This is a genomic window from Geobacillus zalihae NBRC 101842, from assembly GCF_001544135.1.
Classification (GTDB): domain Bacteria; phylum Bacillota; class Bacilli; order Bacillales; family Anoxybacillaceae; genus Geobacillus; species Geobacillus zalihae.
The window spans coordinates 1-52915 of the sequence record NZ_BCPV01000026.1 but is presented as its reverse complement, the minus strand read 5'-3'; the positions used below and the strand labels follow the sequence as shown (position 1 = coordinate 52915).

Below are 52915 nucleotides of genomic sequence, written 5' to 3'. Positions count from 1 at the left end.
TTTACGAGGCGGCGTGCTGCGCCGCGGTTATGGTTCGTTCGCGGCGACGGCCGCTTCGTCATCGATGACAAACTGGCTTTTCAAATAGTTCATGGCTGTGGTGCAAATGCCGGCGTCGATCGCTTGCTGCAGCGCGACGAATTCGCGGTAGGCGTCCATTTCAAAGGCACGGTACGGATCCTCTTGGCCGTAGCTGCGCAAATGAATCCCCTCTTTCAATACATTCAGTTGATTTAAGTGGCGAATCCAGTGGGCGTCGATGGTTTCGACCATCAAATGCTTAAGCCGCATCGTTTGTTCTTCGTCGCACGGAAGATCGGCGAGCGCCGCTTCAAGCGATTTGTATTCGTCCCAAACAAGTTGGGCGATTTCTTCTTTTTGCTTATGGCGAAGATCCTCAATCGGATAGGCAAATTGGAAAAAGGCACGGCGCAGCTCGTTGTGCAGTCCTTCGATGTCCCACTCTTCAAACAAAACGTCTTCCGGACAATAACGGTCGATCGTTTGCGTGATATAACGCTGAATGTGCCGAAGGAGCTCGGACAGCACCTCTGCTTGCTTCAGCGCCAAGACGCGATCGCGCATATGGTAGATGACTTTGCTTTGTTGGTCAATCACAGTGTCCAGTTTCAATAAATGCAAACGCGCTGAATAATGGGCGTTTTCGATCGTTGTTTGCACTTTTTGGACGAACTTGATCGGGTTGGGCGACACGATGAGCCCGGTTTCATCCGTCTTGACTTTGCTTCGCCATTTTTCCAGTTCCTCTTGATCGTACAGCCGAAATAAATCATCCTCCAGCGAAATGATAAACTGGGAAGACCCCGGATCCCCTTGGCGTCCTGCCCGGCCGCGCAGCTGCATATCAATGCGATGGCTTTCATGCCGCTCTGTGCCGATGATGTGCAGCCCGCCAAGTTCCTTGACGCCTTCTCCAAGCAAAATGTCGGTCCCGCGCCCGGCCATATTGGTCGCGATCATCACTTGCCCTTTTTGCCCGGCGGTCGCGATGATGCGCGCTTCTTCTTCCTCCGTTTTGGCATTGAGCAGGTGGTGAGGGATGCCTGCTTTCGAAAACGCCGCTGACAACCGTTCCGACTGTGCGACCGATGTCGTGCCGATGAGAACGGGACGGCCGATGGCATTCATTTTTTTCACTTCGTCGATAATTTTCCGTACTTTCGCCTCGTACGTCTGGTAGACGAGGTCGTCCCAGTCGGTGCGGCGGGATGGCCGGTTTGTCGGAATCGTAATCACGCGCAGCCGGTACGTTTGCCAAAATTCTTCTTTCGACGGCGTAGCGCTGCCGGTCATCCCGGCTAGCTTCTCATACATGCGAAAATAGTTTTGGATCGTAATCGTGGCTTGGATGTCGTTTTCTTCGGTGATTTCCACACCTTCTTTCGCTTCAATGGCTTGATGCAGGCCGTCGCTGAACGAGCGTCCTTCCATCACCCGGCCGGTGAACGGGTCAACGATCATCACTTTGCCGTTTTTGACGATGTAATCGACATCCCGCCGCATGATAAACCAAGCGCGCAGCGACTGCATCGCATGATGGAGCAGCACGTGATGCTCCCAGTCGTATAGGTTATCGATGCCAAACGCCCGCTCGATTTTTTGCGCCCCTTCTTCGGTGAGGAAAATTTGTTTCGTCTCCAAAGACCGTTCATACTCTTTTCCTTCTTCGAAGGTGCGGACGATGCGCGCCATAATCGGGAACAATTCGGCTCCGATTCCCGATTTATTGGCGATGATGAGCGGGGTGCGCGCTTCGTCGATTAAAATGCTGTCGATTTCATCGATGATGGCGTAATACAGCGGGCGCTGCACTTTATCTTCGAGGCGGTGCACCATGTTGTCGCGCAAATAATCAAAGCCGAACTCGGTGCCGGTGCCGTACGTGATATCGGCCGCGTACGCTTCTTTTTTCTCGCTGGCCGTCATTTGCGACACATTCAGGCCGACGGTTAAGCCGAGAAAGCGGAACACACGGCCCATTTGTTCGCAGTCCCGGCGCGCCAAATATTCGTTGGCTGTAATAATGTGGACGCCTTTTCCAAGGAGGGCGTGCAAGTAGCTTGGCAAAGTGGCCGCCAATGTCTTTCCTTCCCCGGTCTGCATTTCGGCGATGTTTCCTTCATGCATCGCCAATCCGCCCATCAGTTGCACGTCGTAATGGCGCAGACCGAGCACGCGCCGCGCCGCCTCCCGGACGACGGCAAACGCCTCGGTTTTGATGTCATCGAGCGTCTCACCGCATTCGAGTCGCTCTTTGAAGGCAACCGTTTTTTGGCGCAGTTGTTCATCGCTCAGCGAAGAAATGGTTGGTTCCCATTCATTGATTTGCGCCGCCAGCTTGGCAAGACGCTGCACGTCTCGCGCGCTTTCGTCAAATAGTTGCTTTACTTTTGCAAACATATGTCCATTCCTCTCCTAGACAGGCATGATTCACACCAAGTGCTCTAAAACCTAATTATAGCACAAGATGTTTCCTGTGGAGGGAGGATGTAAAATGTGGAATCGTCCGCCGGATTGGCGCTCGGAGCTTCTCGCGGCAAGGGAAAAAGAAATTTTCCATCCTTGGGGACAAAAAAGGGGTGTAAAAAAAGATTGATTTACTCATCGTATATGGTAACATAAAGATGATGTGTGTTTCCGCGATTTTATAAGGCCAAGGTGATTGCATATGAATATGGAAGCATTTGCCGCATGTTTGGCTTCGTTTATCACAGTATTGGTCATCACCCCGTTCGTGATCAAGCTCGCGGTCAAAATTGGCGCGGTCGATCGGCCGAACGGGAGAAAAGTGCATACAAAAGTCATGCCAAGGCTTGGCGGATTGGCCATTTTTATCGGTGTCGCCGTCGGCTATTTTGTCGGCGGGGTGTATAAAGAGCAAGTGACGGGGATGACGGTCGGCGCCATCATCATCGTGCTCGTCGGGATGCTCGACGATTTGTACGAGCTGTCGCCAAAAGTGAAGCTGGCCGGCCAGCTGCTGGCGGCGTTCGTCGTTGTTGCTTCCGGGCTGAAGGTCGATCTTTTGACCGTTCCGTTTGTCGGCACGTTTGAGGTGGGGCTGTGGAGCTACCCGATCACGATATTTTGGATTGTCGCGATTACGAACGCCATCAACTTGATCGATGGATTGGATGGATTGTCCGCGGGCATTTCCGCCATTGGGATTGCGGCCATTGCCGTCATGGCGGGCATGGCGGGCAAAATGCTCATTTTCACGCTCTGCTTGATCATCTTGGGCAGCGTCATCGCTTTCTTGTTTTACAACTTCCACCCGGCAAAAATTTTCATGGGGGATACCGGCGCGTTGTTTTTAGGATATGCGATTTCCGTCCTGTCGGTGCTAGGGCTTTACAAAAGCGTGACGCTCTTCAGCTTCGTTGTTCCGGTGATCATTTTGGGTGTGCCGATTTTCGATACGACATTTGCCATTATTCGCCGCATTGTGAATAAAAAGCCGATCTCGGCGCCGGATAAGTCGCATCTTCATCATCGGTTGCTGGCCCTTGGCTTTTCGCATCGCAACACGGTGCTGCTCATTTATGCGTTTGGCTTGATGTTTGCCATCAGCGCGATTTTGTTCTCCGCCTCGACGTTATGGCAGTCCATTCTCATTGTCTTTGCCTTGATCGTCTTCGGGGAACTGCTTGCTGAACTGATCGGCTTGGTCAATGATCAGTACAAGCCGTTTATGACCTTTATTCGCAAGCTGCTTCGGGGAAGCCGAAAAGTATACGGAAATGACCGATAAATAGCAAATGGGCCGTTTGTGTCATGAAAGGGACAAACGGCTTTTTTCAGGAATGGCCCTTCTTTGGAAAATTATACCCTTCTTTTTCGTTGTTTATGCAGCTTCTGCCGTTCCTTCGCTGATTTTTTTTGCGGCAAGGCCAAGATTGCCACAAAACTGTCATTATATATTGACGCAAATGTGATAAACTAAACATGTTTATTCTACATATTTTTTGGATTTGGAGGAACTTGCGATGAACGTGCCAATGTTGGATTTAAGCGAACAGTATGAACAATTGAAGCCGGAGATCATGCGCGTATTGGATGAAGTGATGCGCTCCTCCCGCTTTATTTTAGGGGATTATGTCAAAAAGCTAGAAGCAGATATTGCCGCCTACAGCCGGGCTAGACATGGGATCGGCTGCGGCAACGGAAGCGATGCGATACATATTGCTTTGCAAGCGGCCGGCGTCGGGCCGGGCGATGAAGTCATCACGACGGCGTTCACCTTTTTCGCGACGGCAGGATCGATTGCGCGGGCCGGCGCCAAACCGGTGTTTGTCGATATCGATCCGGTGACGTTCAACATCGATCCAGCGAAAATTGAAGCGGCGGTGACGGAGAAGACGAAAGCCATCATCCCGGTGCATTTGTACGGGCAAATGGCGGATATGGAGGCGATCGCCGCGATTGCCAACCGGCATGGATTGGTTGTCATCGAGGACGCCGCCCAGGCGATCGGCGCGAAATACAACGGGAAATGCGTTGGCGAGCTTGGGACGGCGGCGACGTACAGCTTCTTCCCGACGAAAAACTTGGGCGCCTACGGGGATGGCGGCATGATCATTACGAATGATGACGAACTGGCCGAAAAATGCCGGGTCATCCGCGTTCATGGCAGCAAGCCGAAATATTACCATCATGTACTTGGCTACAACAGCCGCCTCGATGAGATGCAAGCGGCGATTTTAAGCGTCAAATTCCCGCATCTGGATCGGTGGACGGAACAGCGGCGCAAGCATGCGGCGACGTATACGCGCCTGCTCGAGGAGGCGGTCGGCGACCTTGTTGTGACGCCGAAAGAAGTCGATGGGCGCTATCATGTGTTCCATCAATACACGATTCGAGCGCCGAAGCGAGACGAGCTGCAAGCGTTTTTGAAAGAACAAGGGATCGCGACGATGGTGTACTATCCGCTGCCGCTGCATTTGCAACCGGTGTTTGCTTCGCTCGGGTATAAGGAAGGGCAGTTGCCGGAGGCGGAAAAAGCGGCGAAAGAAGCGCTGTCGCTGCCGATGTTCCCAGAGCTGAAAGAGGAGCAGCAACAGTACGTCGTCGAGAAAATCGCAGAGTTTTACCGTCATTTCGCTTGATCGTCCAACCGGCCAAAGGAAACGTCACTTGCGCACAGCAATGGCGTTTTCTTTGGCGTTGGATCATTTGTTTTGTTCACAACACTTTGTTATTTTATGATAAGGGATGGTGGCCGGATTGACGGCGGAAAAACGACCGTTTGTGCTATACGAATATTTGCGCTTTTTTTGGCAGCGAAAATGGTGGTTTCTTGTCGTTCCGCTTGCGACGATCGTGTTGACCGTCATCGCAGGGCGGCTTTTGCTGCAGGGGGAGAAGTATACGGGGAAAGCTGTCGTGTTTACCGGATCGATTGATGTAAAAGAGTTGACGGATCCGAAAAATATAGAAGCGAAGTTTCCAGATGTGAAAAACTTGGATGTCGTCGTTCCTGAAGAACAGTACGTGCAAATCACGGTCAAAGGCGACGATGAACAAGACGTGAGTCGAGAATTGAAGCTTGTTGTGTCGGAATACAGCCAGGGGCTCAAGCGCCATTCGCAAGAGCGGATTGATGTCACCACGAAATACTTGCATGCGCTGGAAGAACGGGAGCGCGCCTTGCAGCAAAAAGTCGATTATTATAGCGAACAAATACAGTCGGGCCGCTTGAATCCGGAACAGCTCCATGACATCAGCGACTTGTTGGTTGAGTCGGAAAACAACTTGACTGAAGTGATGGAGCGTGTCAATCGCATCCGCGGCAATCTTGTCTTTTACGAAAAACCGGCCGTATTGTCGGAAACGGTGGCGAAATCGAAAACGTATACGGGGCAGCTGATGGCCGTCGGCCTTGTCCTCGGCCTGTTTTTGACGGTCGTTTGGCTCGTGCTTTGGAAGTATATATTGGACGCGAGGAGGTACTATTCTTCATGATCCGTTTTGCCATTGTCGGCATGGGGCATATCGCCAAAAAACATATCGATGCCATTGAAAAGGCGGACGGCGCCGAGCTGGCGGCAGTGTGCGACACGAACCCGGAACGGTTGCGCGACGTGTCGGACGTTCCTGTTTACACTGATATGGAGACGATGTTGAAGGAGAACGAACAGATCGATGTCGTCAACATTTGTGTTCCGTCTGGATTGCACGCGCGGCTGGCCAAGCTGGCGGCCCGCTATCGCCGTCATATCATTGTGGAAAAACCGATGGCGCTCCGTGTGAGCGACGCCGAAGAGATGATCCGCGCGGCGAAAGAAAGCGGCGTGAAGCTCGCGGTCGTTCATCCGAACCGCTTCCGTCCAGCGATTCGGAAGCTGAAAGAGGCGATGGAGCGCGGGATGTTCGGAAAACTGAGCCATGCGAACGCCACGGTGCGCTGGAATCGAAATCAAGCCTATTATGATCAGGCGGCGTGGCGGGGGACGAAAGAGTTTGACGGCGGCGTCTTGATGAATCAAGCCATTCACAATTTGGATTTGCTGCTTTGGCTGATGGGGCCGGTCAAGGCGGTGCAAGCGATGGCGGCGACAAGGCTGCGCAAGATTGAGACGGAAGACGTCGCGGCGGCGGTCGTCGAGTTTGAAAGCGGGGCGCTTGGCGTCATTGAGGCAGCGACGACGATTTATCCGCAAAACTTGGAGGAATCGATCGCCATTTTCGGTGAAACGGCATCGGTGAAAATCGGCGGCCGGACGGCCAACTTTATCGAAACGTGGGAAGCGGAAGGCGTCAGCGAGGAAGAACGGGCAAAGCTCATCGATGAGATCAACGCCGACCCGTTTGGCAAGCCGGGGCACCAATGGATCATTGAAGATATGGTGCAAGCGATTCGCGAAGACCGCGAGCCGATCGTCACGGGTTTGGACGGATTGGCTCCTGTTCGGCTGATCGAAGCGATTTTGCGTTCGGCGGAAACGGGGACAAGAGTGCAACTATCTGAGTAGAAAGGAATGAGAGGAATGAACTACGCGGAACGGCTGTTGCAAAAATTTGAGAAACGCGACGCGGTCATCGGCGTGGTCGGGCTTGGCTACGTCGGGTTGCCGCTGGCAGTCGAAAAAGCAAAAGCAGGGTTTCATGTCATTGGCTTTGACATCCAACAAAGCCGCGTCGATCAAGTGAACAATGGGATCAACTACATCGGCGATGTCGTCGATGAAGATTTGCATGAGATGGTCAAACAAGGGCGGCTTGTGGCGACGACCGATTACGCCCGGATCGCGGAAGTCGATGCCGTGGCGATCGCGGTGCCGACCCCGCTCGATGAGCATCATCAGCCGGATACGTCCTACGTCGAAAACTCGGCGAAGGAAATCGCTAAATACGCCCATGAAGGGATGCTTGTCGTTTTGGAATCGACCACCTATCCAGGTACGACGGAAGAAATCGTGAAACCGGCGCTGGAGAAAAAAGGGCTCGTCGTCGGGGAGACGGTGTTCGTCGCCTATTCGCCGGAGCGGGTTGACCCGGGCAACAAGCAGTTTAAGACGAAAAATACACCGAAAGTCGTCGGCGGCGTGACAAAGACGTGCACGAAAGTGGCAGCGGCGATGTATCGCGCCGTGCTTGAAGGCGATGTCCATGAAGTGTCGAGTCCGGCGGTGGCGGAAATGGAGAAAATTTTTGAAAATACGTTCCGCCATATCAACATTGCGTTGGCGAACGAAATGGCCATTTTGTGCGAACGGATGGGCATTGATGTCTGGGAAGTCATCGATGCAGCGAAAACGAAGCCGTACGGATTTATGGCGTTTTATCCGGGGCCGGGGCTTGGCGGCCATTGCATTCCAATCGACCCGTTTTATTTGACATGGAAGGCGCGCGAATACAACTACCATACGCGCTTGATCGAGCTGGCCGGAGAAATCAACAACGCCATGCCGGAATATGTCGTCAACCGCGCGATGCTCATTTTAAACGAAGAAGGCAAGGCGCTGCGCGGTTCGAAAGTGACGGTGCTCGGCGTCGCCTACAAAAAAGACATTGATGATGTGCGCGAATCGCCAGTGTTGAAAATCGTCGAGCTGCTCGAGCAATACGGAGCGGAATTTGCGGTCGTCGACCCGTATGTTCCGTCGTTCCGGGCGTGCAACCGGGTGATTGAGACGGTCGAGCTGACGCCGGAACTGCTTGCGCAGTCAGATCTTGTCTTGATTACGACGGACCATTCCAACATCGACTATGAAATGGTCGCTCGTCACAGCCGGGTCGTGTTTGACACACGCAATGCTATGAAAGATGTGTCGAAACCGGCCAAATACGTCAAATTGTAAGCGAAGGAGACGAAACCATGAACGTTGTCGATCCCTCTGTTGTTTGCGGTGAACGTGTCGAAATCGGCCATTTCACGGTCATCGAGGCGAATGTCAAAATCGGAAACGACGTTAAAATCGGACATCGCGTCACGATTCACGAAGGAACCGTCATCGGCGACGGCGTGACGATCGCCGACGGAGCGGTGCTCGGCAAACCGCCGAAGCCGGCGAAAACGAGCACCGTCAAGCTGTCGGGCGAGCTGCCGCCGCTTGTCATCGGCGACCATTGCACGATCGGCGCCAACGCTGTCATCTATCGAGGAGCAGTGATCGGCGCCTACACATTGATCGCTGATTTGGCGAGCGTGCGCGAAAACGTGCACATCGGCCAATATGTGATCGTCGGGCGCGGGGTGTGCGTCGAAAACCACGTCCAAATCGGCGATCGGACGAAAATCCAGTCGAACTCCTACATCACGGCCTACACAACGCTCGAAGACCATGTGTTCATTGCTCCGTGCGTCACGACGACCAATGACAACTACATGGGGCGGACGGAAGAACGGTTCGCCAAAATCAAAGGGGCGACCGTCAAGCGCGGGGCGCGCGTTGGAGGCGGAGCGATTTTGCTGCCGGGCGTGACGGTGGCGGAAGAGACGTTTGTCGCCGCTGGGGCGCTTGTGACGAAAGATACGGAACCGAGGACGGTCGTGAAAGGATTCCCGGCGCGCTTCAGCAAAATGGTCGACGAGCGGGAGTTGTTATAAATTGTTCTCGGCATTCAAGCGTTTAGGAGCGGACTCGCTCCTTTACGCGTTTATGAACGTCGGCACGAAGCTGATTGCCTTTTTGATGCTGCCGATTTATACAAGCTATTTGTCCAAGGCGCAGTACGGGGCGGTCTACTTGATCGACCAATGGACGTCGATGCTGACGTTTCTCGTCATTTTCGGTACAGATTCGGCGCTCTCTTTTTACTATTACGACACGGACGACAAAGAGAAGCGCCTTTTGTATGTGCGCAACGTCATGTACTTCCGGCTGTTTGTCGTCGCCATCTTATTTTTGGCTGTCGTTTTGGCCGGTCCGTGGATCGCAGGCGCGCTGTTTCAAGAGCCTCGCTATGTCGATTTGCTGTACATCAGTATCGCGACGTTGCTGCTCGATACGATTTTCGTCATGGCGACGACGGTGCTGCGGTTTGAATTTCAGACGAAAAAAGTCGTGATTTGGACGCTCGTGAAAATGCTGCTTGTCGCTGTGCTGTCGTATGCGGCGCTCCGGTGGTTCGCGGCGACGCCGGAAGGGCTGCTCATCGGCCGGCTCGTGAGCAGCGCGCTCGTGTTTTTGTTGATGTTGCATTTGACCGTCAAGTATATGGTGTGGCGCGTGCGCTTTGACGTGTTAAAGGAGCTGCTTGCCTACGCCGCCCCGCTCGTGCCGACTTCGCTCGCCTTTTGGGTGATCGCCAACGTCAGCACGTTTTTCATCCAACGGTTTGCGTCGTTGGAGGAAGTCGGGGTGTTTGGGGTTGCCTTGCGTCTCGCGACCGTGATCACGCTCATCACGAGCGGCGTGCAGATGGCGTGGCGTCCGTATTCGATGTCGATGAAAGACCGGCCGGAAAGCCGTGCGTTGTTTGCGAAAGTGTATATGGCGCTTTTGCTCATTGGAGCGTTTGGGCTGCTTTTGATCGCCACGGCGAGCCCGTGGCTTGTGGGAACCTTTTTCAAACCGGAATATCGCGATGCAGCGTCCTATATTCCGTTTTTATCGGCCGTCACGTTTTTGAACTTTTATTATCTGATTGTTTCCACCGGCTTGTTTTTGACAAAGGAAACCGGCTATATTTCACGGGTGTTCACGCTAGCGGCGCTTCTTCATCTTGCGTTGAACGCCGTGTTGGTGCCGCTTTGGCTCAGCTGGGGGGCGATCGCGGCCAGCCTCATGACGTATATGGTCGCCGTGGCTTTCATTTTTCGCAAAAGCCAGCAAGTGTATCCTGTGCCAGTGTCATGGAAAAAGATGGCTTTGGTTTTGGTCGGCACATTGCTCGCCCTCATCGTCATCGTCTACGTTCAGCAGGCGCCGCTTGCTGACGGCTGGGTGCTCGCTGGTTGGGGCCTGTTTGCCGCCACGCTCTTTGCCAGCCGGGTTGATCGTGATTTGCGCCGTCCGGTGCGCACGATCGAGGGCGAAAATGCGCAAAATACTTGATAACCGCTCATCTGATCTAGGAGGTGTTTCGGATGAAAATCGCCACCGTGTTAGGCGCCAGACCGCAGTTTATCAAGGCTGCCCCCGTCTCGCGCGTCTTGCGAAAACAATATACCGAAGTGCTGATCCATACCGGGCAGCACTATGACCCGAATATGTCGGCCATTTTTTTTGAGGAGTTGAACATTCCGACGCCTGACTACTATCTTGGGGTGGGTTCAGGCAGCCATGGAAAGCAAACGGGCGAAATGCTGATGAAAATTGAAGAAATTGTCATGCAGGAAAAACCGGATTATGTGCTCGTCTATGGCGATACGAACTCGACGCTCGCGGGCGCTCTTGTCGCAGCGAAGCTCCATATTCCCGTCATCCACGTCGAAGCCGGACTGCGCAGCTTCAACAAGCAGATGCCGGAAGAAATCAACCGCATCATGACCGATCATGTCTCCGAGCTCTTATTTTGTCCAACGGAGACGGCCGTGGAAAATTTACGAAAAGAAAATATTACGCGAAACGTCTGGAATGTCGGCGACGTCATGTATGACGCCATTTTGTACAACAAGGAGCTCGCACAGCGCCAATCGACGATTTTGGCTGATTTGTCGCTGGCGGAACAATCCTACTACTTGATCACCATTCACCGAGCGGAAAATACCGATGACCCCGACAAATTGAAAGCCATTTTGGCTGCTTTTCGGGATATTGACGGAACGAAAGTGTGGCCGATTCATCCCCGGACGCGGCATAAGCTTGAAGAGTACGGCTTGGACGCTTCGGCGATTCCAGGGCTTCGGCTGATCGATCCGGTCGGTTATTTGGACATGCTTCGGTTAGAGAGCGGCGCGAAAAAAATCATCACCGATTCAGGAGGCGTACAAAAGGAAGCGTATTTCCTTCGTGTGCCTTGCGTGACGGTGCGCGAACAAACCGAATGGGTGGAAACGCTCGAAGGCGGGGCGAACATCTTAACCGGCACGGACCGCGAGAAGATCGTCGCGGCGGTTCACAAGGAAGTCGCCCCTGTTTATGTGGACGTCTTTGGCGATGGGCATGCGGCGGAGAAAATCGTGGCGGCGATCGGACAGCGATAAGGGTGCGTCGGCATGTTGGACGTGTTGATTGGGTTGATTGTTCTTGTCGCCTCCACCTTGATGTTTCGCTATGCAGCGGGGACGCTTTCATGGACGGCGCCGAATCTCGTGTCGATTGTGTACTATTACTCGTTCCTTCTGTCAAGCTTCATCGGCGCGCTGCTGATCGCCTTGGGGATGGACGATTACTACATGATTCGCAAGCTGTTTCGGCCTGAGGAATACCGGCAGATTGGATTTGCTGTCGTATGCTTTGTCATGATCGTGTTCCCGCTGTCGATGGTGGTCGTTTCAAGGCTGTGCGGATTTGAAGCGAGGCAGGAGTTTCGCGCCTATTTGCAAAAGCCGCTTTCTCCGTTGGCTGGAGCGACGGGCAGCCAAGTGTTTTATGCGTTTTTGGCGCTGTCGCTGCTCAGTTTTGCCGCCATTGCATATATGATTTGGAAAACGCCGACGATTCCGGTGTTTGCGCTCTTGACAGGGACGGATGAGAGCTTGGCTGCGTTGCGTGTTGAGGCGTCGCGCCATTTTGCCGGAAACGTGCTCGTTCGCAATATTTTTGCCATTACGCTCACGCCGCTTTTGTCGTTTATCGCTTATTTGTTTGCCGAGCTGACGCACGAGTGGCGGTGGAAGCTGCTGTTTATCTGTCTGTTTGTCGGGGCGGTGTTCGTCAATGTGTATGATTTGGCCAAATCGCCGATTTTCTTTTACGTGATGATGTTTTTGCTGATTCGCATCTACATTGGAAAAACAAGGCTGTCGGCGGCGAAATTGGCGTTGTATGGGGGAGTGGGGGCGGCGGTGCTCGTCGGCATGTACATCGTCATTCAAGGGGTGCAAGATGTTGCGACCTTTTTGTCTTACAACAAAGGCCCGATCGGCCGCATGATTTTGGCGCAAATCGCGCCGACGTTTCTTCATTTGAATTTGTTCGGCGAAGCGCTGCCATTTCTTTATGGAAAAAGCTTGCCCTCGATTTTAACAGGGTTGTTTGACGTCGAGAATGTCCGCTCCGCCCGCCTCGTGATGGCGCACGTGTTCCCAGAGCGGATTGAAGACGGGACAGGGGGAGTGTTGAACACCCTTTTTGTCGCTGAGGCGTATGCCAATTTCGGTTATGTGGGGATCGTCATCGGCACGCTGTATGTCGGTGTCGTGACGCAGCTGTTGTATATTGGGTTTCTACGGCTGCCAAAAAATCCTTTGTTTTTAAGTTTGTTCGTTTATTTTTCCATTAACATCCCCCGCACGCTCGTCGGTGGGTTCACCGATTTTTTGTTCAATCCGACCTGGGTGCTGCTCGTGGCATTGTTTGGCGGAATGGCGTTGTGGCTGCGGGTGCAGGGGGATTTACGGGCATGGTTTGCAACGAAAAGGCGAATGACCGATGAGGGATGAATGATGAAAACCGTATTGATTTATTACCCGTTTTCACTCGCCGCGGAACGAAACAGCGGGTCAAAGCTGCGGCCGTATGAAATGCATCAAGCGTTTTTGCGCTGGGGAGCGAAAGAGGGAGTGGACGTTCTTCTGATCGCCGGCACGTCAGCCGAGCGGGAGAAGCAATTTCAAGAGCTCCGCAGCCAAGGCAAGCTCGATGATGTCTGGTTTTGCTATATGGAAAACCAGACGATTCCGCTTTGGCTCACGGACCCAGGACACCGGCCGCAACGTCCGTTCGTCGACCGAGACGTTCTCCGCTACTTGAAAGCCCGCAATGTTCCGATCGGCGTCTTTTACCGCGACGTCTATTGGAAGTTTCCTGATTTGTATCCGCTCCGCGGTTGGAAAAAAACGGCCATGCAAATGATGTACCGTTGGGAAGAACGGTTTTACGAGCGGTACTGCGATGTCATCTTTTTGCCGAGCCTCGAAATGGGAACATACGTCGCGATCCGCCGCCCGATGGTCGATTTGCCGCCGGGTGGGAAGCAAAAGCCGTTTCAGCGGTTCGGGACGGCGAAACAGCCGCTGAATGCCATTTATGTTGGCGGCATCAACAATGCCGACTATGGGCTTTTGCTCCTGCTTGAGGCGATTCGCTTGGCAAACCGCCGCAAGCCGCTTGTTTCGCTCACCGTCGTCTGCCGAAAAGACGAGTACGAGCGGCAGCCGCTTGCGGTGAAAGAAGAGCTTGCCGCCTTGCAAGTGCGCGTCGAGCACGTCAGCGGCGAAGCGCTCGACCGTTTGTATGCGGAGATGGATTTCGCCTTCATCCCGCGGCGGCGGAGCGAGTACAATGATTTTTCCGTTCCCGTCAAACTGGTCGACTATCTGTCGAGCGGCCTGCCGATTGTCGCCACCGCTTGCTCAGCGCAAAAGCGATTGATTGAAGCGGATGGGTATGGCGTCATTTGCGACGACAACCCGTCGTCGATGGCAGAAGCGATCGCCAAGATGGCGGACATGCTCGAGGAGTGCCGCTTGCGCATTGCGCGGACGTTTATGGCGAAACATTCATGGGAAGCGAGAGTGGAAAAGGTGAAAGAAACGTTGGTGGGGGGCCTCCGATGAAAGTCGCCTTATTGGCTCCAAGCAAATCGATCCATACGCATAAGTGGGCCCGCTTTTACCAAACGCAAGGCATCGATGTGAAAGTCGTGACGTTTAAAGACCATTACGGGCCGGAGCAAGCGAAAGAAGTCGAGACAGTCGTGCTGCCGAAATGGCTGCCGGGGAAGTTGTCGTATTTTTCCACTGTCTTTTCATTAAAGCGGCTGCTCGCTTCGTTTCGACCAGATATTTTGCACGCCCATTATGCCTCCAGCTACGGGTTGATCGGGGCGCTTGCGGGGTATCATCCGTTTTACGTCTCCGTCTGGGGACGCGACGTGTATCAGTTTCCGAATGCCAATCGCTGGAACCGACGGATGCTTGAATATACATTGCAGCGAGCGGATGTCATTTGTTCGACAAGTCATGTGATGGCGAAAGAAACCGGAAAGTATACGGACAAACCGATCGAAGTGACGCCGTTTGGTGTTGATGTCGCCCGCTTCAAACCGTTGCCGAAACAGCCGAAACGGACCGTGACGATCGGCACGGTGAAAGCTCTTTCCGACAAGTACGGGATCGCCGATTTGATTCGGGCGTTTGCCATTGTGCACGAGCGGCATCCGCAAACGGAGCTGTTGATCGTCGGCGACGGGCCGCAGCGGAGCGAATACGAGGAGCTGTGCGCCCGCCTCGGCATCCAATCCGTGACGACGTTTGCCGGCAAAGTTCCGAACGAACAAGTGCCGCTGTATATCAATCAAATGGATATTTTCGCCGTGCCTTCGACGGAAGACAGCGAAAGTTTTGGCGTTGCCGCCGTCGAGGCGATGGCGTGCGGCGTTCCCGTTGTCGTCTCCAACGTCGGCGGGTTGCCGGAAGTCGTTCGTGAGGGAACAACGGGGTTGATCGTGCCGAAAAACAGTCCGGAAAAGCTGGCGGAGGCGTTCGAACGGCTGCTGCTTGATGAGAGGCTGCGGCAACGAATGGGGGAAAACGGCGTCAACCATGTCCATGAACATTACGATTGGACGGAAAATGCGATGCGCATGATCCGATTGTATGAACAAACGTTGAAAGGCGGTGGAGGGAGTCGATGAGGAGCAAAGCCGTCATGTCAGCCGCCGCGGTTGGTGCTCGTTTGTTGCCGAAAGCGGAGGCTAAGTCGCGAAGCCGGCGGCTTTCCGTTGGCAAGCTCATGATGACCGTTGGTTCGCGGCAACGATTATCCATCCAAGGACAGCGGGACGATGCCAGGGGGGCGTTTCCCCTTTTCCACGCCTCGTTTGCGCTCGCCTCTTGGCGCTCGAAATGGAACGTTCGTTTGCGATTTTTTGGGAAAGTGGTGTGGAGCGGGCCATGAGGATCATGTACCTATGCCAACACTTCCCGCCGGAAACAGGCGCACCGCAAATTCGTGTGTATGAGGTGAGCAAAGAGCTGATCAAACGGGGGCATCAAGTGGAAGTGCTCACGGCGTTCCCGCATCATCCGCACGGCGTCATCCCCAAGCCATACCGCGGCCTGTTTTATTTGTTCGAACAATGGGACGGCATTCCCGTTCATCGGACATGGATTTATCCGTCGCCAAAGGGGAGCTTTTGGAAACGGCTCGCTTCGTATTTTTCGTTTACGTTCAGCTCGTTTTATTCGCTGCTTGTGAAAGCGAAGCCGACGGATGTGATCATTTGCAATTCCCCGCCGTTGTTTTTAGGGATCACCGGGTACGTGGGTGCGAAGTTGAAACGGGCGAAGTTTGTTTTCAACGTCGCCGACATTTGGCCGGAATCGGCCGTTGAGCTCGGCATTTTGAAAAATCGGCTGTTCATTCGAATGGCGAGATGGCTCGAGCTGTTTTTATACCGGAAGGCGTGGAAAATCGCCGCCGCGACGGAAGGCATTCGCGATTATATGATTGAGCAAGGGAAAGCGCCCGAAGATGTCTTTTTATTGCCGAACGGCGTCAACACGGATGTGTTTCGCCCGTTGCCGAAAAACAAGAAGCTGCTCGCGGAATTAGGGCTCGAAGGAAAAGTGGTGTTTACGTACGCCGGAACGATGGGATACGCCCAAGGGCTCGATTCGGTGCTGCGGGCGGCGGCCATCGTCAAAGCGAAAGATGAACGGGCGCATTTCCTGTTTGTCGGCGACGGCCAAGAGCGGGAAAAGCTGATGGCGTTAAAAGAAGAGCTTGGCCTTGACAATGTGACGTTTTACGGATCCGTTCCGGTTGAGAAGATGCCGGAGATTTTCTCCATCACCGATTACAGCATCGTTTCGCTGCGCAACATCGACTTGTTTAAAGGAGCAAGGCCGTCGAAAATTTTCCCGGCGATCGCCACCGGAACCCCGGTGCTGTATTGCGGCGAAGGGGAGAGCGCAGAGATTTTAGAAACATACCATTGCGGAAAAATCGCTCCTCCAGAAAATCCCGAACAGATCGCCGCGGCGGTTCTCGAGCTGCTTTGCCTTCCGAGAGAGGAATACGAAAAGATGGCGGAAAATGGGCGCAAGTTGGCGGTGGAGCAATACTCATGGATTCGCATTGTCGACGATTTGCTTCACGCCCTTGGCGATGAAACAAAACGTGAATCCGTCAGATGGACAGAAAAATAGAAAAAGAAGAAAGGGCGTTCCGCTCACAAAGAAGGACGCCCTTTTTTGTTCCCGCGTGATGCCGAGGTGGAGAGCAAAATCCCGTATGACATCATGGACTCTGTCGCTAGAACGAGACTTCAGCACCGGGGAAGTAGTGTTCTAAAATTTGATCCGCCGTCCATCCGCGCTCGGCGAATGCTTTTGCTCCGTATTGGCTCATGCCGACCCGGTGCCCCCAGCCTTTTCCCGTGACGGTGATCGAGCTGACCCCTGACGGCGAGGCGGAAAGCGGCATGATGCCATCCGTTGTTTGTACTTTGATTCCTTCGACGCCGGCGAGCGAAACCGTTCCGTTCTCTGTTTGGACAGAATAAGATGACAAGGAAGAGGCGGCGATGCTGCCGTTCGTCGTTTGAATCGACACGGATGGACCGCTTTTTTGCACTTGAATGTCGAACCAGTTGGACGGCAAGATGCCGTAAAATTGATTGCCGTCTAGCGGGAACAGTTTGCGGATGGTCGTTTCATTGCCTTTCACCGTTTTTTCGCCGGCCGAGGTTTCAATCGTGACGGCCCCCACTTCCCCGTTCGCGCCGGTTTTGGTGATCGAGACGTCGTATAAAACAACCGATGGATCGGTGAGCCCGAACGAACGCAGCAGCACAGACGGGGAGAAGGTGAACGACCAACGGCTGTACGGCGATGATTCATACGGGTCATCGACGCTCGCCAAATATGGGTAGGCGGTTTGCGACGAGTTCCAGACGTCGCTTACGTTGGCGGTTCTGCCGCCGCTTGTCGAGTGGTAATACGTTTCAATGACACTGCCATTATATTTAAGATACAATCCTCTTGTCGCATCCACTGCCTCGTTCGATCGGAGAGATTCTCCATCATATCCTTTATACGTCTGTGTGTTTGGATTGGTCGTCAAACTTGTTTTATGTTTATAGGCATAGTTTCGGGCTGCAATGGCTTGCGCCTTCAGCGCCTCAAGCGGCCAAGAGGCAGGCATCTCGCTCGGCACGACTCCTTTTAAATAATCTTCCATATCTAAAATATTGACAGCATACAAGGCGCTGTTTTGCAGGCGAATGTCGACGCTTCCCCGATACCGCGTTTGGTTCACCTTGACAAGGGACAACGGCGCCGCGCCGATTGTTTCTTGAATAGTAAATCCGGTGCTTGAAAAATCCGTCTTTCCATTGTACGTGACAAACACGGTCGAAGAGGAAGACCGAAATGTCAGATTTGTCCCGCTTGGCAACGGGGTGATCGTCAACGTCTCTTTATTGACGATTTGATAGTTTCCTTCGACGGCGGCTGTCACCGATGCCCCTTTATATAAAAGGACTTGCACGGGATTGTTGTACGTTTTCACCCCAGCGGCGTTCGAGGCGGAAGGAGAGGTGATGAGCCAAAACAGGACGACGGCCAACCACGCTAGTTTTTTCACCGTCTACTTCACCTCACCAAATTCAGCGGCCATCCAACCCCGCCGCCCGTCAGACAGCTGCACGTTGTACCATTTCTCTCCTTTGCTGTTGGTAAACGGCTGGATATAGACCATCTCTGTCCCTTTTGGAACGGTCGCAATAATCGGATAAGAAGTCGTCGCTCCTTTTCGAATATTGACCGCGGCCGTGGCGATGACGTGCTTGGTGCTGTCGCTGCTGACAGCGGATGTCGAGACATCGCCTGAATGGATCCATCCTTTCAGCGATGAAGATAGGACGACGTTGTACCAAAGTCCTTGGGAAGTAAGGTGCGCCCCGACGACTTGCAGTGAAGCCCCTGCCTGTTTATAAGTGATGACGCGGTAGCTCGTTGACGCTCCGCTGCGGACGGCCGCATTGTTTTTCGCTACATAGACGACAGAAGGCAAAGAAGGCGAAGCGGGTTTGCTGGCAAGTTGTTGTTGAAGCTGTTGAATTTGTTGTTGCTGGGCGGCCAGTTGTGCTTTCAGATTGGCAATGTCGTTTTTCATCGGGTTGAGCTGGGACGTCACCCAGTCGACGCTCGCTAACACGACTTCTTCCGATGCTTTCATCGCCGATGGCGTAAACAAGAGGGCGCCTGCCGTCATTCCGACCGCCAGGCTGGCAGCAACGGCCCATTTGGCTTTTCGTTTCATCATGTTCATCTCCCCCGTTTTTGGATATGGAAAGAAAGGAGAATAATAGCTTTCCTAAAAGGCCGGTGAAACACAACGGATTCGCTTGGTTCATGAGGAATCGCAAGGAATGAAAACGCGATGTTGCCATGTTTCTCCAGCTTGAGAAACACTGTTGCCAAAGCTTTATATCCGTTGCATCATCGGCCTTCTCATGCTATTATTCTCCGAATGTGAACAAACTAGAATTGGCTGAAGTATTCTTCCAGTCCTTCGCGAATGCCGACGGCTGCTTTTTGGCGGAACGCTTTCGTTTTGAGCAGCGCCTCTTCATTCGGATTGGAGATGAAGGCGAGCTCAACAAGAATGCTCGGCAGCTCGTTTTTCCGGTTGACGTAAAAGTCTTGCGTTTTATGGCCGCGGTCATATGTTCCGAGCTGTTGGACAAGATGTTTTTGCACGATGGCGGCCAACTGCTCGCTTTTTGGCCCGTTGAAGTTGCTCGATACGTTGTAGTACGTTGTCGTTCCGCGAGATGTCCGCGAGTACGAGTCGGCGTGAATGCTGATAAAGGCGTCGTAGTCGGAACTGTTGGCGATCCATGTCCGTTCCGACAGCTCCAAAAAGATGTCGGTGCTTCGCGTCAATTTCACGATCGCTCCGGCCCGCTCCAATTCTTCTTTTAGCAATAAGGCGGTGTCCAGCGTAATATCTTTTTCCCGCGTGCCGCCAGGGCCGATCGCCCCGGTGTCGTGCGCCCCGTGCCCTGCGTCAATAATGATTTTTTTGCCCTTGAGTCCGGTCTCGAGAATTTTCAGCGCCAATCGGTCGCTGTAATGGCGAAGGGTGAACGTGTACCCCGGTTCAAAGGTGATGAGCAGGCTGCTGCCCGTCCACTCCACCGTTTGGATGCCTGGAATGTCGGTCGACGGGACTTCAGCGTAGGAAAACGAGCCGGTGATTTTCAGGCGATTGCCAGGCAACAACGAATAGGAGACGCGGAAATTAGACGTTTTTTTCCACGTCAAATAGGCATTGTCGTTGATGGTCGAAAACGTCGGTTCCACGAGACTATTTAAGGCGACGGTAGAGGTGCTCGATTCTTCCACCCATCCGCGGACGCCATTGGATGTTTCGACATTCAGCCATCCATGATATTCGTAAAGGACAGCAAGCCGCTCATTCGCTGCCAGCGTCTTCAACGATTGATAGTTTGAAGAGGCGCCTCGGCGCAGCGGAGTGCCCGCCTGTTTGACGTATACGTAGGATGGGGCGTTGACTTCAAACGCCGGCATCCATCCCGTTTTCCCCGATGCAGAGGTGACTTGCACCCAGTCGAACGGAGATGCTTCTGTCGTCTTCAAAACCGTGACCGTTCGGTTTTTCGCAATCCGCTCGATGACGGCGGCGCTCAACGAAGGTTCGGCAAACAGCGCCGCATTAGCGGTTGTCACCTGCTTTTGCTTCCCCTGGCTGGCTGGTGGGGAAAGGTAGGATTTGGTTACGACCGTCTCGTGCACCCAGCCGAGCGTTTTTCCATTGAGGGACACTTTGTACCAAAGCGCTCCCGACGCATCTTTGGCGCTTGACAGGCTGTTCAGTTTGGTTCCTTTTTTCAGTTGGGTGACGACTTTTGCTTTTAAAGATGGAGCTTGCCGCACATTGGCGACCGACACGCTGACCGTCAGCGGCTGGCCTGAGATGCTGGACGTATCCGAGACACCGCTTGGAACCGAAATGGTTGATGACATCGTCAACACTTTTTCCGACACCCATCCCCGGACATGTCCGAGATCAACGCGGTACCAAAGTTCCTGACCATTTGTGACGAACAAATCGATCACTTTGACAGATTGACCGCGTGACACTGTGGCGACGGCGCGGTAATGGACGCTCGCCCCGCGGCGAACCGGGGAGGACTGCACAACGTTCATGAATGTCGGCAAAAGTGTCGGAAGCTGTTTGGGTATGTAGATCTGTTCCGTTTTCACCCATCCTTTGACTCCCGCCCACTCCACACGCACATACTGTTCCCCGAGCGAATTGGTGAACTCGGCCATGATGGAGACGACATCGCCGTTAGACAGTGTTTTTACGACCGGATAGTAAGGGGATGCCCCCTTGCGCATCGCGATGTCGTTGGCGGCGATGACCGCACGCTTTCCGACGAGCATGGAAGGTGGTTGGTTGGAAAAGCTGTCCGCACGCGCCCAGCCGGTGACGCCTCCGTACTCGATGCGGTACCACGTTTCACCATAGGCGTTTTGAAACTCGTCTATGACGTTCACTTGTTGGCCAGCGGGAATCGAACCAACGGCCCGATATGAATCGGTTGCCCCTCTTTTCAGCAACGAGTCTTGCTTGGCGAACATCACGTTAGGGAAGGCGGAAGAGACATGCGCTTCAGAAAAGTCGTCTGCCCGCGCCCAGCCCGTGATGCCCTTGTATTCGATGCGATACCACGTTTCGCCAGCAGCATTTTGGAACTTGTCGATGACCTTTACTTGTTGGCCAGCGGAAATGGATTCGACGATTTGATAGGAATCCGTCGCTCCTCTCCTCAGCAAAGCGTTATGCTCCGCGACCATGAGTGTCGGTGAGGATGAGGACGGACTTCCATCGGCGGCCAAGGCGGCTGACGGCCATAGCGGGCAAGTCGCCAACAAGACGGAAAGAAGCGTTTTTTTCAAGGATTCGATCCCCCCTTTTTCTCAAGTTTGTGTTTTCTATACTATCATAGCGAATTTTGCCGTTTTATCCAACCCGAATTCAGTCCTATTATGAGAAAAAATGAAAAGTTTTGTTGAAAAAGAGAGAAAAAAGCAGAGGACATGAAAGGTTGTGCTCTTTCATCATCATTGCGGCATGATACGCTGTAAATGGAAAAAGGCGCCCCATTGCGTTTGGGAGCACCTTCTTTGTGATCGTTAATTTTGGCTTTGTGTGGATGGTGAATCGCTGCGCGTGAGGGAGGCGTTGGACGTCTCGAGCGCTTGCCGCAGCGTTTCATTGATTGAGCTGACCGATTGCTCGTCCGGGATGTAGTAGTACACGCCGTTGATCGTTTCGTCGTATCCTTTCAAATGCAAATTTTCTACATCCGCGTTTTTCATTTTTTGATAGACGTAGATGAATGACAACAACTCGGACGGAGGGATGTTCGTCCGCACGTGATCCCCTAAATCGGCGATGACGTCATCCAGCTTCGGCAGCGAGGTGATGGACGTGCTTTTGTCAATAATGGCGCGAATGACTTGCTTTTGCCGCTCGTTTCGGCCAAAATCGCCGCGGGGGTCCGATTTTCTCATGCGCACATAGGCGAGCGCTTCATTGCCATTCAACTCTTGTTTGCCTTTATGGAACGTATGCCATTTGAGCGAACCTGTCAGCTGAGCTTTGAATGTGAACGGAACATCCACCGTGACGCCGCCTAGGGAATCGACAATTTTTTCGAACCCTTCAAAATCCGTCGTCACGTAATAGTCGATCGGAACATTGATCAGCTCATTGACGGCTGCAATGGTCGATTGAATGCCGCCATGACTGTAAGAATGGGTGATTTTGTCTTTCCGCCCTTCGCTCGGGATGTAAACGCGCGTATCGCGGGGAATGCTCAACAAATACACTTTGTTCGTCTTCGGATTGACGGTCAACAACATGACGACATCAGACCGCCCCTCCTCGTCGTGGTACTGGTTTTCCACTCCGACTAACAGAACGGTAAATGGGTCTTTGCGCATCTCAATGTTTCTTGCCGGCTTGCTTGATGGATCAAGCGCTTGATAAATTTTGCTTGACGCCTGTTTCGCCTCGGAGTAAATATTGTAGCCAAAGGCGCCGACACCCCCGAGCAACAGAAGAAACACGAGCAAAAAGAATCGGCGGAGCCGCTTTTTTTTCTTTCGCTTTTTCACCGTTTTTCTTGTATGATTCATCGTTTAACCCTTCTTTCCTTTACGGTGTCGTTTTAGGAAGACGGAAGCAGCCGCTCGGCATACTCCATTGCTCCCGCCTGAATGTCCGCCCTTCCGTTTGTCAGTTCGGTCATCCACTCGCCGAACGAAGACTGGCCGTCCTCGGGAACGAGAACGTCAAACGCAACGCGGTCGGCATATTGGATATTTTTAATAGTATATACGGAAGAGCGTAGCTCATTTTCCACTTTCCCAAGCCACGGGTAGTCGATCGTGACACGCATGACGCGCATGAGCCGACGCTCGACGATGCCGGCGGCGTTCAGCCCCTCGGAGACAGCGCGGCTGTAAGCGCGCACCAACCCGCCCGCGCCGAGCTTGATGCCGCCAAAGTAGCGGGTGACAACGGCGACGGTGTCTTTCACCCCTTTTTTCTTCAGCACCTCAAGCATGGGCACCCCTGCGGTGCCGCTCGGCTCGCCGTCATCGTTCGCTTTTTGGATTTGGTCATGCTCGCCGATCAAATAGGCGGAGCAGTTGTGGGTGGCGTCCCAATGCTTCTTCTTGATTTGTTGAATAAAGGCGACGGCCTCTTCCTCGGTTTCGGCGCGATTGATATAGCAGATGAACCGTGATTTTTCGATCACGATCTCGCGTTCGCCGTATCCTTTGACCGTGTAATATGTTTGCAACAAAGCAAAACACCTCAACATACAAAAAACGCGAAAACGGTTTAATTTTGTTCATTTTTTTGCATGAATGGCTAGCGCTCTACTCTCATTATGGTAAACTGAAAATAAAAGAGCAATAGATAGGGCATGCTTTTATTATTATAAATCGACAACTTTTTTCCTTCAAACAAATTTTGCTGGCGCCCATGCGCACCGCTTGGCAGCGCTGTTGGAGGTTGGCAAATGGCTGAGGCAAAACAGTGGGACGTGAAGCAATTAGATCGGATTGTCGAAAAAATGATCGACACCGTTCAACACAGCAAAGACGAAATTTTCCGCATCGGGGAGCAGTCGCGTCAAGAGCACGACCATTTGCTTCGCGAACTCGAGGAGGTGAAGCGGCTGACCGTGCAGGCGATCGAAGAAGCGGATCAGCTGGAAATGAAGGCGCGTCAGGCGCGCCGCCGCCTGTCGGAAGTGAGTCAAAACTTTTCCACCCACTCGGAGCAAGATATTCGCGAGGCGTATGAAGCGGCGCATGAGCTGCATATGAAGCTGACGATGGTGCGCGAGAGGGAGAAACAACTGCGGCTGCGCCGTGATGAACTCGAGCGGAGATTGGCGAGCCTTGCGCAAATTATCGAACGCGCCGATTATTTAGTTGGACAAATTACGGTCGTGCTCCACTACTTAAACAGCGATTTCCGCCAGGTCGGCGAGCTTATTGAAGGAGCGAAGCAAAAGCAGGAATTTGGGCTGAAAATCATCGAAGCCCAGGAAGAAGAGCGGCGGCGGCTGTCGCGGGAAATCCATGACGGCCCGGCGCAGCTGCTCGCTCACGTCCTTCTTCGGTCTGATTTGGTCGAAAAGGTGATCAAAGAGCGAGGGACAGAGGCGGCGATCGCCGAGATTCGTGATTTTCGCAAAATGGTGCGTTCGGCTTTGTCCGAAGTGCGCCGCATCATTTACGATTTGCGGCCGATGGCGCTTGATGATTTAGGATTGGTTCCGACGCTAAAAAAATATTTGCAAACGACCGAAGAATATAATAACGGAGTCCATATTTCCTTTGTACATATCGGCGAAGAAATTCGGCTGCCGTCGCGGATGGAGGCGGCCGTGTTTCGGCTTGTCCAAGAATCGGTGCAAAACGCCTTGAAGCATGCCGAAGCGCGCCATATCGACGTCAAAATGGAAGTGACGTGCCACCATCTGCTTGTCAGTGTCAAAGACGATGGCAAAGGATTTGATCCATCGGTCAAAAAAGAAAATGCGTTCGGCTTGATTGGAATGCGGGAGCGGGTGGAGCTGCTCGGCGGCACGCTCGACATCCGCTCAAAGATTGGCAGCGGAACGACCGTGTTCATTCGCGTTCCGCTCGACCGTTCGACTGACAAAACGAACAAGGAGGAAAGGAAACGATGAAAACACGCATCGCGATTATCGACGATCACCAGCTGTTTCGCGAGGGCATCAAGCGCATTTTGGAATTTGAGGGCGATTTTGAAGTCGTGGCGGAAGGAAGCGACGGAAGCGAAGCGCTTTCGATCGTCGAAACATACCGCCCCGATTTGGTGCTGATGGACATTAACATGCCGGACATCAACGGCGTTGAGGCGACGAAACAGCTGATTGAAGCTTACCCTGATACGAAAGTCGTCGTGCTGTCGATTCATGACGATGAACACTATGTCATGCGCGCCTTGCAGACGGGAGCGACGGGGTATTTGCTGAAGGAGATGGACGCCGATACACTCATTGAGGCGGTGAGAATCGTCGCCGAAGGCGGTTCGTACTTGCATCCGAAAGTGACGCACAACTTGATTCGCGAATACCGCCGCTTGACGACAGAAAAAGGCGGCGCAGTGGTTAAGCAGGAGGTGCGCCGCCCGCTTCATTTGCTGACGCGGCGCGAGTGCGAAGTGCTGCAGCTGTTGGCCGACGGCAAAAGCAACCGCGCCATCGGCGAAGCGCTGTACATTAGCGAAAAAACGGTGAAAAACCACGTCAGTAGCATCTTGCAAAAATTAAACGTCAATGACCGGACGCAAGCCGTTGTGGTCGCGATCAAAAACGGCTGGGTCGAGGTGCGCTGAACGGAATGGGGGCTCTGGCCAGTCTTTGCAGCGGTGCATTGACGATCGAAGTGGCTTCCTGTGGCATCGATGCGCCGTTTGGCGGCGAAGGAGCAGCTTGGGCAAAGCGTTGCATGAGGATCAACGATTTTCCGCTTCACGGCTTGCCCGCGTTCTTTGCCTCCTCATGCATTGAGCGGTGGTGGACAGCCAGTCTTTTTGGTATAATGGCAGAAAAGGCTGAATCAGGAAGGAATGGCGCCCGTGAAAATTGCGATTGTCACCGATAGCACGGCTTATTTGCCAAAAGACGTGCGCGAGCGGCTCGGCATCCGGATGATTCCGCTCAGCGTCATTTTTGGGGACGAAACATATCGCGAAGAGATCGATATGACGGCCGATGAATTTTTCGCCAAAATCAAGCAGCACCCGAAGCTGCCGACGACATCGCAGCCCTCAGTCGGCGAATTTGTCGACTTGTTCACTGCCATTCGTGAGGAAGGGTACGACGCTGCCATCAGCATCCACCTCTCAAGCGGCATCAGCGGCACGTACCAAGGGGCGGTCACGGCAGGGACGATGGTGGATGGCCTGCGCGTTTACGCCTACGATTCGGAAATCAGCTGCATGGCGCAAGGGTTTTATGCGATCGAAGCGGCGGAAATGGCGCAGGCGGGGAGGTCCCCTGAGGATATCATCGCTCGCTTGGATGAAATGAAACAAACGCTGCGCGCTTACTTTATGGTCGACGACTTGTCCCACCTGCAGCGCGGCGGACGGCTCACTGGCGCGCAGGCGTTCATCGGCGGCCTCTTGCAAATCAAGCCGCTCCTTCGCTTTGAAAACAAAGTGATCGTGCCGTTTGAAAAAATCCGCACGCGCAAAAAGGCGGTGCAACGCATCGAGGAGCTGTTTGACGAAGATGCGGACAAAGGCGTTCCGCTCAAAGCCGCTATCATCCATGCCAACCAGCCCGATGAAGCGAGCCGTTGGCGCGATGAGCTGTCCGCCCGCTATCCGCACGTCGAATTTTCGATCAGCTATTTTGGCCCCGTCATCGCCACGCACGTCGGCGAAGGCGCGCTCGGGTTGACGTGGTATCAGCCTTAAGCCGAGGCCGCAAAGCGCCGTCTCGAGGCTCTACAGCCAAGCGCAAGGCGGAACGGTGCGCTCCGCCTTGCGCGGCGGCGAATTTGTTGTACAGTAGGTTTCTCTCTGCTTTATGAAACGGACCGAAGATGCGGGGCTGGCCGAACTTGTCGAACCGTTTTCCTTTCCTGAAAAACTTGTCGCTATTTCCCTGGGAATGTTGTCGAAACACGTTATCGATCGGCTCCATGACTCTCCTGTGAATCTTCGCTGGCATCAGGTTTTGCCGCATCCATTTCTTTCGAAGGCCGATATGTCGTGAAAAAGACGGTCAAACCACATCCTGATTCCATTTGGAAAGGCCTTTTCATCTCCACTTTCTTTTCTGATCGAATGTTGCCGTTTTGTGCATGGCGTCTGTTTTTTATTACCAGCCTTCTAAAGAATGCCGTGAGATCGCTCTTTCTGTCCCTTTATGCGTTTCAAGCCTCTCAACTTGGGGAGAGGGTGTTTTCCAAGGCGTTTTTGCCGCGTCACCCGCTCTGTTAGGATCTCAGAGACATGCTTTTCCTGAATGACAAAAGGAGTGATGCTCATTGTACATCCCCCCATCAACCGCTGCTTCGCCGCTTGTCGTCTGGCTCAATGGCCAGCGCCTACCCCGAGAGCAGCTGCCGTTTCCTGATGGAGAAGTCGCTGCCGCCATCCAGACCGGTTCGCTATGCGAACAGCCCGGGCTCATCAAAACAGCGCGCGGCTGGCGCTGCGGCCGTTGCGGAAATGATGATCGCCATCTGTTCGCCTCGTTTCCATGCGCCCGCTGTGGATCGGATTGCGCGTATTGCCGCAAGTGTCTCGTGATGGGGCGCATCAGCTCCTGCACCCGCCTTGTGCACGTGACGATGCCGCTTCCGTCCGAGCCGCACGAAGCGCCGCTTTCCTGGGACGGGGAACTGTCCGCCGCTCAGGCGGAGGCTGCCCAGGCAGTCCGCCAGGCGGTGCTGGACCGAAGCGAGCTGCTCGTTTGGGCCGTATGCGGGGCAGGGAAAACCGAGATGTTGTTTCCCGCCATCGCTGCCGCCTTGGAGGAAGGTTGGCGCGTTGGCCTCGCCACGCCAAGAGTGGACGTCGTCCGCGAGCTCGCCCCCCGCTTTCGCCAGGCGTTTCCTCGCGTTCCGCTCGCGGTTTGGTACGGAGGAAGCGAGGAGCGCGGGCGAATCGCCCCGCTCGTTCTTTCCACTACCCACCAACTGTTGCGCGCGTACCGCGCGTTTGATGTCATGATCATCGATGAAGTCGATGCATTTCCGTACTCGGTTGAACCGATGCTCGAATATGCCGTTAGTCAGGCACGAAAAGAACAATCGAGCCTCATTTATTTAACCGCCACTCCCTCCCGCGCTTGGCAGCGTGACATTGCGCGTGGCAAACGGAACGCCGCCGTCATCCCCGCCCGCTATCACGGCCATCCGCTCCCCGTCCCCGTGCTTGAATGGTGCGGCAATTGGCGCAAGCGGCTCGAGCGCGGCCGCTTGCCCGAAAACGTCCTTGCGTGGGTTCGCCATCGTTTGGAACAGAGAAAGCAGGCGTTTTTGTTCGTTCCTCATATCGATGAGCTTGAGGCGGTCGCCGGCCTGTTGCAACGGGTCGATCCCCGCATCGTCGGCGTCCACGCCGAAGCCCCGGATCGCGCCGATCATGTGCAGGCGTTTCGCGACGGGCGCGTTCCGCTGCTTGTGACGACGACGATTCTTGAGCGCGGCGTGACGGTACCGAACATCGATGTCGCCGTCCTTGGCGCCGAAGACCGCATCTTTACGGAAAGCGCTCTCGTGCAAATCGCGGGCCGCGTCGGCCGCCACGCGGCGTTTCCGGATGGCGACGTCCGCTTTTTCCATCACGGAAAAACGAACGAGATGGTACGGGCGCGTCGCCACATCCTTCGCATGAATGAAGAAGCGCGAAAAAGGGGGCTATTGCGCCCATGAACTGCCTCCTTTGTCATTCCCCGTACAATCCGATCACGAGCTGGCGCCAGCTGATTCTTCTTGAAGACCCAGACGTCCTTTGCCCGCGCTGCCGCGGTGCGTTTGTACTCATTGACGGCCGTCTTTGCGAGATGTGCGGCCGCCCGCTTGAGGAGGCGGCGCCATCCGTGTGCCCCGACTGCCTCCGATGGCAGGATGATGAACAATGGGGGAGGGCGCTCGTGAAAAACCGATCCGTCTATCTATACAACGACTGGATGAAAGACGTCGTCGCCTTATGGAAGTTCCGCGGCGACTATATCGTTGTCGAGGCGTTCCGCCGTCCGTTTGTCCACGCGTTTTTCCGCCATTTCGGCCGCGATTGGTGCATCGTTCCGATCCCGCTGAGCCGCGAGCGCCTCGATGAGCGCGGCTTCAACCAAGCCGAAGCGCTCGCCCGCCTGCTTCCATCCCCGTATTTCCTTTGGCTGGCCCGTCGGCATTCCGAGAAGCAGTCGAAAAAATCGCGCCGCGAACGGCTGAAGACCGACAACCCATTTTTCCTTGCCGATCATCCCCCTCTTGACGGAAAACGAATCGTGCTGATCGACGACATTTACACAACGGGCATCACCATCCGCCACGCCGCCCGCGTCTTGCTTGAAGCGGGGGCGGCGGAAGTCGGGGCGCTGACGCTCGTACGGGCGTGAAGGGTGTAAACATTCTGGGGGATGTGCCGATATAAACAGTAGCAACTGAATTGAGCGGAAGGTGAACAGGGATGGAAATTCGCAACGTTTTGACTAGACAATCGATAACGTCGCCAAATCAAACGCTGATAGTGCAAAAAGGAGAAACATACGATGCGGTCATCAAGGAAAGCCAAGGCGGCGCTGCCGTTGTCGTGATCAAAGGGATCGAAGTGCAGGTGCGAACGGAAGGGGAATGGCCGCAGGAAGGGCGTGTGGCCATCAAGATCGTCGGGGAACAAGACGGCGTCCCGGTGGCGCGAATCGTTCCCCGCCCTCCTCAAGAGACGGACAAACAACCGGTTTATTTTTCTGCTTCGGAACCGTTATCGTCTGAGCTGAGACAGGTCGGGGATTGGCTGCAAAAACATGGACAATCGCTCACAAAAGAGATCGTTTCCACCTTGCGAACGTTTTTCACCGAAGCCCCAGGCACTGCAGAGCAAAAACTCGATACCGTCCGCGCGGTCATCAATAAGCATTTAGAACTGACAGACGTTCATCTTGCAGCTGTCCATGAGGCGCTGCATGGGAAGCCGTTAGGGGAGCAATTCGCGGAGATTGCCAACAAACTCGATCCAGCCTTTACACTGGCTCAGCGAGAAGAACAAAGCGCGATGAAAGAAACGCCGCACCATTTGGCCGTTGCGGCCGATCAGTTCGAGCGCCAAGCGTGGCGGACGGGAAGGGCGCCATCCAACGAAACAGCCCATCTCCTCGAGCGAGTGCGCGAGCAAATCGCACGCGAAAGGAATTTGTCAAAAGGAGTGGAGGATGTCCACCGCGAAGTCGTGCGCGCGCCGAGTGTGGACCGGGATGTGGCGGAACAAGTGGAACGCGCTATGCGTGAAGTGGTTCAACTGCAGCGGCAAGGGCGCGAGGGGGAAGCGCGGGCGCGGCTGAATGAAGCATTGGCGGAGGCGGAACAAGTAATTCGCGCGTCGGAAGCGGATGCCCGGTTCGCGATAGATGTCTCTCAACCGTCTTCCGAGCTAGTGCGGCAAATTCGAAACATCCGAACGGAAGCCGCTCGCACTCCAAATTTGTCGAATACGCTGTCCCAGGTTCAAAAGCTGCTCGCTGAACACAGCGAGTGGCCAAGAGATGTCCGACAAAAACTAGAGACGGTGTTCAACGAGACAGCGTGGTTGCAACAAGCTGGCCACCAAGCGGCAGCAAGAGCCCACCTTGTCCGTCAACTGGGCCAAATCGAGTTGAGCGTAAGCACAGCTAATGAACAGCCGTCAGTTGTCCAGCCGCCGTCCCCTATTGGCAATGAGGCGTCATCTTCATTCCATATAACGGTCGTTGAGGACATGTCGATTTCATCGGGAGCGACAGCAGCGTCAGGGCAGGAAGGGACTTTACAGCGTCCCGTTGCTGCAAAGTTATCGGATGATATCGATGCGCTTGGAGATGGGGTTCGGTACGCCGCCTCCTCGGCCAATAGCTTAAACGAAACGGCAGATGGTTCGGCAAACGACAGCCAGCCGACCAAACAGCTGCGTGAGGCCATTCGCCAGGCGATCAAGCTACTGCAACAAGAGCCCCTGTTGGAGAAAGCGTTGGATGCCGTTGAGGTGAAAGTCGCGGAAGCGTTTCGCGTCCATCCTCACTGGCAGCAAGCATGGGCTCATTCGTTTGTCAGTGCGCGAAATCTGATGGAAAAAGGGCGGGAGCTCGCCGCAAGGCAGACCGTGTTGAAAACGCTGCGTGAGATTGAGGCGTCGATCCCGTCCGCGCCAACCGACCGCCCGCTAGATGGCGACAGCCTATTTGATGGGGCATGGCAAGCGGCCTTGTCGCTCGAATCCAAACAGTTTCTTGTGCAAACGGTCACGAAAAAAATGGCGCAGGCTGGCCTTGATTTCAAGACCGTGAAGCGTGATGTGATGCGCCGGCTAGAGACGGTGGCGCAGTTGACGGAACACAACAGCCCCGCCACCCGCTTGCAGGCTGTCTCGATGTTGGAAATGGCGATCAAACAATTAGACAACACCATTTTAAAAAGCGACATCATGCTGTTTACGGATATGGGGACGGAAAAGCAGTTGATGAAAGCCAGCTCCGAGCTCGCTGAGGCAAAAAAACGGCTTCGCCAAGGCGATGCGGTTGGAGCGCGAAAAATTGTCAATGAAGTGAAGGACATGTTAGCCCATACCGTGTTCAAACCGGCTGAGGCGAAGGTGAAACATTTTGTGAGGATGCAAGACAACACAAAGGCTGATTCGTCCAACGTGTTCCTTGACCAAGTGAATCAAGTGATGCAGCCGCCAGTCGATGGGCCATCAGCGCGGCACGTGTTTGACACGATTCGCCGTCTCGGTTTGATGCACGAGTATGAGGCCGCCGAGCGGCTTGTATTGAAAGGAAATGAAGAGGAGTCGGCACTGCCAAATATAAAGGAAGTGCTTTTGCGGCTGGCGCAAAGCGGAAATGAATCGGTTGCGCGGCAAGCGGAACAAGCGTTGACGAACTTGACCGGCCAGCAGCTGTTAAACAAGTGGGATGGCATGATGGGGTGGCAAAGCTTTTTCTTCACACTGCCGCTGTTATGGCAACATGAGGTGCGCAACGTCAACGTCTATGTCAACGCCCGTCAAGACGGCGAGCGAATCGATTGGGAAAACTGTCAGCTCTATTTCTTGTTGGAGACAAAAAAATTGGGAGACCTCGGCATTTTGCTTCAGGCGAATGAGCGAAACTTATTGATTACCCTTCGCAACGACCGCGATGATTTTGCCGAGAAAGCCGGACCGTTCATCGATGTGGTGAAAGAGCGATTGGAGGAGATCGGCTACCACGTCAAAGCGGTCAACATCACAAGGCTGATGAATGAAACGAAGCGGCAGGAAGAAGAAAAACGGGCGCCATCCATTCGCCCGTATGGATCGTTTACGGAAAGAGGGTACGATTTCACGATATGATGGCGAACTATTTCAACCAAAAAAAGCAGAGACACATGAATGGCCCGATGGCAGCTGTCATCCGCTATGATGAATCATCGGGTCGGTCGCCGACTGTCGTCGCTCAAGGAAGCGGACATGTGGCGCAGAAAATCATTGAACTGGCGAAACAGCATCACATCCCGATTCAAGAAGACCCATTGCTCGTGCAAAACTTGCTGCAGCTGGATCTGGGCGACCGCATCCCGCCGCAGTTGTACGCGGTGATTGCCGAAATTTTGATTTTGATTGAAGAAATTGAAAAAAATGCTTAAACATTGTCGACTCATCGCCGATATAAAAAACAGAGGGCAAATGGGGGTGCACGGCGTTGGACTTTTTAACCGAGGAATGGATTTACCAAAAAAACTCGCAACAACTGACGGCATTGCTATATGAAGGATTGCTGGAATGTTTGGAAGAGGCCATTGCGGCCCTTGAACAAAAAGACTACTGGAAAGCGAACAAACAGCTGCAAAAAGGAAACGACATCCTTCGCCGCCTCGGCGTTGGATTGCGCTATGACGCGGGCATCATCGCCCATCAGTTGGATGCGCTCTACAACTATATGGCTGAGCGCCTCATCGAGGCGAATATGAAAAAAGACGTGAAGATTGTTCAGGAAGTGTGGCAATTAACGACTACGATCGCCACCGCGTGGAACGAGGCGCTCAAAAGCGGCGCCTCTTCCGTGCATGCGGCACAAAGGCAAAAAGCCGCAGCGTACGAACAATTCATTACATACGAGAAATCATAAGCAAAGGAGCGGATGTTTGTGCGAATCAACCATAATATTCAGGCGCTCAACGCCTACCGCAACTTGGCGGCCAATCAATCGAGCATTTCGAAAAACTTGGAGCGCCTCTCCTCTGGTTTGCGCATCAACCGTGCGGCTGACGACGCAGCGGGGCTTGCCATTTCGGAAAAAATGCGCTCGCAAATTCGCGGCCTGCAAATGGCGGAACGGAACGCGCTCGATGCGATTTCGCTCATCCAAACGGCGGAAGGGGCGTTAAACGAAGTCCACAGCATCCTGCAGCGGATGCGCGAGTTGGCCGTGCAGGCGGCGAATGATACGCTGGAGCCGAGCGACCGCGCTGCCATTCAAGCGGAAGTGGATCAGCTGACAAAAGAAATTGATCGCATTGCCGATACGACACAGTTCAACCAAAAGATTTTATTCAGTGGTTCGCCGGAAGGCCGGGCGTTTGCCCAAGCAAATTCTCCAGCCATTCGTTATGCAGGAAATGGAACATGGCAGGGAGTTGTTACAGCGACACCAACGGATCCGGCGAAAGTCGTACTCGACTTTTCAAAGAACCTCGGTATGTTGACCCGAGATCAAATCGACGGTCAAACGCTCACGATTAATGGAAAAACATACCAAATAGACACCAAAAATGATGGGTTAACCAATACGGGGCACATTGCCGTGAATGTCAGCTGGATTGCCACTCCTGCGAACGATAGTGACGCCGTAACGAATATTAATAACTTGTTGAACGCATTGAAAAACGCCATTGTAGCGAATGACAGTACGTTCAGCTCAACGAGTTTAATTACCAATGCTTCTGACAGCGGCACCAATTCTGACGGTGTCATTGTGAACGGTCGCTTAACGTTGACAACAGCGAATAACATGGCACCAAAGGATGCCGCTCTAATCGGTGTAGCATCTTCGTTTCCTAGTACACAACTTACATGCTTGGATCCGGTAAACCTAACGTCAACAGTGACGTCACTCGTTGCTAAGGATCAAGCATTGGTTTCCGAGTCGTTAACCCTAACCTTTGAAGATGTCCCTAAAAACGGTGACGTCTTAAAGATTGATAACTTAACGATCACGTTTAGCGATTCAACAGCAAGCGGCTATACGTGGAGCGGTGGGCAAGGAACAGCAACAATTAATGTAAGCGGAAAAACGGTTTTTGACGTGCTAGATGATATTAAGCAAGTGCTTGGGGATGCCAAGGCAGATGGCATAAATCAGCCTGTCCGGGCGTTAACGGCGTTTAGTGTTGTAGGAAGTTCATTAGTGCTTTCAACTGACCGAACAGACGACGGGAAGCCGTTCGGTTCGGCGAATGGGTTAGAAGTCCAAATAATTGATAATGATTTTGAAGCCAATAAAGGAAAAACGTTAAAATTAGACATGCAAATCGGGGCAAATGAGTCCGAAACGCTAAGCCTAGATGTAGGTGTAATGGATGCGGCTAGTTTAGGACTTGCCCGTATGGCTGACCACACGACCATTTTAAACACGGGAGTCAATGCTGAAGCGGGGATCGACGTATCATCATCGGCTCAGGCGGCGCGTGCGGCGATTACTATAATTGACCAAGCTATTAATAAGGTATCTGAAGAACGCGGCAAGCTAGGGGCTGTTCAAAACCGCCTCGAACACACAATCAACAACCTAACAACCGCTAATGAAAATCTAACTTCTGCCGAATCCCGCATCCGCGATACGGATATGGCGATGGAGATGGCGGAGTTTACGAAAAACAACATCTTGACGCAGGCGGCGCAGGCGATGCTCGCGCAGTCGAACCAGCTGCCGCAAGGGATTTTGCAGCTTTTGAAAAGCTAATCGGACCGCATCGGGCGGGGCATAAACGCCTCGCCCTTTTGCTATGGTTGTGCGATAATGGGGGTAGCGAGAGGTGATGGCAATGGAAGTGCAAAAAGTGACGCGCACAGGGCTGGCGAACGTGGGCCGCAAAGATGATGCCCCGATGGAATCGGTGTCGTTCACCGAAGTCATGGCGAAAACGCGCCGCGACGTCGTATGGGAGCGGATCAACGAACAAGTCCGCCAAATCGAGGAGCAAGGGAAGAAGCTTGCCGAGTCGCGGACGGTTGAGGATTTGCGCAAATACAAACAGCTCGTCAAGTCGTTTTTGGACGACGCGGTGAAAAACGGCCTGCAGCTCGAGGAACAACGTGGATTCAGCCGTGGCGGACGGGCACGCATCTATAAACTTGTTAAAGAGGTTGACCAAAAGCTGATTGAATTAACGAACGAAGTGTTGAAAAAAGAACAAAAAGGGTTGGACATTCTACGGCTTGTCGGCGAGATTCAAGGGCTCATTATTAATATTTATACGTAACCGTTTGATTGGGCAATCGGGAGGGGAAAACGGTGGCGGAATTAGCGAACTGCACCAAGTGCGGGCGGTTGTTTGTTAGAATGTCGACTCGTGACGTTTGTGAATCATGTTATCAAGAGGAAGAACGACAGTTCGAACGTGTCTACACGTTTTTGCGCAAACGGGAAAACCGAACGGCAACGATGGCGCAAATCGTCGAGGCGACAGGAGTGGCAGAAAAGCTCATTACGAAATGGATTCGCGAAGGACGGCTGCAGCTCGTTCGCTTCCCGAATCTGACCTATCCTTGCGAATCGTGCGGGACGATGATTCGTGAGGGACGGCTGTGCGCCAACTGTTTAGGCAAGCTGCAGAAAGATTTACGCCAAATGGAGGAGAGAAAAGACCAGAATGCCCGTTCGCGCTACATCACTTATTACATTCAAGAACAAGAAGATAAAAATAAAAAGAACTAAACATTTTCACCAACGTTCCGATATAAACGATAGCACGATATGAACAGCGCCGGTCAAGCGAGGTGAACGCGATGAAAATCCACCATATTGGTCCGATGAACGTCAATCCGTATCAACGCCAACTGACCAAAACCGAGCGGTTAGCGGCAAGGAAGGCGTCTGGAGACCAAGTGGAAATTTCGAAAGAAGCGAAGGAGCTGCAAGAAGCGGCAAGCTGGGAACAGGCGCGGCAGGCGAAACTTGATGAGCTACGTCAACAAATCGAAAACGGTACGTATACGGTCGACCCGAAGGCGGTCGCGAAACGGATGATCGACTATTACCGAAATCACTGATAAAGGAAGCGGTTCGTGATGACATTTGCCGAACTCATTCATCTATTGCGGACACATGCCGAGCTGCATGAAAGCTTGTTAGTGCTAGCGCGGCGGAAAACGGAAGTGTTGAAGAAAAACGACATTGAGGCACTATCGGCACTTCTTGCCGATGAACAAAAGCATCTTTTTGCCATTCGTCAACTCGAAGAACGGCGGCGGCGCTGGCTGAAGGAGAGGCTTGGTGACGAGACGGTGACGATCGCCGCATGCCAAGCGATGGCGAACGGGGAAGAGCGCCAACAGTTGTGCGAGTGCGGAGATCGGCTGAGGGCGGCGGTCAACGCGTTGTCCGAGGCCAATGAGTTAAACCGCCAGCTCATTGAGCAGTCGCTCCAGTTCGTTACGGCCATGAGCGAGACATTCGCCCCAACCCCGTCCACTTACAGCCGCACACAAGAGTACGCGCCATCGCCAGACCGCCCGCTGTTTGAATCGAAAGCGTAAGGAGGAGAACCGATGCTCTCGACATTCCATGGCCTTGAAGCCGCCCGACGCGGCATGATGGCCCAACAAGCCGCCTTGTACACGACAAGCCATAACATCGCCAACGCCAATACGGAAGGGTATACACGGCAGCGCGTTCAACTGCAGCCGACGCCGCCGTTCCCAACGCCTGGGCTCAATCGCCCGAACATCCCGGGGCAAATGGGGACAGGGGTGGAGGCGGCATCGGTCGAACGGGTGCGTGAATACTTTTTGGACATCCAATACCGCGGCGAAAACAGTAAGCTCGGCTACTGGGAAGCACGCGCCGACGCGGTGGCGAAAATGGAAGACATTATGAACGAACCGTCCGACAGCGGACTGGCGAAAACGATGGACCAGTTTTGGCAGGCGCTTCAAGATTTGAGCACCCACCCGGAGAACGAAGGAGCGCGCTCCGTCGTTCGCCAGCGCGGGTTAGCGGTCGTCGAGACGTTCCATTATTTATCGAATTCACTGACGCAAATCCGTACGGACATCGGCACGCAAATCGGCACGACGGTGACGGAAATCAATTCCCTTCTCAACCAAATCAGCGCATTGAATGAACGGATCGCCGAAATTGAACCGAACGGCTATTTGCCGAACGACTTGTACGACGAGCGCGATCGGTTGGTCGACCAACTGTCGCAATATATGGAGATCGGTGTGGAAAAGCATCCAACTGGCGGAAACGCCTTGCCCATGGCGGAAGGAACGTACGATGTTTACGTGATGAACGGGAGCGCGAAAGTGTATCTCGTTCAAGGGCGCACGGCGTCTGCCGTATCGTTTCCCGACGGCAGCGATGTCGACGGCGACGGGGTGAAGGAAATGCCCCCTGCTTCAGGCGTCAATGCGCTCGATGTCAGCGGGACGACCGTTTCCTTTTCCTCTCTTCCGAACGGCAAATTGCGCGGGCTGATCGAAGGATACGGCTATCAAACAGGAACCGACGCCAGCGGCCAGCCGATCGTCAAAGGGCTGTACCCAGACATGCTGGCGAATTTGGACAAGCTCGCCTACACGTTCGGCAAGGTGTTCAACGACGTTCATCAACAAGGCTACGGGCTAAACGGGAGCACGAATCACCCGTTTTTTGGCGGGATCGGCGCGGTGAGCGGCGCGGCGAACACGATCAAACTCGCCGCCGACACCGACGATTTGGCGAACATCGCGGCGTCAACGAAAAGCGGGGAAACAGGGAATGGCAACAACGCCATCAACCTCGCCAACGTCCGCAGCCTGCTTCTGTCCAATGCGACCGTTTCGCTGCAAGACGGCATCTCCGTCAACTTGGCGTCCCTTAATTTGCCGCTTTCCTCAGGCACGGTCGAAACGAACTACCAAGGCTGGATCGGCCAGCTTGGCGTCGACGGTGAGCAGGCGAACCGGATGAAAAGCAATAGTGAAATTCTGCGCCAGTCGGTGGAGGAAAAACGGCAGTCGGTCAGCTCCGTGTCGCTGGATGAAGAGATGATGAACATGATCAAATTCCAGCACGCCTACAACGCCGCGGCGCGTCAAATTACGGTGATTGACGAGATGCTCGATAAACTCATCAACGGCATGGGCGTCGTTGGAAGGTAGGTGAACGGTGATGCGTATTACGCAAAGCATGTTGGCGAATAATATGTTGAAACAAATCACCCGCAGCTACGAAAAGTTAGATCAATATCAAACCCAGCTTTCGACAGGGAAAAAAATCACCCGCCCGTCCGACGATCCTGTTGTGGCGATGAAAGGAATCGCCTACCGTTCGAATTTAGCCGAAGTCGAGCAGTTCAAACGCAATTTCTCGGAAGCGTACAACTGGGTCGAAAACTCTGATTCGGCGCTTGACAAGGCGACGCAGGCGCTGCAGCGCATCCGCGAGCTCGTCGTGCAGGCGAGCAACGACACATACGAAGAAACGCAGCGCCAGTCGATCGCCAAAGAAGTGCGCCAGCTCACCGAACATTTGGTCACGATCGCCAATACGAAAGTCGGCGACAAATACATCTTTAACGGCGCGAAAACGACGGAGCCACCTGTTACTGTGAACCCGGACGGCACGATTTCCGTGTCGACGAACAGCCAACAGCTGAACATTGAGCTCGCCAAAGGCATTTACATTCCGGTCAACATTCCGCCGAGCACAGCGTTCGGGGCGGGCAGCGGATTGTTTTCCGACTTGCAAAACTTGGCCGCTTCCCTCGAAAATCCGAGTACGACCGGTAATGATTTAACGGGCTATTTAGACAAACTCGACAGCCATTTGACAAATTTGCTCGGCGTCCGCGCCGAACTCGGCGCGCGCATGAACCGGATCGAGCTGATGGAAGACCGCATCGACAGCCAGCAGGTGATCGCGGAAAAAATGTTGTCGGACAACGAAGACGTCGATTTGGAGAAAGTCATCACGGATTTAAAAACGCAAGAAAGCGTCCATCGTGCTGCCTTGGCGGTCGGCGCGCGGGTCATTCAGCCGACATTGGTCGATTTTTTGCGTTAAGTTAGCTTTTCGCCTACCAAAAGGAGCGATGGCCATGCGCATTCCGCAGCTCACGATGGAAGCGACGTACGCCAAACTGGCGATCTCGACCGAACCCGCCCGGCTTGAGATCACCCAACCGCCCGCCGAACTGACGATGGAACAGCCTCCTGCGGAAATGCATATCACTTCCGTTCCTGCCCGCCTGACGATCGACCAGACCGAGGCGTGGGCGGCGGTGAACAACAAGCACGTGTTTCGGCTCATTCGGGATGCGGCCGCTGACGGGCGGCAAGCGGTGCTCGATTTCATCGAGCGCGCCGCCATCCAAGGCGATGAACTGATGCGCATTGAACAAGGGGGCGATCCTCTCGTAGAGCAGGCGGAAGCCAACAGCGAAGGCCCGCCGCTTGAGTTGGGCATCGTCCTCGTCCCGCCGCCGTTTAGCGTCAAGGTCGACTATGAACCAGGACGGCTGGCGATCGACTGGAACACCCACGCGCCGCGCATTGATGTGAAGGCGCATGCGCCGATCATCCGCTACCAGCAAGGAACGGTCAAGATCGCCCTCGCCCAGCGTCCGTCGCTTCACATTGACGTCATCATTTGAGGAAAATGAGGAGGAGCAAGCATTGAACATCGACACGAAATACCACGGAACAGTGGCGGTGAAGGAAGAAGACATCATCCGCTTCCCCCACGGCCTCCCTGGATTTGCGGACGAGAAGCGGTTCGTCCTTTTGCCGCTCGCCGACACGCCGTTTGTCATCTTGCAGTCCGTCGAGACGCCCGCGCTCGGGTTTGTGCTGATCGAGCCGTTTTCATACTTTCCATCGTACGAATTTGAACTGGATGAAGCGACGGTCGAACAACTTGACATCGAAAGCGAACGCGACGTCGCGGTGTACGTCATCTTGACGGTCGCTGACCCGTTTGACAACACGACGGCGAACTTGCAGGCGCCCGTGGTCATCAACGTTCGCAAGCGGCTCGGCAAGCAAGTGATTTTAACGAATACACCGTACAAAACGAAACATCGCCTTTTCCCGGAAAAAGCGGCGACGTAAAGGAGGCGGGCGAACCATGCTTGTTTTAACGCGCAAACTCAAAGAAGCGATCCAAATCGGCGATGACATCGAAATCACTGTCCTTGCCATCCAAGGCGATCAAGTGAAGCTTGGCATCAATGCACCGAAACATGTCGAAATCCATCGCAAAGAAATTTACCTCGCCATCCAAGCCGAAAACAACGCCGCCTCCCACGCCTCCAAAACATCGCTCGAACAGCTGAACGAGCAATTAAAACATTGGAAAGGGGGGAAACAAGCATGAGCGTCAGCATCGGCGGAGTGCCAGTCCAAGGCGTCGTCGCGCGCATTGTGCAAGATAATAAGGCCATTGCCGAACAAGCCTTAAACGAAATGATCAACAAACATAAAGACGACCCAGCGCGCATCATCAAAGAAATTCAGCAGCCTTCGCCATTTTCCCAATTTCTCGACATCAAAATCTAAAAAATTTTCTCCAATCTATTAAACTTCTAGCTAAACAAACCGATATAAAAAGTGAACGCGGCATAGCGAAGAAAGGCGGCCGACTTTCTTCCTATCCGCAAATTGATCATTCCACAAGGATGTGGAAGAAAAATTTTTCAAGGAGGAAAAGAAGATGAGAATTAACCACAACATTGCGGCGTTGAATACGTATCGTCAATTGACGGCTGGCACTAACGCTGCATCTAAAAACATGGAAAAATTATCTTCTGGTCTTCGCATCAACCGCGCTGGTGATGATGCAGCAGGTCTTGCCATCTCCGAAAAAATGCGTGGGCAAATTCGCGGCTTAGAAATGGCTGCTAAAAACTCACAAGACGCAATCTCGTTAATCCAAACAGCAGAAGGTGCTTTAAACGAAACACACGCGATTCTTCAGCGTATGCGTGAGTTGGCTGTTCAAGGTGCTAACGACACAAACACTACTGCAGACCGTAATCAGATTCAACAAGAGTTAAACCAGCTACTATCTGAAATTGACCGTATTGCTGATACGACACAATTCAACACGAAAAACTTGTTAGACGGTTCGTTTACGGGTACATTCCAAGTAGGTGCGAACGACGGTCAAGTTATTGCACTAAGTATTACTGCAATGGATACAAGTGGTCTTGGTATCGGTTCTATTTCAGTAGATTCAAATGCTAATGCAAGTGCTTCTATGTCATTAATTGATGCGGCAATTGCCAAAGTGTCTACTGAACGTTCTAAACTTGGTGCGTATCAAAACCGTTTAGAGCATACGATTAATAACTTACAGACTTCAGCTGAAAACTTAACGGCGGCTGAATCTCGTATCCGCGATGTAGATATGGCGAAAGAAATGATGGAGTTCACGAAGAACAACATCCTTACTCAAGCAGCACAAGCCATGTTGGCTCAAGCAAATCAGCAGCCACAATCAGTTCTTCAATTACTCCGCTAATATAATCAAGTCCCTCTTCTTAGAAGAGGGACGTTTAAAAAAGTATCGTGTCTTTCCTGCGATAAGAATGACACGATATTTTTTTAAGCGAGTTCATTAAAAAAGGATGTGTACCATGAAACCATTATTATCGTTATGTATGATTGTGAAAAATGAAGAAAAAGTATTAAAACGTTGTCTTGATTCTGTATATGGTATTGTTGATGAAATTATTATTGTTGATACTGGTTCAACTGATTCTACAAAAGAAATTGCTCTAAAGTATGTAGATAAAATATATGAATTTGAGTGGACAAATAGCTTTGCAGATGCCCGAAATTACGCACAGAAGCAGGCAAACGGAGAATGGATTTTAGTTCTGGATGCAGATGAGTATGTCGATAGGGAAAGTTTGCAACAATTAGTAACGATATTAAAAAACTCAAAAGACGATATAGATGGTTATGATGTAACAATCTATAACTTTATGGGAACGTATGGGGAGCGCGTTCTTCAACATAAGAGCACGAGGATCTATCGAAATGTCCCTAATATTCGCTATTATCGCTCCATTCATGAGCAATTAAGAAAAAATGAAAATCAAGAGTTAACAACAGAAATGATTCCTTTTATTATTTATCATTCAGGGTATATGACTCAAACAGTCAAAGAAAAGAATAAGAATGAACGTAATGCAGAATTAATTGAAAAGGAATTGAATGCTTCTAATAGTAAAGGGTTTGATTACTTTAACTTAGCAAATGAGTACCTTTCTAAAGCGGAAGTAGAAGAAGCACTAAAATATTACTTAAAGGCCTATAAGCTCAAGCCTGACTTTAGATTTAGCTGGGTTTCAATTTGTGTTGTACAAATTATTTTATGTCTGAAATATTTAGAAAGATTTAATGATGCGTTAAACGTTATAAGCGATGCCGAGCATATTTACAGTGAAACTCCTGATTTCAAATATTTAAGAGGGGAAATTTATTATTTACAGCATAGATACGATGACGCTTTAGAAGTTTTAACAGAATTAGTAAACAATAAACATAAGTATCAAAAATTTATAAAAAGTATCGAGTATTTAGAGTATGATCCGCACATTTTACTTGGCCATATTTATAAGTATAAAGGAAATGTCCAAGAGGCTGTTCATCATTATACTAGTGCGTTGTCTATAAATAATAAGAGCTATGAAGCATTATATAATGTTTTGGGGTTACTAGCTAAATTTCATTCTGAAGATGAGATTATTCAATTTCTAGAAAAAAGAAATTGGTTTATTAATGAAAGAGATATATCACTGCTGTTAAGAATTGCTCTTAACCTCGGTCTAGAAACGATTGCTGAATATTATATTTCAAAATTAACAGAAGAAACACTCAGAACAGGATTTCAAATTAAGTTAAATATTCTAAAAGGGAAATACGAAAAGGCAATTGAACAGTTAATGAGTGGTTCTTTGTATTCGTTAGAAACTTATATAAAGAATGGCTGTTTAGATTTATATGATATTTTAATTGCTTCCCTAGGCGCTGGAAAATCGGAGGTTATTCGGCTATTAATCCATATTGTTCGTGATGAAAAAGAAAAAGAGTTTTTATTATTTATCATAAATGAAACAGATCATATCTCAGAACAGACTTTTTATTTGCATCTGGTTGAACGAACGCTCCAGCTGAAAAAGTACGATTTATTCGAACAATTAATATCCCTAAAAGATAAATTTGAAAATAAAATTAATCTTTATCTCGGTCATCTGCTCCATCGTTACGAATTTATTGAGGTCGCTCTAGACTTTTATCAAAGTGTTGAGGATTTTAGTGATTTAGATGCACAAGGTTTTGCAAATATTATCGAAGGATTAGCAATCAGAAACCAAATTACAGAGGCGATCCAGTACGGATTATTAGGAATTAATTTTGGTCATAACGATTTTCGATTATATAAATATGTATTAGAGTTAATGAAACTAAACGGAATGTCAGCGGAAAGAAACAATATATTGGAAAAAGCAAAAAATATTTACCCTGATAGTAAATGGTTGATGCGGCAGGGAAATTAAGAGGGAGACTTACATGAAAACTAGTATTATCATTCTTACTCATAATCAATTGGATTATACAAAACAGTGTATAGAAAGTATTACTAAATATACAAAAGAAGGCAGTTACGAAATTATTATCGTTGATAACCACTCTACTGATGGTACGGTAGAGTGGTTAAAACAACAAAATAACATAAAGGCAATCTTTAATAATGAAAATCTAGGTTTTCCAAAAGGATGTAATCAAGGAATTGAGATTGCAACGGGGGAAAACATTCTCCTTTTAAACAATGATACGATAGTAACGAAAAATTGGTTGGATAATTTATTGGCATGTTTATATAGCTCTGATGATATTGGAGCAGTAGGACCAGTAACTAATTCGGCGGCTTATTATTCAACCATTCCTGTAAACTATATGTCTATTGATGAAATGCATCAATTTGCTGCAAGTTATAATGTGTCAGATCCTGATAAATGGGAAGAACGGTTAAAACTCATTGGTTTTTGCATGTTGATTAAAAGGGAAGCGGTTGATAAAGTTGGTTTGCTTGATGAACGGTTTACACCAGGGAATTTCGAGGATGATGATTATTCTGTCCGTTTGCGTAAAGCTGGATACCGTTTGATGCTTTGTAAAGATACGTTTATTCATCACTATGGGAGTGTATCTTGGAAAAAAGACGTGAACACTTACGGTCGCATTTTAAGCGAAAACGAAAAAAAGTTTAAAGAAAAATGGGGAACAGACTCGTCATCATATATCATTCATAAAGAACTTATAGATCAAGTTCACTTTCCTTTAGATAGAGAGCTAAATGTTTTACAAATAGGTTGTCAAGCTGGAGCAACATTACTTGAAATAAAAAATCGTTTTAAAAATGCTAGACTATATGGTGTTGAAACCAATGAAGCCGAATTAAATGAAGCAAAACAACTGGGGAATATCTATAAAAACATTAATGATGTGCCTAATATAAAATTTGATTTAATTCTTTTTACAGATGATGAATTGTTATTAACGGAGGAGTTGATAAGGAGATTAGTATCATTTTTAAAAGAAAGTGGCATTTTTCTAGGTAAATTTTTGAACATTGGTTACTATAAAGTTATACAGCAAATTCTTTCTGGTCAACAGCCATTTATTCATCATGTTAACTGCTACTCCTATGTACAACTAGAGACATTATTTAAACAATTAAATATAAAATGGAATATTACTGGTTTATCTACCTTTATGAACGATGACGATAGAAAGTTTATTTCTGACTTTGAGAGATTGTATGGCAAAAATATAAAATCCTTATTAGAGGCGCATTATTTCATTGTAAAAGGTGAAGCAGTAAATCAAAAGCTATTAGGATTGCTGAAACAAATTAATGAAAAAGAGGAATTTTTGGATGAATTGTCCACTTTGAATAAATATTATGATTTTAATGAAATATTTGATTTAATTAAGTTGGTATTTGAAAGACCTATAGAGATATTACACAAAATAGCAATTCACAACTTTTATATAGGCAATCACGATTACGTAATTCCTTATTTAAAAGAAGCTTTTGAATTAGACCGTACTAATGCAGATACGATTTATAATATTGCTTTTGTTCTATCGGCTTATGGAGAATATGAATTGGCATATAGATATATAAACATGTTAAATGAAGAGGATGATAGTGTCCAAAAGTTGAAGGAAGAGATTAAAAGTAAATTGGACGTCTGGGATGAGAAGAATATAGTTAACTCAATTGACCATAATACTGAGGATATTACTAGAAAACAATTTTATAATAATCTAGAAAATGCCAACACCCAAAATGAATACATTAATGAAAGAGACAGCATTAAAGTATCGATAATTATTCCTGTCTATAATAAATTAGAATTTACAAAACAATGCCTAGAAGGTATTTTTAGAAATACTAATCCAAGTTTATATGAAATTATTATTGTTGATAATGCTTCAACAGATGGTACTAAAGCTTATCTTAATAAAATAGCGAGTGAAAAAATTACCGTTATTAAGAATAAATCTAACCTAGGATTTGTAGAGGCTTGTAATCAAGGTGCAAGAGTTGCAAAAGGCAAATATTTAGTATTTTTAAATAACGATACAGTTCCTCAAAAGAATTGGCTAAAAGAAATGATTGAAACGATTGAGAGCGATTCCTGTATAGGAATTGTTGGTGCTAAGTTAATATATCCAACTGGTCTTTTACAAGAAGCTGGGGGGATTATTTGGAGTGATGGTACAGGATGGAACTATGGAAGAGGGGATATTCCTTCTAGGCCGCAATATAACTTTGTGAAAGAGGTAGATTATTGTTCAGGTGCATGTTTGCTAATTCCAAAAGAGTTATTTAATAGAGTTGGAGGATTTGATAGAAGATATTCTCCTGCGTACTATGAGGATACTGATTTATGTTTTTCGGTAAGAGCTTTAGGATATAAAGTTATTTATAATCCAAGAGCAGAAGTAATTCATTATGAGGGAATTACAGCGGGAACAGACTTATCTTCTGGAATGAAGAAATATCGAATGATAAATCATGCTAAATTTGTAGATAAATGGCGTGGTGTTTTGCAAGAGCATTTTTATCCTAATGTCTCAAATATTCATAATGCAGCTATTAGAAACAGAAGTAGAAAAAATATCTTAATAATAGATAAACTTTTACCTTGGTATGATAAAGCTTCTGGATCTCTTCGCTTGTTTAATATTATAAAAATGTTGAAGCAACTTGGTTACTTTATTACATTTATTGCTCTTAATGGAAAAGGACAAGAAAGATATGTTGATATCTTAGAAAGGATGGGTATAGAAGTATATGCTTCTGGTTCAAATAGAATGGTTCAATCGGGAATGGAATTAGATTTAAATTATATTCTATCCCTCCGATTCTATGATGTTGTTTGGTTATCTTTCTATGATGTTGCAGAGGCATGTTTAGATATTATAAAAAGAATATCTCCTAAATCTTTTATAATTATCGATACTGTTGATATTCATTATTTAAGAGAAATGCGGATGGCTGAAATTCACGATAATAAAGACTTATATGAAAGAGCTATACAAACAAAGAATAGGGAATTAAATATATATTCTAAACCAGACTTAATTATCACTGTTACATCAGAAGATTCAAAGGTTCTGAAAAGGGAAAATCCATATTTTACCATTGTCGAAATTCCTAATATACATGACAATTTATTAAATACTAATAGTTATGAGAGTAGAAAGGATCTTCTATTTATTGGGAATTTTAATCATATTCCTAACATTGATGCTATAAACTATTTTGTTGGCGAAGTATGGCCTTTAGTAAAGGAAAAAATACCGGATTTAAAATTTTATATTGTAGGGAACAGGTCAGATGAAATTATTAAATTGAACGATGAAGATATTATTGTAACTGGATATGTACCGGATACTCAGCCTTTTTTGCAGAGTTGCAGAGTAGCAGTAGTTCCACTGAGGTACGGTGCAGGTATGAAGGGGAAAATTGGTGAAGCTATGAGCTCCGGCATTCCTGTGGTTACTACGACAATAGGAGCCGAAGGAATGAATTTGGAAAATGGTAGGCATGTTCTTATTGCAGATGACAAATATAATTTTGCTGAACATATTGTAAAGTTATATTATGATTCTAATTTATGGAATACATTGGTTGAAAATAGTAAAAAACATATTCAGGTCAATTATAGTTCGGAAGCAGTGATGAAGAAACTAAAAAATCTATTTGATAACAACGTTTTTAGCCATGAGAAATAATCGGAGGGATAACCTTGAAAGGCATCATCCTCGCAGGCGGGACAGGTTCCCGCCTTTCCCCACTTACTAAAGTAACAAACAAGCATTTGCTACCAGTCGGCAAATATCCGATGATTTACCATGCAATTTATAAACTGAAAGAAGCGAATATTACTGACATTTTAATTGTAACTGGCCGTGAACATATGGGGGACGTTGTTAATCTTTTAGGCAGTGGTTCTGAATTTGATGTTGAGTTTACATATAAAGTACAGGATCAAGCTGGTGGAATTGCGCAAGCGCTAGGATTATGTGAATCATTTGTCGGCAATGATTTGATGACGGTTATTTTAGGGGATAATGTATTTTCTGGCAGCATTGTTCCTTATGTTGAAAACTTTAAAAAACAGGCAACAGGGGCGAAAATTTTAATCAAAGAAGTTGAGGACCCTGGGCGATTTGGCGTTCCTGAACTCGAAGGGGATCGAATTAAGAGTATTGAAGAAAAGCCAAAGAATCCGAAAAGCCGTTATGCGGTTACAGGAATTTATATGTATGACGCTAAGGTATTTGACATTATTAAAACGTTAAAGCCGTCCGCACGAGGCGAGTTAGAAATTACGGATGTGAATAATGCTTATATTGAAAGAAATGAGCTAACGTATGACATTTTAGACGGATGGTGGACGGATGCCGGTACGCATGCATCCTATTTGCGGGCTAATGAGCTTGCTAAAGATGTCGATTTCGATAGCTTGTTTAATAAGAAAATATGAATAATTAAAGGATGAAATGATATGAGGGTTATTCAAACCGAATTGGATGGAGCGGTTATATTCGAGCCGACTGTATATAAAGATGAGCGCGGCTTTTTTATGGAAAGTTATAATGAACAAACATTTCGTCAATTAGGTTTTGATGTCCGGTTTGTGCAAGATAACCATTCTCTTTCGGTAAAAGCGGGAACGGTTCGTGGATTGCACTATCAACTAAATCCGAAAGCCCAAACAAAACTTGTTCGTGTTACTCGAGGTGTTATTTATGATGTGATCGTTGATATTCGTAAAGGGTCACCGACGTTTGGAAAATGGCAAGGATTTATTTTGAGTGCGGACAATAAACGACAATTGTTAGTTCCTAAAGGGTTCGCACACGGTTTTTGTACATTGGTAGAGAACACAGAAGTTCAATATAAAGTTGACGAATATTATTCACCTGAGCATGATCGTGGAATTTTTTGGAATGATCCAACTTTGGGAATTGATTGGCCAGTGACGAATCCTGTTCTTTCGGAAAAAGATGCAAATCATCCATTGTTAGCGGATGCAGAAATTAATTTTGTGTGGGAGAGAACTCTATGAATCTTTTAGTAACCGGTGGAGCAGGCTTTATCGGTAGTAATTTTGTGCGTTATATGTTGAACAAATATCCTGAATACAAAATCGTTAATTATGACTTATTAACTTATGCTGGTAATTTGGAAAATTTAAAAGATATTCAAGAAAATCCACAGTATGTCTTTGTTAAAGGTGATATTAGAAACTATCAACTTGTTGATTATATTGTAAAGTCTCATCATATTGATGTGATTGTTAATTTCGCTGCTGAATCGCATGTGGATCGCAGTATTTCTGACCCAAATATTTTCGTTAAAACAAATGTATTGGGGACTCAGGTATTGTTGGATGTCGCGAAGGCGAACAATATCCAAAAACATGTTCAAATTTCTACCGATGAAGTGTATGGCAGTTTAGGAGATACAGGGTATTTTACGGAAGAAACGCCGCTTGCTCCAAACAGCCCTTACTCAGCAAGCAAGGCTAGTGCGGATTTGCTTGTAAGGGCATATCATAAAACATATGGATTAAATGTGAATATTACACGTTGCTCGAATAACTATGGACCATACCATTTTCCTGAAAAGCTAATCCCTTTAATCATAACAAACGCATTAGAAGGGAAAGAGCTTCCTATTTATGGTGATGGTCAACATATTCGTGATTGGCTTTATGTTAAAGACCACTGCGCCGCTATTGATTTAGTTATTCATAAAGGCAAGCCAGGGGAAGTATATAATATCGGTGGGCATAATGAGCGGACAAATAACGAAATAGTCCATTTAATTGTTGAAAAACTTGGGGTTTCAAAGTCGTTAATTAAATATGTAAGCGATCGCCCAGGGCATGACCGTCGCTATGCAATCGATCCTGCAAAAATTATGACAGAACTCGGATGGAAACCACAATATACGTTTGACAAGGGAATTGAGGAAACGATTCAATGGTATATCAATAATAAAGATTGGTGGAAACGCATTAAGTCCGGAGAGTACATCGCTTATTATCAAAAGCAATATGGTGAAAGAGAATGAGCAAACAAAAAATATTAGTTACTGGTGCGAAAGGGCAATTAGGCACAGAAATGGTCAAATTGTTAAAAGACATGGAATATGAAGTATATGGATATGGCCGATCAGGACTCGATATAACAGATTTTCAGCAAGTGAAAAGTGTTATTGATGATATCCAACCCAATGTTGTTATTCACGCTGCTGCTTATACAAAAGTAGATGCAGCAGAGTCTGAATCAGATCAAGCATTTTTCGTGAATGCATACGGAACAAGAAACGTAGTCGTAGCGTCAGAACATATAGGCGCTAAATTGGTTTATATAAGCACCGATTATGTGTTTGACGGCGCCGCAAACGTGCCTTATAACGAGTTTGCTTTTACGAATCCGATAAACGTATATGGAAAAAGCAAACTAGCCGGTGAACAGTTTGTGAGAGACCTTCACTCTAAATTTTTTATTATTCGAACATCATGGGTTTACGGGAAACATGGAAATAATTTTGTGAAAACAATGTTAAAACTTGCACAAGAGCAAAAAGAATTGTTTGTCGTTGATGATCAAATTGGATGTCCAACTTATGCAGCTGATTTAGCTAGCTGCATTTTTCAACTTATTCAGACTGAAAAATATGGAGTCTACCATATTTCTAATTCAGGCCATTGCTCTTGGTATGAATTTGCCAAAGCCATTTTCGAAGAGGCCAGTATTAATATAGTAGTTAATCCATGTAAAACAAAAGATTATCCAAGACCTGCTCAACGCCCTCTATATTCTGTATTGGATCATATGGCTCTACGATTAAATGGATTTAAAGAATTAAGGCATTGGCGGGAGGCGTTAAAGGAATTTATTAAAGTTTATGGGGTGAAACCTTGACGACATTAGCATTAGTCATGATTGTAAAAAACGAGGAGCGACATCTTAGCCGTTGTCTGCAAAGTGTCAAAGGTATTGTTGATGAGATGGTTATTGTAGATACAGGATCTACAGATCGTACAAAGGAAATAGCTTATTCATTTGGTGCGAAAGTATTCGATTTTGTGTGGGTGAATGATTTTTCCGCTGCTCGGAATTACGCACTTGAGAAATCCACAAGTGATTGGAACTTAGTATTAGATGCAGATGAATATATTATTAATGACTGCGGAAACATTATACGTAACTTTATAGAAAAAAATGACAAAGTAATTGGTCGGATTAAAAGAATTGATGAGTTTATTCAAGATGGTGAGAAGAGGTATGCACAGTCTTATTTATCTCGATTACTGCCTAAAGGTGTAAAATATGTCGGAAGAATTCATGAACAGGTAGAGTCTAATTTACCACGAGAAAACGTAGATATAGAAGTATATCATGACGGATATGTTTATACAGATAAAACGGATCGAAACCTCAAGTTGTTGTTGCTAGAGTTGGAAAGAGATCCTCTTAACGATTATGTTTTGTATCAAGTAGGAAAACAATACAAGTTGCAGCAACAACTGCAACAAGCAGAATTATATTTTGAAAAGAGTTATCATCTTGCCCCATTGGGATCGTGGTACCGCCATAGTCTAATCATTGATTATTTATATACGATTATAGGAAATAAATCGTTCGAAAAAGGCTTAAAATTAATTGAAACCGAGCGGGACCGATTTGCCGATTCTCCAGATTTCCATTTTGCATGCGGTTTATTTTATATGGACTTAATTTTTAGCAATGTCAATAAATATATAAGTTGAAATTTTGTTTTACATCCAACTGATTCCCCGCCATGCTACACCGTATCAGCTCGTATCGAGATGAAAACGGAAACGAAAAATTCGGAAATTCTTTATTGCAACTTATATACTGTAGATGAGCAAATTCACTTACATAAATTGACAACTAAACAAAAAAGGAGACATGAACCCGATTCCTTGGTTAGAATAGATGTACCACCAACTATCCACAAGGAGGTTCATGTCTCATGAATAAATTAGCACATCACCAAGGAATCCACAAGTTTTTCTTCACGCTGGGGTTGACGCTGCAGCTTTCCAAACCGGTCATCAAGCATCTCATTCATATCGTCGATGCCTTGACCACCAAGGGATTCTCGGGAACATTGACTGATATTCATTACTGGAGCTTTCATCCGAATCATCGAACGACGCTCAGTCACTTTTTCACGAAAAGCCCTTGGAACGAGGAAAGGCTGCTTGGGAAGCTTCAAGAGTGGATCTTTTCCCAGGTCGAACGACTGGCCAAACGGAAGAATCAACCCCTTTTTGTTTCGATTGATGATACGATTTGCCAAAAAACAAAGCCTTCGTCACGGGCTGTGCACGCCATTCAAGGGTGCGACTGGCACTACTCGCATAAAGATCATCAATCGGTCTGGGGGCATTCGCTCGTTTGGCTGATGGTGCACACCTTCACGCAGGCGTTCCCATTTGCGTTCCGCCTGTATGACAAGAAAGCGGGAAAAAGCAAGATCGACCTGGCGATCGAGATGCTTTCCTCGCTCAAGGTGAAGCGGGCTCAGCCGGTGTATGTGCTCATGGATTCGTGGTATCCGTCTAAGAAGCTCATCGAAGCCTGCTTGAAACAGGGATTCCATGTCATCGCGATGCTCAAGACGAACCGGATTCTCTACCCGAAAGGCATCGCCATCCAAGCCAAGCAGTTTGCCCGCTATATCGAGTCCAAAGACACCCGCCTCGTCACGGTGGGGCAGGAGCGTTATCGCGTGTATCGCTATGAGGGGGCCATCCATGGCCTCGATGACGCGGTGGTGCTGGCTTGGAAGGCGGATCAGCCGATGGCGCCGGAACATCTTCATTGCATCTTGAGCACCGACCGGGAACTCGGGGACGAAGACATCTTGCGTTACTACGCCCAGCGCTGGACGATCGAGTGCTTTTTCCGGCAGGCGAAAGATCAACTGAAGCTGGATGGATACCGCGTTCGCCACATTCGGGCGGTGAAACGGTATTGGGCGGTGGTGCTGTTGGCCTGCGTGTACAGCATCGCCGAATCCCGACAAAACCTCTCCACCGGGCTGGAGCTTCTTCGGTCGCGGAAAGACCACAGCGTCGTCGAGTTCATTTATGACGCTGCGAAGCAAGATATTCCCATTGATGTGATCAAAAAACAGCTCCGTATCGCGTAAGGGGTACCCTGTTTGTCTCTCTAACCATGGAAATTATTGTAATGAAAAATGCTCATCTACAGTTATA

General features: G+C 49.6%; 48 protein-coding genes and 1 pseudogene. 43 read left to right on the top strand and 6 right to left on the bottom strand.

The genetic code is table 11. The features are described from left to right. Positions 1-27 precede the first annotated feature (27 nt). A complete protein-coding gene (secA2, locus tag GZ1_RS09110; RefSeq protein WP_060788361.1) occupies positions 28-2421 on the bottom strand; it encodes an accessory Sec system translocase SecA2 in 2394 nt (797 codons plus the stop codon). Positions 2422-2689: 268 nt separating this feature from the next. On the opposite strand from secA2, the gene GZ1_RS09105 reads away from it, so the two are divergent. From GZ1_RS09105 to GZ1_RS09045, 13 genes are all read left to right on the top strand, one after another. After that, entirely contained in the window at positions 2690-3772 is a 1083-nt protein-coding gene (locus tag GZ1_RS09105) for a glycosyltransferase family 4 protein (RefSeq protein WP_013146462.1), read from the top strand. 235 nt (positions 3773-4007) lie between these two features. Then, complete coding sequence (locus tag GZ1_RS09100; RefSeq protein WP_015375876.1) at positions 4008-5126, top strand: DegT/DnrJ/EryC1/StrS family aminotransferase; 1119 nt, start codon at positions 4008-4010, stop codon at positions 5124-5126. A 118-nt stretch (positions 5127-5244) separates the two neighbouring features. Next, positions 5245-5982 carry a GumC domain-containing protein gene (locus GZ1_RS09095; protein ID WP_013146460.1) on the top strand — a complete coding sequence of 246 codons (738 nt, stop codon included), beginning with the start codon at positions 5245-5247 and terminating at the stop codon, positions 5980-5982. Then, a complete protein-coding gene (locus GZ1_RS09090) occupies positions 5979-6992 on the top strand; it encodes a Gfo/Idh/MocA family protein (protein WP_015375874.1) in 1014 nt (337 codons plus the stop codon). The genes GZ1_RS09095 and GZ1_RS09090 overlap by 4 nt, the downstream gene beginning before the upstream one ends. Before the next feature lie 15 nt (positions 6993-7007). Next, positions 7008-8321: a nucleotide sugar dehydrogenase gene (locus GZ1_RS09085; protein WP_015375873.1), complete on the top strand. Its 1314-nt coding sequence runs from the start codon at positions 7008-7010 to the stop codon at positions 8319-8321. A 17-nt stretch (positions 8322-8338) separates the two neighbouring features. After that, positions 8339-9070, top strand: a complete 732-nt coding sequence (locus GZ1_RS09080; RefSeq protein WP_013524679.1) for an acyltransferase — start codon at positions 8339-8341, stop codon at positions 9068-9070. Position 9071: 1 nt separating this feature from the next. After that, entirely contained in the window at positions 9072-10520 is a 1449-nt protein-coding gene (locus tag GZ1_RS09075) for a lipopolysaccharide biosynthesis protein (RefSeq protein ID WP_015375872.1), read from the top strand. 32 nt (positions 10521-10552) lie between these two features. After that, positions 10553-11611, top strand: coding sequence for a non-hydrolyzing UDP-N-acetylglucosamine 2-epimerase (gene wecB, locus GZ1_RS09070; RefSeq protein WP_013146455.1), 1059 nt, complete (start codon positions 10553-10555; stop codon positions 11609-11611). 12 nt (positions 11612-11623) lie between these two features. Continuing rightward, positions 11624-13012 carry an O-antigen polymerase gene (locus GZ1_RS09065; protein ID WP_015375871.1) on the top strand — a complete coding sequence of 463 codons (1389 nt, stop codon included), beginning with the start codon at positions 11624-11626 and terminating at the stop codon, positions 13010-13012. Next, positions 13013-14128 (top strand): glycosyltransferase, encoded by a 1116-nt coding sequence (locus tag GZ1_RS09060; RefSeq protein WP_060788360.1) that lies wholly within the window; start codon positions 13013-13015, stop codon positions 14126-14128. Then, complete coding sequence (locus GZ1_RS09055; protein ID WP_060788359.1) at positions 14125-15207, top strand: glycosyltransferase; 1083 nt, start codon at positions 14125-14127, stop codon at positions 15205-15207. The genes GZ1_RS09060 and GZ1_RS09055 overlap by 4 nt, the downstream gene beginning before the upstream one ends. Then, positions 15204-15470: a hypothetical protein gene (locus GZ1_RS09050; protein WP_060788358.1), complete on the top strand. Its 267-nt coding sequence runs from the start codon at positions 15204-15206 to the stop codon at positions 15468-15470. Before GZ1_RS09055 ends, GZ1_RS09050 begins: the two co-directional genes overlap by 4 nt. Further along, positions 15467-16723: a glycosyltransferase family 4 protein gene (locus GZ1_RS09045; protein WP_015375867.1), complete on the top strand. Its 1257-nt coding sequence runs from the start codon at positions 15467-15469 to the stop codon at positions 16721-16723. The genes GZ1_RS09050 and GZ1_RS09045 overlap by 4 nt, the downstream gene beginning before the upstream one ends. A 106-nt stretch (positions 16724-16829) precedes the next feature. Here the strand turns inward: GZ1_RS09045 and GZ1_RS09040 are convergent, their stop codons facing one another. From GZ1_RS09040 to GZ1_RS09020, 5 genes are all read right to left on the bottom strand, one after another. Further along, complete coding sequence (locus GZ1_RS09040) at positions 16830-18161, bottom strand: SpoIID/LytB domain-containing protein (protein ID WP_060788357.1); 1332 nt, start codon at positions 18159-18161, stop codon at positions 16830-16832. A 3-nt stretch (positions 18162-18164) separates the two neighbouring features. Continuing rightward, positions 18165-18842, bottom strand: a complete 678-nt coding sequence (locus GZ1_RS09035; protein ID WP_013146448.1) for an SH3 domain-containing protein — start codon at positions 18840-18842, stop codon at positions 18165-18167. Between the two features lie 218 nt (positions 18843-19060). Further along, a complete protein-coding gene (locus GZ1_RS09030; protein ID WP_013146447.1) occupies positions 19061-21508 on the bottom strand; it encodes an SH3 domain-containing protein in 2448 nt (815 codons plus the stop codon). Between the two features lie 237 nt (positions 21509-21745). Beyond that, on the bottom strand, positions 21746-22753 hold the full coding sequence (locus GZ1_RS09025; RefSeq protein ID WP_015375865.1) for an LCP family protein: 1008 nt from the start codon (positions 22751-22753) through the stop codon (positions 21746-21748). A gap of 32 nt (positions 22754-22785) precedes the next feature. Then, complete coding sequence (locus GZ1_RS09020; RefSeq protein WP_060788356.1) at positions 22786-23427, bottom strand: YigZ family protein; 642 nt, start codon at positions 23425-23427, stop codon at positions 22786-22788. A 219-nt stretch (positions 23428-23646) separates the two neighbouring features. Between GZ1_RS09020 and GZ1_RS09015 the strand changes: the two genes are divergently transcribed. The 30 genes and pseudogenes from GZ1_RS09015 to GZ1_RS08875 all read left to right on the top strand — a co-directional run bounded on the left by GZ1_RS09015 (position 23647) and on the right by GZ1_RS08875 (position 52848). After that, entirely contained in the window at positions 23647-24828 is a 1182-nt protein-coding gene (locus GZ1_RS09015; RefSeq protein WP_060788355.1) for a sensor histidine kinase, read from the top strand. Next, positions 24825-25499, top strand: coding sequence for a response regulator (locus GZ1_RS09010; RefSeq protein ID WP_011232620.1), 675 nt, complete (start codon positions 24825-24827; stop codon positions 25497-25499). The genes GZ1_RS09015 and GZ1_RS09010 overlap by 4 nt, the downstream gene beginning before the upstream one ends. Positions 25500-25742: 243 nt before the next feature. Further along, a complete protein-coding gene (gene fakB, locus GZ1_RS09005; RefSeq protein ID WP_060788354.1) occupies positions 25743-26588 on the top strand; it encodes a DegV family protein in 846 nt (281 codons plus the stop codon). 112 nt (positions 26589-26700) lie between these two features. Then, entirely contained in the window at positions 26701-26889 is a 189-nt protein-coding gene (locus GZ1_RS18915; RefSeq protein WP_060788353.1) for a hypothetical protein, read from the top strand. A 274-nt stretch (positions 26890-27163) separates the two neighbouring features. Continuing rightward, positions 27164-28555, top strand: coding sequence for an ATP-dependent helicase ComFA (locus tag GZ1_RS08995; protein WP_060788352.1), 1392 nt, complete (start codon positions 27164-27166; stop codon positions 28553-28555). Continuing rightward, on the top strand, positions 28552-29244 hold the full coding sequence (locus GZ1_RS08990) for a ComFC family protein (protein WP_060788351.1): 693 nt from the start codon (positions 28552-28554) through the stop codon (positions 29242-29244). Before GZ1_RS08995 ends, GZ1_RS08990 begins: the two co-directional genes overlap by 4 nt. 71 nt (positions 29245-29315) lie before the next feature. Beyond that, complete coding sequence (locus GZ1_RS08985; RefSeq protein ID WP_060788350.1) at positions 29316-32210, top strand: hypothetical protein; 2895 nt, start codon at positions 29316-29318, stop codon at positions 32208-32210. Further along, the gene (locus GZ1_RS08980; protein WP_021321672.1) at positions 32207-32503 is read left to right on the top strand and encodes an EscU/YscU/HrcU family type III secretion system export apparatus switch protein; all 297 of its coding nucleotides are present in this window, start codon (positions 32207-32209) and stop codon (positions 32501-32503) included. The genes GZ1_RS08985 and GZ1_RS08980 overlap by 4 nt, the downstream gene beginning before the upstream one ends. 56 nt (positions 32504-32559) lie before the next feature. Beyond that, positions 32560-32985 carry a flagellar export chaperone FliS gene (fliS, locus tag GZ1_RS08975; RefSeq protein WP_060788349.1) on the top strand — a complete coding sequence of 142 codons (426 nt, stop codon included), beginning with the start codon at positions 32560-32562 and terminating at the stop codon, positions 32983-32985. Positions 32986-33003: 18 nt separating this feature from the next. Then, the gene (locus GZ1_RS19790; RefSeq protein WP_060788348.1) at positions 33004-34818 is read left to right on the top strand and encodes a flagellin N-terminal helical domain-containing protein; all 1815 of its coding nucleotides are present in this window, start codon (positions 33004-33006) and stop codon (positions 34816-34818) included. A gap of 82 nt (positions 34819-34900) precedes the next feature. After that, entirely contained in the window at positions 34901-35338 is a 438-nt protein-coding gene (locus GZ1_RS08965) for a YaaR family protein (RefSeq protein WP_060788347.1), read from the top strand. 32 nt (positions 35339-35370) lie between these two features. Beyond that, the gene (locus GZ1_RS08960) at positions 35371-35793 is read left to right on the top strand and encodes a TIGR03826 family flagellar region protein (protein WP_011888210.1); all 423 of its coding nucleotides are present in this window, start codon (positions 35371-35373) and stop codon (positions 35791-35793) included. A gap of 71 nt (positions 35794-35864) precedes the next feature. Beyond that, a complete protein-coding gene (flgM, locus tag GZ1_RS08955; RefSeq protein WP_060788346.1) occupies positions 35865-36128 on the top strand; it encodes a flagellar biosynthesis anti-sigma factor FlgM in 264 nt (87 codons plus the stop codon). 18 nt (positions 36129-36146) lie between these two features. Next, the gene (locus GZ1_RS08950) at positions 36147-36614 is read left to right on the top strand and encodes a flagellar protein FlgN (RefSeq protein WP_060788345.1); all 468 of its coding nucleotides are present in this window, start codon (positions 36147-36149) and stop codon (positions 36612-36614) included. Between the two features lie 12 nt (positions 36615-36626). Continuing rightward, on the top strand, positions 36627-38222 hold the full coding sequence (gene flgK / locus GZ1_RS08945) for a flagellar hook-associated protein FlgK (protein ID WP_060788344.1): 1596 nt from the start codon (positions 36627-36629) through the stop codon (positions 38220-38222). A 10-nt stretch (positions 38223-38232) separates the two neighbouring features. Next, on the top strand, positions 38233-39126 hold the full coding sequence (flgL, locus tag GZ1_RS08940; RefSeq protein ID WP_011232606.1) for a flagellar hook-associated protein FlgL: 894 nt from the start codon (positions 38233-38235) through the stop codon (positions 39124-39126). Between the two features lie 34 nt (positions 39127-39160). After that, on the top strand, positions 39161-39715 hold the full coding sequence (locus GZ1_RS08935; RefSeq protein WP_060788343.1) for a DUF6470 family protein: 555 nt from the start codon (positions 39161-39163) through the stop codon (positions 39713-39715). Between the two features lie 22 nt (positions 39716-39737). Continuing rightward, a complete protein-coding gene (gene fliW / locus GZ1_RS08930; protein ID WP_060788342.1) occupies positions 39738-40172 on the top strand; it encodes a flagellar assembly protein FliW in 435 nt (144 codons plus the stop codon). Positions 40173-40188: 16 nt separating this feature from the next. Next, entirely contained in the window at positions 40189-40437 is a 249-nt protein-coding gene (gene csrA / locus GZ1_RS08925; protein ID WP_033009478.1) for a carbon storage regulator CsrA, read from the top strand. Continuing rightward, a complete protein-coding gene (locus GZ1_RS08920) occupies positions 40434-40619 on the top strand; it encodes a hypothetical protein (protein WP_033009476.1) in 186 nt (61 codons plus the stop codon). The genes csrA and GZ1_RS08920 overlap by 4 nt, the downstream gene beginning before the upstream one ends. A gap of 154 nt (positions 40620-40773) precedes the next feature. Continuing rightward, positions 40774-41583, top strand: coding sequence for a flagellin N-terminal helical domain-containing protein (locus GZ1_RS08915; protein WP_060788341.1), 810 nt, complete (start codon positions 40774-40776; stop codon positions 41581-41583). 115 nt (positions 41584-41698) lie between these two features. After that, positions 41699-43627 carry a glycosyltransferase gene (locus GZ1_RS08910; protein WP_255211283.1) on the top strand — a complete coding sequence of 643 codons (1929 nt, stop codon included), beginning with the start codon at positions 41699-41701 and terminating at the stop codon, positions 43625-43627. A gap of 13 nt (positions 43628-43640) precedes the next feature. Then, positions 43641-44729 (top strand): annotated as a pseudogene (locus GZ1_RS19860) (glycosyltransferase); the annotation flags it as partial. A gap of 117 nt (positions 44730-44846) precedes the next feature. After that, the gene (locus GZ1_RS08905) at positions 44847-47381 is read left to right on the top strand and encodes a glycosyltransferase (protein WP_373278096.1); all 2535 of its coding nucleotides are present in this window, start codon (positions 44847-44849) and stop codon (positions 47379-47381) included. Between the two features lie 14 nt (positions 47382-47395). Then, positions 47396-48136, top strand: a complete 741-nt coding sequence (locus GZ1_RS08900; protein WP_060788338.1) for a sugar phosphate nucleotidyltransferase — start codon at positions 47396-47398, stop codon at positions 48134-48136. 21 nt (positions 48137-48157) lie between these two features. Continuing rightward, a complete protein-coding gene (rfbC, locus tag GZ1_RS08895; protein ID WP_060788337.1) occupies positions 48158-48721 on the top strand; it encodes a dTDP-4-dehydrorhamnose 3,5-epimerase in 564 nt (187 codons plus the stop codon). Then, the gene (gene rfbB / locus GZ1_RS08890) at positions 48718-49731 is read left to right on the top strand and encodes a dTDP-glucose 4,6-dehydratase (RefSeq protein WP_060788336.1); all 1014 of its coding nucleotides are present in this window, start codon (positions 48718-48720) and stop codon (positions 49729-49731) included. Before rfbC ends, rfbB begins: the two co-directional genes overlap by 4 nt. Further along, entirely contained in the window at positions 49728-50588 is an 861-nt protein-coding gene (gene rfbD / locus GZ1_RS08885) for a dTDP-4-dehydrorhamnose reductase (RefSeq protein ID WP_060788335.1), read from the top strand. Before rfbB ends, rfbD begins: the two co-directional genes overlap by 4 nt. Next, positions 50585-51436, top strand: a complete 852-nt coding sequence (locus tag GZ1_RS08880) for a glycosyltransferase family 2 protein (protein ID WP_255211282.1) — start codon at positions 50585-50587, stop codon at positions 51434-51436. The genes rfbD and GZ1_RS08880 overlap by 4 nt, the downstream gene beginning before the upstream one ends. Before the next feature lie 227 nt (positions 51437-51663). Next, entirely contained in the window at positions 51664-52848 is a 1185-nt protein-coding gene (locus GZ1_RS08875; RefSeq protein ID WP_060788334.1) for an IS701 family transposase, read from the top strand. The last annotated feature ends 67 nt before the right edge of the window (positions 52849-52915 follow it).

Excerpts from the sequence above, each read along its gene's own strand:
- GZ1_RS08915 (WP_060788341.1), top strand. The coding sequence starts at position 40,774 with ATGAGAATTAACCACAACATTGCGGCGTTGAATACGTATCGTCAATTG.
- GZ1_RS09015 (WP_060788355.1), top strand. The coding sequence starts at position 23,647 with ATGGCTGAGGCAAAACAGTGGGACGTGAAGCAATTAGATCGGATTGTC.
- GZ1_RS08980 (WP_021321672.1), top strand. The coding sequence starts at position 32,207 with ATGATGGCGAACTATTTCAACCAAAAAAAGCAGAGACACATGAATGGC.
- rfbC (WP_060788337.1), top strand. The coding sequence starts at position 48,158 with ATGAGGGTTATTCAAACCGAATTGGATGGAGCGGTTATATTCGAGCCG.
- GZ1_RS08950 (WP_060788345.1), top strand. The coding sequence starts at position 36,147 with ATGACATTTGCCGAACTCATTCATCTATTGCGGACACATGCCGAGCTG.
- secA2 (WP_060788361.1), bottom strand. The coding sequence starts at position 2,421 with ATGTTTGCAAAAGTAAAGCAACTATTTGACGAAAGCGCGCGAGACGTG.
- GZ1_RS09025 (WP_015375865.1), bottom strand. The coding sequence starts at position 22,753 with ATGAATCATACAAGAAAAACGGTGAAAAAGCGAAAGAAAAAAAAGCGG.
- GZ1_RS08990 (WP_060788351.1), top strand. The coding sequence starts at position 28,552 with ATGAACTGCCTCCTTTGTCATTCCCCGTACAATCCGATCACGAGCTGG.
- GZ1_RS09055 (WP_060788359.1), top strand. The coding sequence starts at position 14,125 with ATGAAAGTCGCCTTATTGGCTCCAAGCAAATCGATCCATACGCATAAG.
- GZ1_RS08965 (WP_060788347.1), top strand. The coding sequence starts at position 34,901 with ATGGAAGTGCAAAAAGTGACGCGCACAGGGCTGGCGAACGTGGGCCGC.
- GZ1_RS08910 (WP_255211283.1), top strand. The coding sequence starts at position 41,699 with ATGAAACCATTATTATCGTTATGTATGATTGTGAAAAATGAAGAAAAA.
- GZ1_RS09050 (WP_060788358.1), top strand. The coding sequence starts at position 15,204 with ATGAGGAGCAAAGCCGTCATGTCAGCCGCCGCGGTTGGTGCTCGTTTG.
- rfbB (WP_060788336.1), top strand. The coding sequence starts at position 48,718 with ATGAATCTTTTAGTAACCGGTGGAGCAGGCTTTATCGGTAGTAATTTT.
- wecB (WP_013146455.1), top strand. The coding sequence starts at position 10,553 with ATGAAAATCGCCACCGTGTTAGGCGCCAGACCGCAGTTTATCAAGGCT.
- GZ1_RS09010 (WP_011232620.1), top strand. The coding sequence starts at position 24,825 with ATGAAAACACGCATCGCGATTATCGACGATCACCAGCTGTTTCGCGAG.
- GZ1_RS09045 (WP_015375867.1), top strand. The coding sequence starts at position 15,467 with ATGAGGATCATGTACCTATGCCAACACTTCCCGCCGGAAACAGGCGCA.
- GZ1_RS09105 (WP_013146462.1), top strand. The coding sequence starts at position 2,690 with ATGAATATGGAAGCATTTGCCGCATGTTTGGCTTCGTTTATCACAGTA.
- GZ1_RS08935 (WP_060788343.1), top strand. The coding sequence starts at position 39,161 with ATGCGCATTCCGCAGCTCACGATGGAAGCGACGTACGCCAAACTGGCG.
- GZ1_RS09080 (WP_013524679.1), top strand. The coding sequence starts at position 8,339 with ATGAACGTTGTCGATCCCTCTGTTGTTTGCGGTGAACGTGTCGAAATC.
- csrA (WP_033009478.1), top strand. The coding sequence starts at position 40,189 with ATGCTTGTTTTAACGCGCAAACTCAAAGAAGCGATCCAAATCGGCGAT.
- rfbD (WP_060788335.1), top strand. The coding sequence starts at position 49,728 with ATGAGCAAACAAAAAATATTAGTTACTGGTGCGAAAGGGCAATTAGGC.
- GZ1_RS18915 (WP_060788353.1), top strand. The coding sequence starts at position 26,701 with ATGAAACGGACCGAAGATGCGGGGCTGGCCGAACTTGTCGAACCGTTT.
- GZ1_RS09100 (WP_015375876.1), top strand. The coding sequence starts at position 4,008 with ATGAACGTGCCAATGTTGGATTTAAGCGAACAGTATGAACAATTGAAG.
- flgL (WP_011232606.1), top strand. The coding sequence starts at position 38,233 with ATGCGTATTACGCAAAGCATGTTGGCGAATAATATGTTGAAACAAATC.
- flgM (WP_060788346.1), top strand. The coding sequence starts at position 35,865 with ATGAAAATCCACCATATTGGTCCGATGAACGTCAATCCGTATCAACGC.
- GZ1_RS08985 (WP_060788350.1), top strand. The coding sequence starts at position 29,316 with ATGGAAATTCGCAACGTTTTGACTAGACAATCGATAACGTCGCCAAAT.
- GZ1_RS09085 (WP_015375873.1), top strand. The coding sequence starts at position 7,008 with ATGAACTACGCGGAACGGCTGTTGCAAAAATTTGAGAAACGCGACGCG.
- GZ1_RS09035 (WP_013146448.1), bottom strand. The coding sequence starts at position 18,842 with ATGATGAAACGAAAAGCCAAATGGGCCGTTGCTGCCAGCCTGGCGGTC.
- GZ1_RS08875 (WP_060788334.1), top strand. The coding sequence starts at position 51,664 with ATGAATAAATTAGCACATCACCAAGGAATCCACAAGTTTTTCTTCACG.
- GZ1_RS09065 (WP_015375871.1), top strand. The coding sequence starts at position 11,624 with ATGTTGGACGTGTTGATTGGGTTGATTGTTCTTGTCGCCTCCACCTTG.
- GZ1_RS09060 (WP_060788360.1), top strand. The coding sequence starts at position 13,013 with ATGATGAAAACCGTATTGATTTATTACCCGTTTTCACTCGCCGCGGAA.
- GZ1_RS08905 (WP_373278096.1), top strand. The coding sequence starts at position 44,847 with ATGAACGATGACGATAGAAAGTTTATTTCTGACTTTGAGAGATTGTAT.
- GZ1_RS08920 (WP_033009476.1), top strand. The coding sequence starts at position 40,434 with ATGAGCGTCAGCATCGGCGGAGTGCCAGTCCAAGGCGTCGTCGCGCGC.
- flgK (WP_060788344.1), top strand. The coding sequence starts at position 36,627 with ATGCTCTCGACATTCCATGGCCTTGAAGCCGCCCGACGCGGCATGATG.
- GZ1_RS09090 (WP_015375874.1), top strand. The coding sequence starts at position 5,979 with ATGATCCGTTTTGCCATTGTCGGCATGGGGCATATCGCCAAAAAACAT.